Here is a 57163-nt window from a genome sequence, read left to right on the forward strand (position 1 = left end):
GCTTTTTTGTCTCAAATAATAACAAGCCTGATTCTCGTCTATTTGAATCAAAACGGCAAAAATCAGGCATTGCAATTAGGCGCTATTTGATCCTATTGATCCTATCGCTGTTTTTCAGCAACGACTAAGATACTTATCCATTCTCAAAAGACGATCACCATCCGCGCAACACCAGAAAGAGTATAATCCATATCAACCGCTCGTGCAATATTTATCAAACTTTCATTTTTAAACAGGATATCGGCTACAGTCATTCTTTTTGATAGTTGAATGTGCATATAGATGCAAATCAACAAGAAAACTCATTATTGTTTTTAACAAACAGACCTTTGGTACTTTTTCACAAACCTTGACTATTCCAGAAAATCTTTGAGTTTTTTGCTTCTGCTCGGATGGCGGAGTTTTCTCAGAGCTTTAGCCTCGATCTGTCGTATCCTTTCCCTTGTTACACCAAAACGTCTGCCGACCTCTTCCAGCGTGTGCGCATGGCCGTCCTCCAGTCCGAATCTGAGTCTGAGTACCTCCCTTTCCCGATCTGTGAGGTCATCAAGCATTTCATCGAGCTGTTCCCTTAGGATCTGGCTTGCCGCGGCTTCTTCCGGACTCGGAAGATCCTTGTCTTCTAAGAAATCCCCCAGTTGGCTGTCCTCTTCTTCACCGATGGGAGTTTCGAGGGAGACAGGTTCCTGCGCTATTCTTTGGATCTCTTCGACCCTGTCTGAGGCTATCTCCATCTCAGCGGCTATCTCCTCCGCGGCAGGCTCTCTGCCCAAACGCTGGACCAACTGCCTCGAGACCCGTATAAGCTTGTTTATCGTCTCGACCATATGGACCGGTATCCTTATAGTCCTCGCCTGATCCGCTATTGCTCTGGTTATAGCCTGTCTGATCCACCATGTCGCGTAGGTGCTGAACTTGTATCCCTTGCGATAGTCAAATTTCTCAACAGCACGTATCAGTCCCAGATTTCCCTCCTGGATAAGATCGAGGAAAAGCATCCCCCTGCCGATATATTTTTTTGCTATACTGACTACCAGTCTCAGGTTTGCCTCTACCAGCTTGTCTTTCGAGTCCATGCTGCCCGCCTCTACCCCTTTGGCAAGTTCAACTTCGTCTTCCGATGTCAGGAGGGGTATTTTGCCGATCTCCCGCAGATACATGCGGACAGGGTCCGAGAGGGGAAGATCTTCAAGATCACCCATCTCTTCAGTATTGGCATTGGTCGGAAGAAGATGCTCTCCTTCAGATGGATCGACCTTCGTCTTTGGTTCATCTACTACGTCGACTCCAAGTTCCATCAGATTCATGTAAAGGCTGTCAAGGATATCAGCTGTAAGAAAATCTTTGGGCATATGCTTTTCAATATCCTCGTAGGTCACAAACCCCTTCTCCCTTCCTTCATGGAGAAGGTCCCTTACGTTGTCTATATAGGCTGTGTAGTCTGCAGGATCGGCGTCTTCACCGCCGGTCTCTTTTACGGCATCGACCTCAGATATGCTTTCCTCCTCATCGTCACCGCAGATGACTTTGAGCTCTTCATCCAGATCAACGCTGTCGGGGGCATCCAGCATTTCGTCTTCTATTACTGAAGGATCGCACGCCTCTCCTTTTTCAGGATCTGAGATGTCTATCATGTCCGTGGATATCTCATCAACCGCATCCTCTCTGCTTTCATCGGTCAGTTTCGGAGTGTTGTCCGATACGGATGCGTCACTTTTTTTAGTTGTCTTTGTCTTTCTCATGCCCCGAATTTACCTCCTTTAAGGATTCTTGTCAGCCTAAGATGTTCTTCAACTTCAGGCTCCGTTGCAGTGCCCTTTTTCAGCTTTGTATTCAGGGATAAGACCCTCTCTTCGATACACCTTCTTCTTATAGTTTCTGCTATGCCTTCCGCCTTATCGGGGTCGATGCCCTCTCTGGAGATCAATCCATTGCCGCGTGCGACCAATTCCGGGGATCTTCTGTCGCCGATCTGCCTCCATCTCTCCTCAAGATGTCTGGGATCCTCTCCGGACAAAAGGGCGGATACCATATTCTGAAGTATTTCATCTTTTATAAAAGGCACCACATACTCCGGGGAAAAACGTGATCTCAACTCTTCGCTTCCCCAGATAATGCTTGAAAACATGCATTCCAGATCATCCGGCTCAGAAGAGGGCTTTAGTTCGGTGTCTGTGCCCTCTCCGGTTTCAATGAGACCAACACTGTCATCTTCAGGCATTCTTCTTGATGCAGTATCGGCCTGACCGATGCGCCTTTCTTCTATCTCTCTCTTCAGCTCATGCGGGAATACTCCCATTTGCTGAGATATTTTCTCGATATGCGGAGCCACATCAAATGCAGAGAGTGAGACCAGTCCGTCAAGCAGGTCATTTCTTGCTGCCAGCGACTTTTCCGGCATTTCCATCTCAGCCTTCCTCAATATGGCATGATATACAGGAAGAGGCATCGCAGACTCAAGCGCTGATGCAAACATCTGCAACCCGCCATTTGCCAGAAGGACTTCATCCGGATCTTTGCCTCCTGTCAATCTGACTATTCTAACCGACACTCCCTGCTTCTGGAGAGTATACATCCCTCGTAAAGCAGCTTCCTGCCCTGCGCTGTCCGAATCATAACAGATATAGCAGAGCCCTGTCATTCTTTTGATCAAAAGGGCCTGGGCTTCTGTCAGGGAAGTTCCCAGAGACGCGACCGTGTTTGTATACCCGGCCAGGTGGCATCTGATAGCATCCATGTATCCTTCTACCAGTATCACGTGACCCTTTTCCCTTATCTGAGTCTTGGACTTGTTCATCAGGTAGAGGTTGTTGCGTTTGTTAAAGAGCGCGCTTTCAGGACTGTTAAGATACTTTGCTCCCTCTCCGTCAAGTATCCTTCCCCCAAAACCGACGATACGGTCTGTTAAGCTGTATATTGGAAACATTATGCGTCCGCGGAACCTGTCATATATTCCCCTTGTGCCCATTGCAGCCAGGCCGCTCTCTATGATCTGTCCATCGTTAAGGTCAAGGTCATGAAGATATCTTGAGAGGGAATCCCATGAAGAGGGTGCCCACCCAATCTCAAAACGCATCATATCATCATTTGTGAGAGTGCGTCTGGCAAGATAAGCCCTGGCCGCTTCTCCCGAATTTCCGTGAAGCGATCTTATGAAGAAATCGAGCGCATGTTTCAGGATATCGACTCCAGCAAGGATCTTGCCGCGGCTGCCGTCAACAGGTCCCTGCAGTCTGACTCCCGCCCTCTCTGCAAGCCTCTCCAACGCTTCCCTGAACTCTAGGTTCTCAATTTCCATTATAAAAGTAAAAACATCTCCGCCTTTGCCGCAGCCAAAACAGTGGAATGTCTGCCTTTCTGGAGAGACGCTGAAGGAGGGAGTCTTTTCATTATGGAAGGGACATCTTCCCCAGTAAGTCTGACCGCTCTTGCGCAGCGCTACATAGTCACCGATAACTTCGGCAATATCAAGTCTGGATTTCACCTCTCTGACATCATCGCCGGCCATGGCGCACCTCCGATACAGAAAACCAGAGGGAGAGTAAACCTCTCCCCCTCGAACATTATCACATACCCAGCTTTAAATGATACAGGTGCTTTATGTTAAACAAGCAGCGGAGCAAGTACCGTCGCAACTACCGACATGAGTTTTATAAGGATGTTAAGGCTTGGTCCTGCCGTGTCCTTGAACGGGTCTCCCACCGTATCTCCGACGACTGCCGCTGCATGGGGCGCTGTTCCTTTTCCGCCGTGATGCCCGGATTCAATGTACTTCTTGGCATTATCCCATGCACCGCCTGCATTTGACATGAAAATAGCCATCATAACACCTGTTACGATCGACCCGCCCAAAAGACCGCCGAGGGCCTGGGCTCCAAGTCCGTATCCGACAACTACGGGAGCAAGTACCGCCATCAGACCGGGGAGGATCATCTCACGAAGGGCAGCCGCTGTAGAAATGTCTACGCAGCGTTCGTACTCCGGACGGCCTGTGCCCTCCATTATACCCGGGATCTCCCTGAACTGTCTGCGCACCTCTTCTATCATCTTTTCAGCAGCCCTGCTGACTGCCTGGATAGAAAGGGCACTGAATACAAAAGGCAGAAGACCTCCTATGAAAAGGCCTACCATTACTTTCGGATCCTTGAGGTCGATCGAGGCAAGGTTGGTCGCCTGAGCATATGCGACAAAAAGTGCCAGCGCCGTGAGTGCCGCGGAACCTATGGCAAGTCCTTTGCCGACTGCAGCGGTGGTGTTTCCCACTGCATCAAGCCTGTCTGTGATCTGGCGGACCTCTTCGGGAAGATCTGCCATTTCTGCAATCCCGCCTGCATTGTCAGAGATAGGTCCGTATGCATCTACGGAGAGTGCCATGCCAGTGATCGCCAACATTCCGACTGCCGCGCATGCGATCCCGTAAAGGCCGCCGAACTGCACTCCCGCGAGGATAGCGGCGCACACAAGGATGACCGGTATCGTTGTTGACTTCATGCCTACGCCGAGGCCGGCAAGAATGTTTGTAGCTGCTCCCGTCTCAGATGCAGCCGCTATCTCCTTGACGCTCGCATAGTCGCCTGATGTGTAGAATTCTGTGGCAGCTCCAATAAGTATACCGGAGACTACTCCTGACACGACCGCGTAGAAGAGGGTAAGATCACCAAGGAAGACCCAGCGGGTAAGGAAGAATGTTCCGACTATCATAAAGAGTCCTGTTGTTCCAAGTCCGTAGCGAAGGGCTTTGGCGGGGTCTCCGCCCTCTTTTACCCTGACAAAAAAGGTCCCCAGTATCGATGCTATAATGCCTACCGCTGAAAGAAGAAGGGGGTACATCACTCCCGACATTCCTGCAAACATGGCGCCGATCGCCATGGCGGCGATAATTGAGTTTACATACGATTCAAAGAGGTCTGCTCCCATGCCTGCAATGTCGCCTACGTTGTCGCCCACATTGTCCGCGATGACTGCAGGGTTGCGGGGGTCGTCTTCGGGGATGCCCGCCTCTACCTTGCCTACAAGATCCGCTCCCACGTCAGCTGCTTTGGTGTAGATGCCGCCGCCCACACGGGCAAAGAGAGCGATAGAGCTGGCTCCAAAACCGAAAGCGGTTATGACGTTAGGATCGCCAAAAAGAACAAACATCGCAACCACTCCAAGAAGTCCCACCCCAACGACTGCCATTCCCATAACGCTTCCGCCGGTGAATGCTACCGTCAGTGCGCCGTTCATTCCGGTGATCGCTGCGAAAGCTGTCTTACCGTTGGCTTTGGTAGCAACTTTCATCCCGATGTATCCGGTGAGTGCGCTGCAAAGAGCTCCCGATACGAAACATACGGCACTTGGAACATTGATTTTCCAGGCCAGAAGAGCTGCAACGATTATTACAAAAGGAACCAGCGCTTTGTACTCCCTGTAAAGAAAAGCCATAGCACCGCTCTGTATAATGCCGGAAAGTTCATTGATCCTGTCATGATCAACTTTAAAAGAATTGATCTTGCTTGAAGCATATCCCGCATACAGCAGCGCTGCTACGGCTATGCCTCCTATGACGCCCAAAATTTCCATTGGAAAAGCGACCCCCTCGAAGGTTGTTGTTTTATGAGCCTTTCAGCTGACCCAATTTATTATTATATCTACTTTCAATTTAACTTACAACCTTTTAATTGACCTTTAAAAATTATGATCCCAAATCCTGCCTATTCTGGATCAACATTTTCAAACCGTTTATCCCTGTCGGTCAAGACACTGGCCAAGATAACTCTTTGGTAAAAAGCCTTATTTTTTGCCCTCCGTGCTCCCGTCTATGTATATCCTTATGGTTTTCTCAGGATCCTTTCCGCCCTTTAGTGAGGCCAGCATGCCCAATATGCTGCCTCTGATGAAGTCAGCAATGAAATCTTTCATCGGAAGAGGCGAATCTCCGAAATAGACCTTAGAACTTCTGTACGCCTTACCCCTTACCATGGATGCAAGCCTGAGCGCCATCTCTTTCTCTTCACCGCCGCAGTAGACAAGGCTGCTGTCTTTGTTTCCGCCACGGTCATAGATCATGAGTATTCCGGGATATTCAGGCCGGACTTCCCCCTCCGACCTCACCCATATTTTGGGCAGGTGGAGGTTTTTGCCTCCCTCAAGTATGATTATTTCCGCTTCGGGAAAATATCTGGACGCAATATAATAAGGGGTCGTATCTTCAGAAGCCGTAAGCTCGTATCTGAGACCGTCCCTCCCCCAGAGCACGGACCCTATCCCCATATCGGAGACTGAGCCCGTATCAGTATTCTTTTCTGACAGCACATCTTCGGCTGTCCTTTTTATATAGCCTGTCATTATCCCCATTTCCGACAGCTCTTTGATAAGCTTCCTGCAAAGCGTCGTCTTGCCGCTGTCTTTGTTGCCCGAAACAGCCACTATCCTTATCATCTTGTTGCCTCCAAACCGTTATGCTCTCAGTTAGCTTTGAACTTTTCTGAAACTATGGCCCTGTAAAGATCAAGGAGAAATATTCCGAGGGAGAGAATGAGCGGACCTATGAAAAGGCCAAGGAAACCCCAGTTGAAAAGACCTCCGAATATGCCTACGAATATGACAAGCATGTGTATTTTGCTTTCGCCCGAAATAAATATAGGCCTTATGAAATTATCCACCATGCTCACGACTCCTATGCCCCATCCAAGAAGGATCATCCCACCGGTATAATCTCCGTTTATAAACAGGCTCAGGACACCGGGCACCCATATTACCGGAGTGCCGACAAAGGGTATCATTCCGGTAATGAACATAAAGAAACCGAAAAGGACGGGATGGCCCAGACCCACGAACCACCATCCCAGTCCGCCAAGACTTCCCTGTATGGCTGCTGTCACCACTATGCCGTAGACGACTGCCCTCAGCATCTTGGCTGATCTGTCGATTATGTTGTCCCTCTCCGATTCGGTAAGAGGCATGATGTCCTTTACGTACTGAAGTATGATGTGACCGTCCCTGACAATAAAGAAAGAGGATACCGTAACTACCGCCAGCAGATAAAAGACTTTGAAGGCATTGCCAAGTATCTCCCTCGAGATCAGACGGACAAATCCTGTAATCCAGTTTACACTGCTTCCGATTATCGACTCAAACACAGGTATGCCGCTTATAATATCAAGCTGGTATAAGAGCGCACCGAGAAGGGGAACATCGTGCAGTTTGCGGAGTATCTCCGAGTAGGAGCCTGAAAGTATCCCGCTCTGAATTACCGCATCGTATACCCTTAGAAACTCTTTCGTCAGAAAAAGCCCGAAAAACAACATCGGGATAGCCATAAAAACAACTATGGTGAGAGTTGTTATGCCTGCTGCGATATTGGTAAGCCTTTCGGAAAAAATTTTGCAGTGAAGATATTTGTAAAGGGGGTACGCGAAATAAGAAAGGACGACTGACCACAGAAGAGGACGGCCGAGAGGAGAGACTATAAGCCAAGAGAGGAAGAGGAACAATATCAGGAGTGCCGTGAATGGCACTATACTCTCCCTGATCTTCTTCGACATCCTTAGGTAACGGTCATCCTGCAATGTCTCTGCCTCCGATCATGTAAACAGGCCCCGGAAGATGACCCGTACAAAGTTATAAATACTCATGAGATATTTACTGGCTACGGTCAATTATACTATGATTTTCCCGGGAGGATAAATCAGGTCTCAGGTCCGGTCTTGATCCTTGCTGCCGCAAGTGCTGAGAGGGCAGCTCCTACCCCATTGTCTATATTGACCGCCACAAGACCTGGGCTGCATGAACATAGCATCGACCTAAGCGCCGTCATGCCGTTCTCAGCTATGCCGTACCCAACAGATGTGGGAAGACCTATCACGAGGGAGGATACCAGCCCCGATACCACGCTGGGGAGGGCACCGTCCATGCCTGCAGCAACTATCACAACGTCTGCCTTTTTTATCTCGGGCAAAACATTGAAGAGGCGGTGTATGCCCGCAACTCCTACATCATAGAAACGGTCTGCCCTGGAGCCAAAAAATTCTATTATACGGGCGGCTTCTTCAGCAGCGGGAATATCTGTACTCCCCGCTGATACGACCGCGACTGCCGCCCCGTTTTTCTCTATGGTCCCGAACAATGTGTGTCCGACCCTTGAGACGGGATCATATTCAAAGTCTTTTATAAGGGAAGCAACAGCGGAATGCTGACGATCATCCATCCTGCTGAATGCGGTATCGAGCCTCTTGTTTATTATCTCTTCCGCTATTTCACGAAGCTGCTTATCCGACTTTCTCTCGCAAAAGATGACCTCGGAAAAACCCTTCCTCTTTACCCTGTCCAAATCAAGCCTTACTTCCATACGTAAATTACCTGCCTATGTTTACTCCCACTCGCAAACCTTAAGCTCGACTTAAACTGTTTTGCTTTGGTTTTTGTGGTGCCTTTTACTCCATTTGATACCAGTTACCCACACTCTATGGCGTTCGCTGATCGACTGTTATCAGAGTTATGTTATCAACCTTTGTTTCATGTCCTCCCCTCAATCGCTATTCTACACACTATGGTCTGGAATGGTCAACATGATTTGTAGTGCTTATTCATTTGGCTGAAATTTGAAGCTTTCATTCACCTTCAGCCTCAGCCACAAAATCCTCTTGTTCGTAGTAGTAGGAATAATCAATGCCCTTCATAAACATGTCCCGGCTATCAATCTGATCGGTGAGGGCACTTTGAAGTAGGTTTTTTATAGGCTGAACATCTGATACGCTCCGTTGCATGGCACTTAGGTATTCCCTCTTGTCAACCTTACTCCAATCCACACATAAGCGCAGATTCTTTTTCAGAATCAAATCCAACCAGATGCGCGTGCTTCTGCCGTTTCCTTCCATAAAGGGGTGGGCTACGTTCATCTCCACATATTTGCGCAGAATATCATCAAAGGAGTTTTCAGGCATCACCTCAATCTGTGCCAAACTATCCTCCAAGTAAAGTACAGCCGCAAAACGAAAGCTGCCCTTTGCTATGTTGGTTGTTCTGATCTGACCGGCAAAATCGTAGAGGCCTCCAAACAAATACGCATGAATTTGTTGTAAGCCCTTTACGGTGCCCACCTCTATGGTGTCAAGCAGAGTGCTGTCAAAGAGCGCATACGCTTTGGATTTACTCTGCCCATCAATGGTCTCATTACTGTAGGTAAACCACTGGATAAATCGATTGGCTTCCTTGCTGGGAAAGTTTTTTGCCAATTCCAGAATGCCGTCATAATCAAAGGTATCCGTGGCGTACTTTTTGCCATCGGCAGCGGTTAGCTTCAGTTGGTTAGCAGCACTAACCAACTGATTACCCTCTTTCTTTAATTTGCCTTTCAGATACTTCCAATAATTACGGATTTTGCTGTAATCATCCTCATTGCGCAACACCCCCACAATATCAAGTGCTGAAAACCACCACTTATTTTCCTCATCATCCCATATAGCTCGCACTTCCCGGCTATCAAAAAACCGGATGGAAATCTTGCTCATAAAATCATCTACCTTTTCGCATCTTATCCATCAAATCACTTAACTCCGAACCATCACAATATTCGAATTCATCCTTTTCAATAATGTAACCGCTTTTTGTCACTTCTACAATGTCTTTCCGAAATGATGAGGTACTAGCGTTTCTTAAACTCATCATTCCATTCAATTATTGCTTCTAGGTCTTTTTTTAGCGAGCCAGGCTTTGGTACTGAATTTTATATTGGATTTTATTTTTCTAGATTAACCGGGAAAACGATTTGAGTACAATAGAGGTTCAAGCAGCTATGCACATTTTTGGGGTTATAAATTGTTATTCTACAGAAGAAATAGTTATAGTATAAATAAAAAAGATTTCATTTATATTTTTTCTTTAGCTTTATTAATTTTTGATTCATTAATACTATTAATTAAAACACTTATTGGTATAGTGAGGTCATGCTTTGTCGGTTTCCTGACGAGATTGAATATCTATTTACTAATTTATGATCTAGTAGAGAAAATTTGATTTACTGACAACACATATTATATAAAATCATTATTGCGTATTTTTTTATTGTGGCAATGATGATCGTGTACGTGATAAATACACATAATAAAATCGTGAGGACTGAGGGAAGTAAAATTTTTGAATATATCTCAAGCGTAATAATTATACTAATTATTATTACTACATATTTTGAGATTAAATCATTTAGAAGTCATTAACTTCTCTGAAGCATAATCAACATCCAGAGGTTCTAAATCTTCCATATTTTGATCAACCTCAAATAAACGAAGTTGTCCTTTAACTGGAAAGGGTTTGACGAGGATAATCCGATTGAAAACCCAGGAGAACCCTTCAAATTGCTCCTCATCGGCGAGATATGCGCCCTCTCTACCCGTCTCGTCATTATATTGTCGAACCTCTGTCAATTCTGCAATTGCAATCGCATGGCCATTCATCAGAGAAGCTTTTTCTTGTTTATTAATCGCCTTCGAAGCACAAATTAAAATCCAGCCGCGATAATCAGTTTTCCAGCTGCGCAACTCGATAAACTTATAACCCATGGCAATCAATGTGGCATAGTAAGGTTGGATACTAAGAGCTTTCATTTTTCGTTCCTTTCCCAAATCTTCTTACTTCGAAGAATGAGAGTGTCAATAATCTAATGTTTATCTTCGTCTGCCTTCGAACAATACGAAGAATCTGGCTCTGCCGCGCTTAGCATTTCCCCTTGTTGCATCGTATCATAGACAACCTGTTTGCTGAAACTACTGGTCCTATCCCAAAGAACCTCTCAAAGAACATATCTATTCCCACTCTATAGTCGCCGGCGGCTTTCCTGTGATGTCAAGTACTACCCTGTTGATGGCAGGGACCTCATTGCATATCCTCCTGCTGACAGTATCCAGAAGCTCGTAGGGCAGGTGCACCCATTCAGCCGTCATAGCATCAAGCGATGAGACAGCTCTCAGGGCTGCTGTCTCTCCATAGGTCCTGACATCCCCTACGACTCCCACGCTGCGCACGGGAAGGAGTGCACAGAAAGCCTGCCATATGTCACTGTAAAGTCCAATTTTTTTTATCTCCTCTATAAAGATGGCATCAGCTTCCCTCAGCACATCCAGGCGCTCCTTCTTTAGCTCTCCGAGGCATCTTACCGCAAGCCCGGGGCCCGGGAAGGGATGTCTTTCAAGAAAGTGAGGTTCTATGCCCAGGGCTCTGCCGACCTCCCTGACTTCATCCTTAAACAGGTCACGAAGCGGTTCGAGAAGCTGCATTTTCATGTCATCGGGCAGCCCGCCTACGTTGTGGTGGCTCTTGATGACGTTTCCTCCGCCGTGTCCGCTCTCGACAACATCGGGATATATGGTGCCCTGAAGGAGCCAGTCCGATCCTCCGAGCCTGCGGGCCTCTTCTTCGAACACCCTTATGAAGAGCTCGCCTATTATCTTTCTCTTTTTTTCAGGATCTATCACTCCCGCCAGAGCTGAAAGGAATCTCTCCTCGGCGTCTACCTTGTGGACATTCAGCCTGAGGGACCGGTATGTCTCCATGACCTGGTCTGCTTCATTCTTCCTGAGAAGTCCGTGGTCGACAAAGATGCAGTGCAGGTTCTCTCCGACCGCTTTTGATGTGATCACTGCCGATACCGTGGAGTCCACTCCTCCAGAAAGGCCGCATATTACCCTGCCCGATCCGACCTTTTCACGGATCTTCTCGACTTCTTTGCCGATCCAGTCCAGACCAAGGTTCCAGTCTGGTGTACAGCCGCAGATATCAAATATGAATGCCGAAAGGATGTCGCTTCCTCTGGGAGTATGGGCCACTTCGGGGTGGAACTGCAGTGCGCTTATTCTTCCGTCCGGGGATTCAAAGCCTGCAAGGGAGCCGTTTTCGCTCAGAGCCGTCGCCTTAAATCCCTGAGGAAGTTCTGTGACCTGGTCCCAGTGGCTCATCCATACACTGGTCTCTTTATCGTCCTTCAGTCTGCCAAACAGGCGCGCATTTCCTGAAAGAGAGATCTTCGCCCTTCCGTACTCAGCTGCCTGCCCCTTCTTTACCGTGCCTCCGAACTGGTACGCGAGGAGCTGCATGCCGTAGCATATCCCCAGCACCGGAATATCAGAATCGAGAATGTGCATCGGTATGGAAGGGGCATTCTTTTCAAGAACGCTCCTGGGGCCTCCTGAAATTATTATGCCCGACGGTGAAGAGGCCTCTATCTTGCCCTCTGGGGAGTCCCAGAAGAGTATCTCGCTGAAAACACCAAGTTCCCTTACCCTCCTGGCGATAAGCTGTGTGTACTGGGAGCCGCAGTCCAGTATGAGGATCTTGTTATCTCTCTTTTTCATCTATAATACCTGCCCTTTCACAAACATACTCTTTCGCGCTAGTAAGTATGACATAAAGAGGCACCGATTTCCACTCTTCTGTTTATGCCGGATGAAAAAAACAGACGGGGTCTCCCCCGTCTGTCCTCTTATTTGTTTCTGATCCGGTATTAGTAGTCCATACCGCCCATTCCGCCCATGCCACCCATTCCGGCCATGTCGCCGAGGGTCTCTTTCTTTTCGGGCTTGTCGGCAATAAGTGCGTCGGTCGTGAGGATCATTGCCGCGATAGAGGCCGCGTTCTGTACCGCTGAGCGTGTTACCTTTACGGGGTCGATGATCCCGGCCTTGATCATGTCAACATATTCGCCTGTTGTTGCATCGAGACCCTGTCCGGCTTTAAGCGTCTTCACCTTCTCGATGATGACGTCGCCCTGGAGTCCTGCGTTCGAGGAGATAAGGTGGAGAGGTTCGGTGAGTGACTTGCGGATTATCATAGCTCCGGTCTTCACATCGCCCTCAAGTTTCGCTATTTCCTTGTCAAGTTCCTTTGTGCACTCAACAAGCGCAACTCCGCCGCCCGCTACGATGCCTTCCTGTACGGCAGCGCGGGTCGAGTTGAGAGCGTCCTCTATGCGGTGCTTGAGTTCCTTCTGCTCTGTTTCAGTTGCCGCTCCGACCTGGATGACCGCAACTCCGCCGACTATCTTGGCAAGGCGCTCCTGGAGCTTCTCTTTGTCATACTCTGATGTTGAATCTTCGAGTTCCTTCTTTATCTGGGCGCCGCGGTCCTTGATCTTCTGAGGGTCGCCCTTGCCTTCCACTATTGTCGTGTCTTCTTTTGTCACCTTGACCTTCTTGGCTCCGCCAAGAACGGTCGTATCAGCGTTTTCAAGCTTCATGCCCACTTCTTCGCTGATCACTGTGGCACCGGTCACTACTGCGATATCCTGGAGCATCGCCTTTCTGCGGTCGCCGAATCCGGGTGCTTTGACTGCTACCACCTGGAGGATACCGCGGAGCTTGTTGACTACGAGTGTCGCCAGTGCTTCGCCTTCGATATCCTCGGCAATGATAAGAAGAGGCTTTCCAAGCTGTACTATCTTCTCAAGAACGGGGAGCATGTCCTTGACGTTGCTGATCTTTCCGTCGACGATCAGTATATTGGCGTCCTCAAGAACTGCTTCCATACGGTCGGGATTTGTGATCATGTAGGGGCTTATGTAGCCCTTGTCGAACTGAAGGCCTTCCACCGTCTCAAGTGATGTTCCAAGGCTCTTGCTGTCCTCTACGGTGATGACGCCTTCTTCTCCGACCTTGTCCATGGCCTCTGCGATAAGTTCGCCGATCGCCTTGTCGTTGGCCGAGATCGATGCTACCTGAGCTATCATGCTGTGTTCTTTTACTTTCACTGCCTGCTTCTTCAGGCGTTCTACAACGATCTCCGTAGCGCTTTCGATACCCTTGCGGATAAGCATTCCGTTCGCGCCTGCAGCTACGTTTTTGATGCCTTCACGGACCATTGCGCGGGCAAGTACCGTTGCTGTTGTAGTTCCGTCCCCTGCAACATCGTTTGTCTTTGACGCGACTTCTTTGATGAGCTGTGCTCCCATGTTCTCAAACGGATCTTCCAGTTCGAATTCCTTTGCGATGGTGACGCCGTCGTTTGTGATGGTGGGTGAACCATATTTCTTGTCAAGCACTACGTTGCGGCCCTTCGGTCCGAGTGTGATGCCTACCGTGTCAGCAACTTTATTCATTCCGCGCTCCATAGCACGGCGGGCTTCTTCTTTAAAAAGCAGTATCTTTGCCATGATCATATTCCTCCCAGAATTATTATTATTTTCAGTATTACTTCGTTACTACCGCAAGTACGTCTCTTTCGCTGAGGATGAGGAATTCCTCGCCGTCAAGCTTCACTTCTGTGCCGGAGTATTTGCTGTATATGATCCTGTCGTCCACACTGACATCCATGGGCTGGCGCTTTCCGTTCTCAAGCACCTTTCCCTCTCCGACCGCTACTACGATCCCTTCGACCGGCTTCTCCTTCACTGTTTCGGGAAGGACGAGACCGCCCTTTGTCTTCTCTTCATGAGGCGCGGCTTTGACAACTATCCTGTCTCCAAGTGGCTTAAGTTTCATAAATTACCCCTCCTGTTGATTTTTTGTAATTTGATGTTAGCACTCACATTAATCGAGTGCTAACTTCTTTTCGAGTGAAAGTTTAATAAGATCGACGTATTTTCTCAAATGTGATCAGTGTCAAATATATATAATTATGGCTTGTTAAATTGATTTTTCTGTGGATCTCGTCCGTTTTTGAACATACTTTGACTTTTGCTTATCTTACGTAGTTTCTACAGTATATTTACAGTATGGAGGCAAGCCATAAACAGGCCTCTGTTCGGCGCACAATTTTTAAAGATCGTTTCAGCCAAAGAGAATCGGGAGACCGGTTACAAAGGAAAGTATCCAGGATCAGGCCTTTACCAGATCTGCCATGAAGGGTCGGGAGAGAGTGAGAGGTCAGACCTGTTTCCCCTCATATAAGAGTCCACACCTGCGGAGGCTATCATCACGGCATTATCTGTGCACATTTTAAGAGGCGGGAGGAAAAGTTCCCAGTTCTCTTCTTCTGCAATCTCTTCAAGCCTTCTGCGAAGGCCTGTATTTGCCGCGACCCCGCCCGAAAGGGTCAGTCTTTTTATACCTGTCGTTTCCGCAGCTAGCTTTATCTTGCAAGTAAGGGAAGCAATGACCGCCTTTTGGAAGGAGGCGCAGATATCCTCTTTTTTTATCGAGGTCCCGGTCTTCTCAGAACTTCTGATAATGTTCGCAGCCGCCGTCTTAAGTCCGCTGAAGCTGAATTCGACTTTATCCGTATTTGAAAGCGGTGTGGGAAGGGGGTAGCTTTCGGGGTCACCTGTGTACGAAAGCCTGTCTATCACCGGGCCTCCTGGATATCCCAGTCCCATCATCTTGGCGATCTTGTCATAAGCCTCTCCTGCAGCATCATCTCTGGTGGATCCGAGAAGTTCATACTCGCCGAAATCTTTAACGCAGACGATCTCGGTGTGTCCTCCCGAAACTATAGTTGATATGAAGGGCGGTGCCAGTTCCCTGTTCGCAGCAACATTTGCAAATATATGCCCCTCAAGGTGGTTCACTCCTATTATCGGCAGCTCCCATGCCTGGGAGAGTGCCTTGGCTGTCATCACCCCCACAAGAAGCGAACCCATAAGCCCCGGCCCCGCTGTGACGGCAATGAGGTCGATCTCCTCGGAAGGATAAAGTATCCCCGATACTTCCAGGACCTTTTCAAGAAGAGGCATGATCATTTCCTGATGCATCCTGGATGCCAGTTCCGGTACGACCCCTCCGTATACGGAGTGGGATTTGATCTGGCTTGAAATGACGGAGAAGAGGACTTCATTCCTGCCCTTCATCAGCGCAAGCGCAGTATCGTCGCAGCTCGTCTCAATGCCGAGAGTCACCATATCCTGCTGTTTCTTCAACATCCGCATCTGCCTCCGCAGGAAGAACAATTCCCTCCGCTGCAGCTGTATGACCCCTTCTTTTTGGGTTCTCCCTCTTGGTGTATCAGTATCCTTGATCTGCACTTCGGGCATTTTTCGGCTGTCTTATCCGATTTGAAAACATTGCCGCACGAAGCGCATTTATACTTGTGCATTTATTTTGGCACCTTCCATTTTATGAGGTCTTCTCCGTAGCCTACGGTGATCTCTTTGCCGGGTTTTGCATACTCCTGCGGGACCACAAAGGCAAACTGCCATGTCGTACCCGCGTCGACCGTGCCGAAAGGATTCTTCCAGCTTGAAGAAATGACATCCTTTTTGGTCAGGTTATAGCCACCTATGCTTATCTTCTGCTCTTCTACCGTCCAAGGCTTGTTTGCCTCAAGGTTGGCAATGAAGAGGACCTTCTTTTTTGTCTCCGGCGACCCGTAGTACTGGTTCAGGTCATCGACCCACGGAGCAAGTCCCTGTTCAGCGGAAATCGCCTTGGACAGCTTCGCGTCGATGTAAATGAACTGTATCGTACCTCTTGAGCCAAGGATAAGGTCACCGAAGACCTCTCCCTCGACCCAGCAGTCTATCTGCCTTTCATCCAGCAGCGTCTCCAGATCCTTCTGACCTGCCTCTGCCTTAAACGATGCCGGAGAGAGAACGATGCATAACGTCAATAACAGGATCGGGAATAATAAATATTTTCTTTTCACTCTTACGCCCCCTTGATTATCAACAGATCGAAGCAAAGCGAATTATCTGCATATACTCTTCAATGATAACATCTAACAATAATTATTTACTGAACTTCCCTACTTGTTTCAGAAAGTAGATCCAAATCTCTTCATTTCGCTTTCCCTGATTATAGGCATGCGGGAAAGACGGTGGGAAGATCGAGTTATTTTTTCTTTTTCAGCGCATCCTTGATCCATCCCCACTCAGAACAGCGGAGGAGTATCGTGGAGAGGGAATATAGGGCAACTCCGGCAAAGATCATCGCCGCCAGCCAGCCGGCCCTCATCAGGACTGATGCTGAAAGCGGATATGGCAGAAGCATTTTTAAAATATTAAGAGCAAGAAACATCAATGCAGTGGAGAAGAATATCTTTGCGGTCCACTTCAGGCCGAATACACCCAGCGGCTCGCTCAGGTCCCTCGAAAGTCCCCACGCACCATAAAAGCTGGAGCATGTGAATGCAAGGGCTGTCGCTCCTGCAAGCCCGGCGTACTTAAAAGCCGGCATCAGCAATGTGCAGGCAACAAGGTTGACTGTCACGGTCACGCCGGTCACACCCACTGCTCCCCGCGGCATCCTTCTCGCATACATTGCCCTCAGAATGACCGTACTGCTCGCCATCCCCGGAAGGCCCAGGCCGTATATGGCAAGCACCGTTCCCGTAGCATGCCAGGCCCATTCGGTGAAGGCACCCCTGAAAAAGAGTATATGGACCGTCTCCTGTGAGAGTGCAAAGAGACCGACAGATACGGGGAGTATCACAAAAAGGTCAAACCTCAGGGCGTCCCTGATAAAATCCCTGAATCCGGCCCTGTCCTCAGGGTCCTGGCGTGAAAGCATGGGAAGCACGGCCTGCGATATAGCTATGACAAAAAGTCCAAGCGGAAGCTGGAGCACCCTGTCGGCATACGTGAGGACGGAGATCGACCCTCCTGTAAGGAATGAACCGAACATCCTGCTGATAACGGGGTTCACCTGATTCAGCGACAATCCGGCTGCATATGGGAAGAAAAGGTACATCATACTCTTCAGTTCCTCATTTTTCCTTTTTGGCATGGAAGGCGTCAGAACGAGCCCCATCCTTCCGCACCAGTACCACTGCAGGATCATGTGACAGGCTCCTCCGATGAGGACTGCCGCGGAAAGGTTCCATATCGTCAGGTCTTTCATCGTTGCGACAATAAAGAGTATGTATGCGAGGTTGCTGACTGCGGGAGCGACTGCAGGGACAAAAAATGAACCCGTGCTGTTAAGTACTCCCATCGCCAGAGCTCCGACCGATACAAAGAGAAGGAATGGGAACATTATCCTGGTCAGGGATATCGCAAGCGCCCTTTCTTCGGCTGCGAATCCGGGGGCCATTATGCCCACAAGCACCGGAGCGAAAATTATTCCGACCGTTACAACAAAAGCGCCTCCGAGCATGAGAACTGAGAGAGCCTGCTTTGCCAGGTTCTCTGCCGAATCTTTGCCTTTGCTCTCAAGCGTCCTTGAAAAGACAGGCACGAAGGACGCAGAGAGCGCGCCCTCCGCCAGAAGCTGACGAGAAAGGTTCGCGAGGGTGTATGCAACATAGAATGCGTCAAGCTGGCGGGTCGCTCCGAACAGGGCTGCGGTGAGCATTTCCCTTACAAGCCCAAGTACCCTGCTTGCAAGAGTGCCGACCATCATCCTCATCGCATGTCTTACCATGCCCGGAAGGTTGTCGTTGCGGCTCATTTGGGAGATTTGACCCTTACCAGCTAAAATCCGCGCCGAGGTAGAATTTTCTTGCCTCTTCGTTCGCCGTGATTTCCCCGGGCAGACCTTCCAAAAAAACTTTGCCCTGATGGATAAGGTAGGCTCTGTCGGTAATTGAAAGCGTCTCTCTGACGTTATGGTCTGTAAGAAGTATGCCGTAACCTTTTTTTTTCAGCTGTCTTATTATTATCTGCAGGTCAGCTACCGCTATTGGATCTATACCGCTGAATGGCTCGTCAAGAAGAATGAATGAAGGGTCAAGAGCCAGGCATCTCGCTATCTCAACGCGTCGCCTCTCTCCTCCTGAGAGAGAGACTCCAAGGATATTTTCGATCTGTTTAAGTCCATAACCCTCAAGCAGAGTCTCAATTTTTACATCGCGCTCTTCCTTGGCGATACCGGCCTCTTCAAGCACCAGTTCAAGGTTTTGCCTCACAGTAAGCTTCCTGAATACCGAAGCTTCCTGAGGAAGGTAACCAAGTCCCGTCCTGGCTCTCTCATACATGGGCAGGGGCGTGATATCTTTTTCTCCGTTGAAGACCCTTCCGGACTCAGGCATTATCCTTCCTATCATCATGTAAAAAGTGGTGCTTTTTCCCGCTCCGTTAGGTCCCAGAAGACCCACTATCTCACCTTTTTTTATTTCGATAGATACATTGTCGACTACTCTTCTTCTGTTGTAGGACTTAACGAGGTGTTCTGCCCGGAGCACCTCGAATTTAGATCTTACGGCAATTGCCATTGCTCATTCCCCGCTTTTCGGCTTCTCTTCTTTAATTGCTCTTTTTCTCGTTAGTTATGAATGTGATCTTCGAGTTGCCTATTGCTTCTATGTCGTTGGTGTCTTCGTGCATTATTATCGAATCCGCCGATACGGTTTTTCCGTCGCTACGGACAGCCTTTGCGTTGCCTGACATAACAAACGTGGCCTTTGTTTTTGAATAAACTCCTTTTTCACCTGTTACCCTGCTTTTGAGGCCTTCCTTGTCAACGAAGTCCATAATTACATTGCCCACTGCCACCAACTCGCTTATTTCTTCATTTACGGTGGTGCCGTTAACAGAATCAGCGCTTACAACAAGCTTCTGCTTGATATCCTCGTACCTTTTAACTTTTTTGCCCCAGAACTTATTTTTTGTCTGACCTGCTTCATTTGCGATCAGAATATTATTTTCAGTCTTTGCGTCTACATTGCCTCTTGCTGTGTAGTTTTTCGTTCCCAGCTCCCAGAGCACATAATCAGCATCGATCTTCTCGTTCGTTCCCCGTGTCAGGTGTACCTTGCCAAAAGCCTCAGCAATACCATCATTTTCTGCGCTTTTTGAACCTGTCCACTTGACTTTGTCTGCAGTCAGTTCAGTCTTTTCTGCAGGAAAGGTGCCCTTAACGTTCCCCTGAAGCGTGAACTCGGAAGTTTCAGTACTTCCTTCCCCTTTGTCCCCCCAGAGTATGGCTCCCTCTCTTTTTATTATTACGTTCCCCACAGCCGAAATCTTTTTCGTGTTTACGTTGTACTGGATGGTGTCAGCCGACATTGTGCCCTCGACCGGATCAGCAGAGAGGCCGGACTGCGCTGAGAATAACAGGATCAGAAGCGCGGCTGGAATCGATTTAAGGATATTTTTCATGACTGGCATTAACAGACCTCATTCCCTGAAAATAGATCAAAGCAATATTCATGAACATACAGGCATATTTTACAGCCTAAATCATCATTTGGTCTTAACGTTTTTGGCTTTATTCCATATTGTAAGGAAAATGTCATGGAGAAAGACAAAATAGTCCTGGTCTTTGGCAGGAGGGGGCAGTGTCAGCCTGTATTCATATCCTGTCGCCGCAGCCCTTATAATATCCGGGGTCCACGGATCCATAAGTATGAGCCAGTTACGCCTTTGAGCCTCATCCAGCGCGGCCTTGAGAGCCGTTGTGTCCCCTGCCTTCCATTTTTCCCATACGGGTGCCGGAGGCCTTACGGCACCGGTTATCGAGGAGCGTATCCATGTCCCTTCGGCTCCGGTTATGTCAAGCATCTTTGTGCTGCCCAGCAGATGCTTTCCGATATCTATGGTACTCTCTATCTTTGACTGGAACTCGGCAAGCCTTCTCTGAAAATAAGTGTACCTGCCCTTATCCTCTTCAGCCATTATCCTCATTACGCTCTGGGCAATAAACGGGAGCATAGCAGGGTCGAAGAAGGCGCTTCTCAGCTGTTCCCTGGTCATGGGCACCTCTTCGTATAGCAGCCTGAGGTTTTTATTGTTTCTTTTTATCCTGAAGTTTTCCGCGTCCTTTGCGTCTATCGCGATCACGACCTCTCCAGATCTCGGGGAAGCAGTCTTCACTACATTACCGGAATTATCCCAGTTGGAAAGATAGCGGACATTTTTGGTGTCGCCGGATATGAAAGAGGCTATGAACCCCACCCAGGGTGAAGTCACAGCAAAACTGGCCGCACCCGCTTCCGCCGGCCGGAAGAATACGGCCATCAGAACGGAAAGGGTCAATATTATCTTATTAATCCTTATACGGAGGGATGTTTCAGGCATCAGCCCGGACGGCTCCCCGGCTTGACAAGCGGCAGTCCCTCTTTGCAGAGCGGGCAGGCCTCCTCTTCGTAGAGCGGGAAACTGAGTTTCCACAGAGAGATAAGATCCCATCCCTTATATGCGTCCTCTGTACGCCTGTCGATGATCGCTCCTGAAGAGACCCACTCCGCACCGCCCTCAACAAGTATCTCTGCCGTTTCTCTTGATGACTTGCCTGTAGTGACAACATCCTCGATCAGTGCAAAACGTACTTTTCCCGGATGGGGGAAGCGTTTGAGCCTCATTATCCCTTCCTGTCTTTCACAGAAGATGAACGGGACTCCGAGCGCCCTCGCTGTTTCATGGCCGATTATCAGTCCTCCGAGAGCAGGAGAAAGTACCATCTCCGGCTTTGATGGAGCCAGCCTCTCAGCCAGCTTTTCTCCGGCGTAAGCCGCGAAACGTGGAAAACGGAGCATAAGCGCACACTGTATGTAGTGACCGCTGTGAAGTCCTGAGGTCAGCTTGAAATGGCCTTCCAGGTGAGCTCCGCTCTCCTTCATCATCTCAATGATCCTTGCTGTCACAGCTCCTTCGTCTTTGTTTAAGTGATCTGTCTCCATCACATTACCTCCGAAATTTCTCCTATTGTCTTTTTAACTTCAGCGATCGGGTCTTCTGCCTCCAGTATCGGCCGACCCACAACTATGAACGAAGCTCCTGCCGCGGCAGCCTCTTTCGCAGTCGCTACCCTTGTCTGATCCTCCGCAGATGTTCTCATTCTCCTGATCCCCGGGACGACTCTTGCAAGTTTTCCGGCCTTTCCTTTAAGAAGTGAAAGGTCCAGCGGAGAGCATACTATGCCGTCAAGACCGGCTCTTTCCGCTGCAAGCGCCCTTGCCTCAAGTGAACGGTCCAGGTCAGACCCCGGGTGCACTTCACTCCACAGATCTCCTCCGAGGCTTGTCAGTACCGTGATCCCGAAGATGTTCATCCTGCTTCCCGTCTTATCCCTCATTGCAACGGAACGGACCATCATCTCATGACCGCCTGAAGTGTGAATGGTAAGCGCCCACAGCCCCATACCAGACAGGGGCTCTATGGCCGATGCCACCGTGTTGGGTATATCATGGAGTTTCAGGTCAAGAAAAAGCTGGTATCCCCTGCTTACTATTTCATTGATAAACGGGGCTCCGCCCATCGCATAAAGCCTTGGACCTATCTTTACATAGGGTGTCGCCTTATCCAGCCTGTCAAGAAAAGCCCTTGCCCCATCCGGAGTCGGCAGATCCATCGCCACTATCAGTTTACACATATTACTCTCCAACCCTTCATCTCCAGAATTATATCTTCAGCCGGATGCAGAAGCATCGGCAAAAAACCCCCATTGTCCCTATGAGATCGCACATTAAAACAGGGGCCCCTTTAAAGATGTCAAAATCTGCTCTCTCGATCTGACAAACTTTAAGATGCCCCCGCATCTATACTCCACGATGCCTTTCTGCCGGGTCAGCTTCTACAGTTCTTCGTTGTCCTGCCAGATCTTCCTGCCTTCGGCGAAGGTCATTACCGGCCAGCCGCTGAGTGCGATCCCTTCCCACGGACAGCACCTTGCCTTGCTGTACCATTCGTTGCAGTCGACTATCCTTGTCCTCTCCATGTCGATGACCGTCAAGTCCGCAAATGCCCCCTCTTCGATCCTGCCAAGGGAATGCCATTTTTCAGGAAGTAGGGATGCCGGAGAGCTGGTCATTTTTTTCAGTATAAGCCCGATCGGGACATCGGGATAGTTCTTGTTTTTGAAATCTATAAGCACCGCCGCTGCGCATTCAAGCGACGCGATGCCGAAGGGAGCCTCCTGGAAGGGTTCGTCCTTCTCATCCATGTGCCAGGGTGCATGGTCTGTAACTATGGCATCGATCGTATCATCGAGCAGACCCTCCCAGAGCGCTGCCTGATCCTCTTTGCTCCTGAGTGGAGGGTTGACCTTGTACCTTGAATTATAACCGCTGTTGATGACCGCGTTCTCGTTGAGCGTCAGATGATGGAATGTCGTATCACAGGTTATGTCAAGACCTTCCTTTTTCGCCTGTCTGATAAGCCCGACCGCTCCGGCGCTGCTGAGGTGCGTAAAGTGGACCCTTCCTCCCGTTTCCCTTGCAAGTGCGATTCCTCTGGCGACATCTATCTCCTCAGAAGCCGCAGGGATACCCTTGAGTCCGCTGAGTGCGCTGACCCTGCCCTCATGGACCTGCCCTCCCTTGAACAGGCTTATCTCCTCGGGATGTTCCATGATCCTCGGCTGGTCTTTGCCGGTATACATGAGCGCAAGGCGGAATAGCGAGCTTGTTGCTATGGGGGCCCCGTCGTCGGTGAAAAATACCGCTCCGGCGTCCGCCATCTTAAGAAGCTCGGCCATCTCCTTACCTTCCCTGTTCTTGCTTACGCATCCAGAGGGAAGGATCCTGGAAGCACCCGCGGCCTTTCCGTGACTGAGCACATACTCCACAAGGGAGGGTTCCGATATTGCGGGTTTTGTGTTGGGCATTGCCACAAGAGTGGTAAAGCCTCCGGCAGCTCCCGCCTTTGCCCCTGATGCGATATCCTCATTCCATTCCCCGCCCGGATCCCTGAAGTGGGCGTGAAGATCTACAAAACCGGGCGAGAGTATCTTCCCGTATCCTTCTATCACCTCGGCATCTGTGCCGTCAAGTCCGCTGCCGACCGCTGATATCCTTTCTCCGTCAACCAGCAGTTCATGTGCATCTATGAATTCTGTCCCGCTGAAGATCTTAAAATCTTTGAACAATATTTTCCCCATTATCTTGCGCCCCCTCCGCAGAGATAGAGCAAAGCCATGCGTATGGCAACGCCTGACCGCACCTGCTCCAGTATTACGCTCTGATGTCCGTCCGCAACTTCGGAGGCAATTTCAACTCCCCTGTTGATCGGCCCGGGATGCATTGCAAGTGCCCCCGGTCTGGCATACTTCATAAGTTCGCCGTCGGCCCCCCACCAGCGGTGATATTCGTCCACCGAGGGGAAAAGCCCGTCCTGCTGGCGCTCCTTCTGTATCCTCAGGAGGTATACCATGTCCGCATCCTGAACTGCCTTTCTCGGGTCTTTTTCATACCTGCAGCCAAGAGAGGCGATCTCCCTGGGCATCATCGTAGGCGGACCGGAAAGCACGACATCGCAGCCTATCGTTTTAAATGCTATGACATCGCTCCTTGCCACCCGGCTGTGGAGAACGTCTCCCACCAGCGCTATCTTTTTGCCCTCGAGACTGCCCAGGTGTTTCCACGCGGTGTAGAGATCAAGGAGAGCCTGTGTAGGGTGTGCATGTGTGCCGTCGCCGGCGTTCAGGACTATTGCCCTCTTCAGCTTTGAGGCCAGGTACTGGGCCGCGCCCACAGCTCCATGCCTCATTACAACAATATCTGCTCCCATTGCTTCAAGGGTCCAGGCCGTATCCCTCATAGTTTCGCCCTTCGCATGGCTCGAACCTGATACAGACCAGTTGACCACGTCGGCGGAAAGCATTTTCTCTGCAAGCTCAAATGAGACCCTTGTCCTCGTCGAGTTCTCAAAGAAGAGATTGACTGCCATCTTGCCCCTGAGTACGGGGACCTTTTTTATCGGCCTGTCCATGACGTTCTCCATGTGGCGGGCCTGGTCAAGCAGGAAGTATAGTTCCTCCCTTGTAAAGCAGTCTACATCGATCACATTTCTGTGACGCCAGACTATCTGTCCGATCTCACTGGGCGTCGCGTTCACAGATAACCACCTCGTCCTTTCCGTCAAGCTCCGTTACTTTCACCTCGATAACTTCGTTCTTTGATGTCGGCACGTTCTTGCCGCACATGTCGGCATGTATGGGAAGCTCCCTGTGTCCCCTGTCGATTATCACCGCAAGCTTGACAGAAGAGGGGCGTCCAAGATCGACCAGGGCCTCCAGTGCCGCCCGGACAGTCCTGCCCGTGTAAAGGACGTCGTCTACGAGGAAAATATTCTTGCCCGAAATGTCCTGAGGCATCCTCGTGCTGTGTACCATCGGCTGTTCGAAGAGCATCGTCAGGTCATCCCTGTACAGGGTGATGTCAAGTTCACCGCAGGGCACTTTCGTACCCTCCACTTCCTCGATTATCTTCTGCAGTCGGCGCGCAAGGTAAACTCCCCTTCTGTGGATACCCACAAGGATCATATTTTCTGTACCCTTGTTCTGTTCGACCATCTCGTGCGCGATCCTCTTTATTACCCTGTTGAGGTCATCGGAATTCATCAGCTTCGCCTTTTCTCTTAAAACTGTCAATTTTACCCCTCCTTTTTGTAAATAAAAAAAGACCGCCTCACTGGGCGATCTTAAAGAATACTCCTCAAAAGCGGCATAATATGCCTGCGGGAGGGCTGAAGAGATATTGACGATGTTCTTTCTGTTCTCATTAGCTTCCCCTCCCTATGCTGGACTCGGGGTATTATAACTCCTTTTTAATTTTTATGCAATCGGTTGCAAAAATTTTTATCACTATCCATCATGCTCTTCTTCCATAAATCATAGGAGCGCGTGAAACCGGTCCTTTGCGGACAAATAACTGAGGAATCCGGCCTTAAGCCTATGGGAGGATATCAGAAAGATATCAGAGAGCGATAGTTTAGCTTGCAGTGCAGTATCAGGACACAATGAAGACCTGATGGATCAGGGATGATATATTTGTCAATAATATTTGGGGTTTAAAACATACATGTGGAAGTGAGCCTTTAAGGCCATATACCGCCTTGTTACCCTCGTATCTTTTCGAGCGCGGCTCCGGCGGCCTCGAATTCGGCCTCTTTTATCGTGCTTCCCCAGGCTTCGGCGAGCAGTTCGTCTCCGATCGTTACCTCAACTTTGAATTTCAGCGAATGGTCGGGACCTGTGCGTTCCACTGTTTTGTAGTAGGGAACGCCCCTCCCCATTGCCTGCAGGGTCTCCTGCAGGAGTGTCTTGGTGTCCTGTCTGTCAGGAGAGAGTTCATTGCTGTGAAAATCAAGGTAGGCTTTTGCCAGTGATAGCGCCGCACTATAGCCTCCGTCAAGGAAGACGGCTCCGAAGAGCGATTCCGCTGCATCCGCAGCCATTGCAGGTGTTGGGCCCTTCTTTATCAGGCTTCTGCCGAGTCTGATCGCGCCATGAAGTCCGACAGCAAGGGCCCATTCGTACAGTTTTTTTTCACAGACTATCTGTGAGCGTATCCTGGTGAGCTGTCCCTCATCCAGTTCTTTGTATTTTTTGTAAAGAAGGTCTGAGACGGTCAGTTCGAGCACAGCATCTCCCAGAAATTCGATCCTCTCGTTATGAGACAGCGATCCCGACTCATTTGCGTAAGACGAATGGGTCAGGGCTTCTCTGAGAAGATCTTTCTTCATGAAGATGTAACCTATCTTTTTTTGGATCTCTTCTGCCGGTTTCTCACTGTTGGAGCTTTTCATATCAGTCTTTGATGCGTTCGATCGCAAGTACTCCGTTGTGGCCCCCAAAACCGAAATTGTTTATCAGGACTTTGTCGACCCTTGCTCTTACAGCCTTGTTCGGTACTGTGTTGAGATCGCATTCGGGATCCGGATCGAACTGATTGATCGTCGGATGGACTATCCCTTCCTCGATTGCCAAAATTGCAGCTATAGTCTCTACAGCGCCTGCTGCACCGAGGAGATGGCCTATCATTGACTTAGTGGACTGTACCATCACTTTGTCTGCATGTTCACCGAGGAGCCTCTTGATCGCCGCGGTCTCCATTTTATCGTTCAGCGGAGTGGATGTTCCGTGTGCATTGATCAGATCGACCTCGTCAGGTACCCATCCGGCATTTCTCATGGCCATGGCCATTGAACGGTATGCTCCGTCTCCTTCCGGATCCGGTGCGGTTATGTGATATGCGTCACAGGTATTTCCGTATCCCGTTATCTCAGCGTAAATGTGAGCACCTCGTTTTTTTGCATGCTCCAGTTCCTCGAGTATCAGCACTCCGGAACCTTCGCCCATTACAAAACCGTCCCGGCCTGAATCAAAGGGCCTGGACGCATGCTCCGGATCATCGTTTCTGGTGGAGAGAGCTTTAAGCGACGCAAACCCAGCAGTTGCTATCGAAGTTATCGCAGCCTCCGCTCCCCCTGAGATCATCACGTCAGCATCTCCGCGCTGTATGCAGTAGTAAGCCTCTCCTATGCTGTTTGTAGCGGAAGCGCATGCTGTGACAACAGCCATATTCGGGCCTTTTGCCCCATACCTTATCGCTGCATAGGCAGCTGGCATATTTGCTATCATCATCGGTACCATGAAGGGGCTCACCCTGTTTGGGCCTTTCTCAAAAAGGGTGGTGAAGCTGTCGTCGATCGTTCCGATGCCGCCGACTCCGCTTCCCATGTAGACACCGAACAATTCCTTATCCAGGGATCCAAGATCAAGGCCGGCGTCCTTTACAGCAAGGTCAGTCGCGGCAGTTGAGAGGTGCAGTATCCTGTCTGTGCGGCGCACTTCTTTTTTGTCAAGCCACCTTTCAGGGTCAAAATCCCTTATTTCCGCGCCAATTTTTACGCTGTGTTGGGAAGTATCGAAAAGGGAAATGAGGCCGACACCGTTTTTGCCCTCCTCAAGAGCCTTCCAGTACTCCTCTTTGCCGATTCCAATGGGCGTAACTGCACCCACTCCTGTGATCACTACTCTTCTCATTGATTTTCCTCCGTGAAGATAGGAGGGACCGGCCTTATGCAGCCCCTCCTAAAAAGATTCATTTACTGACCTAGCCTTCCACTCCCAGCTTGGCTTTAACATAGTTCATAGCCTCGCCGACTGTGGTGAGTTTTTCTGCGTCTTCATCAGGGATCTCGATGTCAAATTCCTCTTCGATGCCCATGATGAGCTCAACGATATCGAGGGAGTCAGCGCCGAGATCTTCGACAAATGACGCTTCCGGCTTGATCTGCTCTTCTTCCGCGTTAAGGCGGTCCATTACGATCTCCTTAAGTTTTGCCTGTACTTCTTCCAATTTCATACAGTTCACCTCCTTCCAATTATTCTCTTCCTGCACTGATTTTTCTCTTTACGGTGCTTCCTCTTACATAGTCATTCCGCCGTCAACGGCTATGACCTGCCCCTGTATATACTCTGAATCGTCAGAAGCCAGAAAAGCAACTGCTTTAGCTATATCAGACGGGGTACCTGTCCTTCCGGAGGGGATATTTTTCAGCATGGTTTCCCTGATCTCCGGCGGAAGCACCGATGTCATGTCTGTATCTATGTAGCCGGGCGCAACGGCATTTGCCGTTATTCCCCTTGAACCAACTTCTCTTGCAAGACTCTTGATAAAACCTGTCATTCCTGCCTTGGCAGCTGCATAATTGCACTGGCCGGGATTTCCGACAAGCCCAGTAACGGAACTTATCGCTATTATCCTGCCCCACCTGGCCTTCAGCATCGGGCGAAGAGCCTCTCTGGCACAGTAAAACAGCGATGAGAGGTCTGCCGTAATCACATCGTTCCAATCTTCGTCCTTCATCCTCATCAGAAGATTGTCCCTGGTGATGCCCGCATTGCACACGAGTATTTCTACGGGTCCCAGCTTGGAGGCAACTGCCGTAAACATCTCTTTCACCTCAGCTGCCGATGATACATCGGCCTTAAAGGCAAATGCTCTTCGTCCGATGGCTTCGATCTCAGCAACTGTCTCCCGGGCAGCTTTTTCTGACCTGCTGTAGTTTACTGCGACCGAACATCCCTTTCTGGCCAGTTCAAGGGCTGTTTCCCTGCCAATGCCCCTGCCGCCGCCTGTTACAAGGGCGATCTTTTCCTTCTGCATCAAATTCCCCCTTTCAAAAACTCAAGTGCCGCATCAAGTTCCTCGGGGCCCGAGACCGGGAAGGGCCTCTTGTTCTTTGATATTTTTCTTATCAGACCTGAAAGGACACTGCCGGGGCCAAGTTCAATATATCCCTCGGTCCCCTTGTTTTCCATCTCTATAACGCTCTGCATCCATAGCACAGGTGAAAATGTCTGCATGTAAAGGGCCTCTTTGAGAGTTCCCACATCCTGTACAGCCTTTGCTGCCGCATTTGTCACTATCGGACAGCAGGGAACATTCCAGCTGATGTTCTCAAATTCATCCCTGAGTTTTGATCCTACGGGACGCATAAGTTCGCAGTGGAAGGGTGCACTTACCCTGAGAGGAAGCACCTTTGCCCTGCCTGTCGCTTCTATTGCGGACGAGGCCCTGTCCACTGCGGTTTTGTGTCCTGAGATGACTATCTGTTCCTGCGAATTTATGTTGGCAGCTTCACATATCTCACCCTGCGCAGCTTCGTTGCAAAACCCGACAACTTCCTCCATGTTCATCCCTACGATGGCAGACATTGCGCCCACTCCAAGAGGAACAGCCTCCTGCATCAGAGTTCCCCTGAGATGGACCAGTCTTACTCCGTCAGAGAGGCTTATCGCCCCTGTTGCAACAAGTGAGGTGTATTCTCCGAGGCTGTGGCCTGCGGCAAGATATGGTTCAAGTTTTTTTCCGTAAGCGCTCTCAAGACCTCTCAATGCAGCTATACTCACTGTGAGGATAGCCGGCTGGGTTATCGCGGTCTTCATCAGGTCTTCCTTGGTGCCGTTGAATATGAGGTCGCTGATTTTGAATCCCAGCGCCTCGTCCGCCTCTTCAAAAACCATCCTCGATGCATCGAATTTGTCGTAAAGCTCCTTGCCCATGCCGGGTCTCTGTGCACCCTGTCCCGGGAATATGAGAGAATATTTCATCAGTCAGCAAACCTCTTCAATCTTTCGATCTCCGCCGCCGCGCCATTGATGATGTCCTCTATGATCGCCGCAGCGGGCTCAATTTTTCTGACAAGGCCGGCAGATTGTCCTGCCATCAGCGAGCCCCATTTTGTATCCCCCTCAACGACAGCAAGCCTCAGTTTGCCTGTGCCAAGTTTCTCGAGCTCTTCTACCGAAGCGCCCCTTTTTTCCAACTCCTCGAACTCTTTGGAGAGTTTATTCTTGAGGCCCCTCACGGGATGGCCTGTGGACCTGCCGGTCACCACGGTAGCTCTGTCGTTGGACTCAATAATTTTTTCTTTGTAATTGATGTGGACATTGGACTCGGCAGCACATACGAAGCGGGTGCCTACCTGGACTCCCTCTGCCCCAAGCGCAAATGCAGCTGCCATTCCTCTTCCGTCGGCGATCCCGCCTGCAGCGATCACAGGTATCGAAATGACATCTGTGACCTGAGGTACAAGGTTCATCGTGGTGATCTCGCCTATGTGTCCGCCGGCCTCAGTTCCTTCAGCCACTACAGCATCAGCCCCCTGCTTTGACACTCTTTCAGCATGAGCTGTGGATGCAATTACAGGCACCACCACAGTCCCGAGAGGCTTAAGCCTGTCAAGCACTTTGCCGGGCATACCCGCACCGGTCGTCACGACAGGCACTCTGTACTGGGCAGCGATCTCAAGCGCATCGTCGGCTGTCGGAGAAAGCAGCATTATGTTCATTGCGAATGGTTTGTCCGTCAATTTTCTTATCTTGACGATCTGTTGTTCCAGAAGTTCAGGCGGCATGCTTGCGGCGGCAATGACTCCAAGCCCTCCCGCATTGCTCACAGCCGCGGCGAGGTCCGCATCAGCCACCCATGCCATTCCGCCCTGGATCACAGGGTATTTTATTTTTAAAAGTTGCGTAACACGGTTGTGTTCAAACATTTTATCTTCCCTCTATGCCTGGTAAAGCAGGGCTCCGAGAGTCATGCCTGCGCCAAAGGCAACGAAGCACACTTTGTCTCCGTCCTTTATCCTGCCGGACCCCATAGCCTCGTGAAGCGTTATCATCAGCGATGCCGCGGACGTGTTGCCATACTCGGGGAGGTTTATGAGCGTCTTTTCCTGTGATACGTTAAGCCTCTTGAAAACTCCGTCGATTATCCTCGTATTGGCCTGGTGGAAGATCCAGAAGTCGATCTCTTCCGGCGTCAGACCCGAATCCTGGCAGAATCCCTTTATGAATTTAGGCATTACTGTATTTACAAACTTGAAGACCTCGTTGCCCTTCATCTTAACGATCGGCATGATATGGTCTTCATCGCTTTCAAGCCTTATCATCTCGTGTCCGGTGCCGTCGGCCAGCAGCCGGGTGGATGTAAACCCGCCATCACCCTCGGCAGCTCCCACCACACATGCCCCGGCACCATCACCAAAGAGGATGCAGGTCCCCCTGTCTGTCCAGTCTATTATGTCTCTGAAAACCTCAGCACCGATAACAAGGACTTTGTCCCATATCCCGCTCGATATTCCTGATGCCGCCACTGAAAGTGCGGTGAGGCTTCCCGTGCATCCGGCCTGGATGTCTATCGCTCCGGCATTAACAGCCCCAATCATTCCCTGGACCTTGCAGGAGACGCTCGGAAATACCGTGTCGGGCGAATTTGTCCCGACAAGGACCATGTCCAGCTGATCTGCCGTCAATCCTGCATCCTCAAGGGCAAGTACCGCAGCCCTGTATGCAAGGTCGCTGCATTTTTCTCCTTCAACGGCAAAGTGTCTCTTGCTTATGCCGGTCCTCTCGACGATCCACTGGTCGTTGGTCTCGACGATTTTTTCGAAATCCTTGTTCGTCATGATTTTTTCCGGGATATATTTGCTGGTCCCCAGTATTTTTGTTTTCCTGCCCGTGTATTTGATCATTCTGCACCACCCCTGGCTATTTCTTCTCTGATCCTTCCAACTCCGTTATGTTCTACAAAATTCGCCGCGCTCAGTATGGCATATGATATTGCCTTTCTCTTGGAACGGCCGTGTACCTTTATGACCGTACCGTTCACGCCAAGCACGGGAGATCCGCCGGCTTTTTCCCAGTCAAACCTTCCAAGCACCCTTTTCATGGCTGGCCACATAAAGAGGAGCCCTACCTTGGGCAGCAGATGGTTGACATACTCTTCCTTGAACTGGTTCTTAAGCAGTTCACCAAGGCCTTCCCCGAATTTAATGACAACGTTGCCGGTAAAGCCGTCGCAGACGATAACGTCAGATACGCCGTTCGGTATGTCGTTCGCCTCGGCAAATCCCTGGTAATTCAGATCACTGTTCTCTATCAGCTGTCTTGCAGCAGATATGACATCGTCTCCCTTTGTAAGCTCCTCTCCCATGTTGAGCAGCCTTACAGAGGGGTTTTCAACATTCCTGAACAGCTTCATGTAAATGGACCCCATCTGTGCAAACTGAAAAAGGTTTATTGGTTTGCATCTGACGGTACCCCCCACATCCATCAGGAGGGTAGGCCTGTTAAGCACAGGGAGCATTGCACCAAGTCCGGGCCTGTCAATGCCGGGTATGCGTCCGAGGAGGATCACTCCCCCGGCGGCTATTGCTCCCGTGTTGCCTGATGATACTATGCCGGCTGCCTCTCCGGACCTTACCATTTCAAACCCTATTACAAGGCTTGAATTCTTTTTTCTTCTTATGGAGATCGAGGGAGAGTCTCCCCCGTTTATCACTTCATCCGCCGGAACTATGTTCAGCCTGGAGCGGACGTTTTTTTCTGCCTTTTCAATAATTGGTTTTATTTTTTCGCTGTCACCTATCAGCGCAACGGAAAGGTGCGGCTGTTCGCGGCAGGCAAGTATCGCTCCGTTGCACGGCTCTAACGGAGCATGGTCCCCTCCCATTGCATCAAGTGCTATCAGCATCTCTTTTCCCCCATCTATGCCAGTTCTTCAGAATTTTTTGCAACTACTACGAATCTTCCGACGAATACTTCCCTGTCAGCAACACGCGTATGAACACTGACAACGTATTTGTCACCTTTGTGGGTCCCCACTTTTGACCTGGCAAATATCCTTTCACCTACAAAAGCCGCGCGCCGGTACCTTAGCCTTGCAGAGCCGACCACGACCATTTCCCTGTCTATGGTTGCGATAGCAAGAGTCGCAGCCTGGGCGTATATATAGTAATCACCAACAAGATTGGTATGCCTGAACGCCATGTCCCTGGTCGTGTTCAGGACAGAGAGGGCCCACCCATCGGGCTCAAGTTCAATAAGTTCGCCTACGACTTCTTCAGCTCTTAAAGATTTGAGCCTGCTTGTTGCCTGCTCGGCCATGGTACGCATCCTCTCCCTCAGCTCAGGAATGGAGAGGATCCCGCGGTCAAGACGCACGGTACTCATACTCACTCCAAGGGAGACGGCTATCTCTTCGTCAGTCATGAGTGGGTTGGTCGATATGAGCTCTATCAGCTGTTTGTGCCTCTGCTTCTTAAGTTCTGAGCGCATTAAGGCATCTCCCGGCAAAAGTAATTGTTAGCAGGTCATAACACCAGACAAGATATTACAGAAATTGAAAGTTGTCAATAACAAATCACGGGTACAACATTTTTTTAAAGGCACGGTAAGCCAATGGCCATCAGCCTTACCATGACTTATGACAAGGGGCCATAATATAAGATCCGGAGCAAAAGGGATGACCCTTTGCTCCGGATCTTTCAGATTTCGTTCCATTAATCCTTAGCGGCTGCAGAGGCTTCTGAAACCTTTATAACCTGGCGTCCCTTGTAGTAACCGCATGCAGGGCAGGCTTTGTATGTTTCTATCATCTCGCCGCAATGGGTGCAGGCCGTGAGACTTGGTCCTGAAAGAGCACCTAGCCACTGTGCCTTGCGGTTGTGTGTACGTGAGTGGGATACTCGCCTTTTTGGAGTTGCCATAATTTGTTCCCCCCTTAAATCTTCAGCGAAAATGTCGCCTGTGCAATTCTATCACTTTTTTACTTTTTATGCAGTCAGTTATTTTCCCGGTCTTTCTGCACTAAAGATCTGAGTACTTCAAAGCGCGGATCGCCCTCGTCATCAGTACAGGAGCATGACGACTTATTGAGATCGGCTCCGCATTTGGGACAGAGTCCCCTGCACTCCTGCGAGCAGACAGGTGCGGACGGAAGAAGCGTTATCAGGACCTCCCAGATCAGAGGGCCAAGGTCTATCTCATCCTCCCATGAGTCAAGGATCATGACCTCTTCGTCTCCGTCTGCTTCAAAATCCGGTTCGGCTCTTTTGTCCTCTTCTTTGTCCAGTGAGAAAAGATACCTTAATTCTCCCTCAATTGCAACCCCCGCAGGTTCAAGACATCTTGAACATGGTACATTCAACCTTCCGGATACCGATATGGAGGTGATTATCCGGCCTTCCGTCCTGTAAGCCTCAACTTTGACCTCAAGGGGGCCCTCCACGGAGTAAAGCTGTCCCCAATAACTGATCTTCCTGTCAGCCGAAACAAAAAAACTTTCCGTAAAAGGAGTGCCGTCCTTCGGGACAGCCGGGATGACAAGCCTGTGATGCCAGCTGTTGGGCGCGGCTTCGATATGCTCAGCCATTATTCTCCGGTCATCTGGCCTCGCAGCAGCGTTTGGTATCCCTTGCAATGACCATTTCCTCGTCTGTCGGAACGACCATTACCGCTACCCTTGAATCCGGGGTGCTGAAAATGACCTCTTTCCCGCGGACCTTGTTCTTCGCGGGGTCGATCTTCACTCCCATGAATTCCAAGCCCCTGCAAACCTCTTCACGGAACGAAACTCCGTTTTCCCCTATGCCTGCAGTGAAGACCAGTACATCTATTCCGCCCATCGCGGCAGCATAAGAACCGATATACTTCTTGACATGGTAGATGAGCATTTCCTGCGCAAGCTTAGCGCGTTCGTCACCCTTCTCAGCGGCTTCCTCAACATCGCGGAGGTCGCTTGATATGCCGGAGACGCCCTGAAGGCCGCTCTTTTTGTGGACTATGTCGCTTACCGTCTTTACGTCACCATGCTTCTCCATCAGGTAGAGCATTACCGACGGGTCCAGATTTCCGCTGCGTGTCCCCATAAGAACTCCTTCAGCCGTACCGTAGCCGAGGCTCGTATCTACCGATTGTCCGCCGTCAACAGCAGTGATGGAGCTTCCGTTTCCGAGGTGACATGTAACTGTCTTGAGTTCCTCAACCGGCCTTCCCAGTATCTCGGCTGCCCTGTTGGCTACGTAGTAATGGCTGGTGCCGTGGAAGCCATAGCGGCGCACCCTGTCTTCCTCGTAATAGCTGTAAGGAATGCCGTATGTAAAGGCCTTCGGGGGCATTGACTGATGGAAGGCTGTGTCAAAGACGACTACGTTCGGTGTCCCCGGGAGGACTTCCATGAGAGCACGGACACCCTGAAGGTTCGCCGGGTTGTGGAGTGGCGCAAGATGGATAACTTCTTCTATTGCCTTGATGACTTCGGGTGTGACAAGCACTGACGACGTGAACTTCTCTCCGCCGTGGACCATCCTGTGTCCTGCCGCCGAAAGCTCGCTCAGGTCTTTTATAACACCATGTTCGGGATCGATGAGCATTTCAAGTACATACTTGATCGCTACTGTATGGTTCGGGAAATCAACTTCACGGGACACCGGGTCTTTCCCTGTTTTCGTATGTTTGATCTTTGAGCCGTCAATGCCGATGCGCTCAACAAGCCCCTTGGCAAGGACAGCTTCACCGTCCATGTCGATAAGCTGATACTTGAAAGAAGAACTTCCGCAGTTAAGAACTAGAATTTTCATTAGAATGAGATTGCCTCCCTTATTCTGATTATCCCCGCACCTTTGTGGTATTCTTACCATAAGAGGACGGTGATTGAATATATGCATACTCCCATAACAGGGATAGTTGCCGAATATAACCCGCTCCACCACGGACACAGGCATCATATGGACCAGGCCCGCACACTCTCCGGTGCCGAGGGCATCATAGTCGTGCTCTCCTCAAACTTTGTCCAAAGAGGAGAACCTGCCCTGATCTCAAAGTGGGAGAGGACAAAGGCCGCCCTTGGATGCGGAGCTGACCTGGTGCTTGAGCTTCCTCTCGTCTTTTCTGCCCACAACGCAGGAGTATTCGCAAATGCCGCCGTCGACATCCTGGCAATGACAGGCATCGTAACACACATTTCCTTTGGGTTGGAATCCCCCGACTGGCAAATGGACAAAATCTTAGATATTCTAATCGAAGAACCGGAACCTTTCAAGTTTTGTTTAAAAGAAGAACTTGACAAAGGCTTTTCTTTTGTTGAATCGAGGGCCGCGGCTCTTGACCGTATGATCCCCGGAACAGCCGAAAAGCTGAAAGGTTCGAATAATTCCCTTGCACTATCATACATGCTCAGGATAAAGAAACAAAATTGGGAAATAGATGCCGTTCCGGTAAAGAGGCTTGGTGCAGGATATCACGAAAATGAGCTTGCCGAATTTTCAAGCGCAACTGCTGTAAGGAAAGCTATTTCAAAAGGAAAAGTCTCGGAAGCCCTCTCGCAGCTCCCTGATTTTTCAGCAGGGATATTAAATGAGGCGATCGGAAAAGGACGGACCTGCACCGACGAAGGAAAGCTGTGGAATATTCTCCGCTCCAAACTCGTATCAATGTCACCCGAAGAGATCTCAAATTACGCAGAGATAGGAGAGGGCATAGAGTACCTGCTGAGAGAAAAAGCTATAGTGAGCTCATCCTTCACCGAGTGGGGGAAGGCGTGCACCAGCAGGAGATATCCGCTGGGGCGGATACAGAGGCATGGCATTCACATACTTATCGGCCTCGAACATTGGACGAACAGGGCATTCCAAAGGATAGGGCCGCCCTACATAAGAGTGCTGGGAATGAACGAAAAAGGCAGAAAAATGCTGAGGCGCATGAGGAAGACAGCATCTTTGCCCGTTATCACAAGGTGCGGCGCCGCTTCTTCAATATCTGATGCCGCGTCAAAAGTCATGAACTATGAACTCATAGGATCCGAGATATGGGAGCAGCTCGTGACTGAGGGAGAATTCGGAAGGGAACATTCCAGAAAGATCATTATAAGCGGGGAATAATATATGGGCATCGTATACAAATGTGGGATGACATCGATGGATTTTGAAAGGGTGGCAGATATGCTCTCGCAGGCATACTGGTCCCTCGGCATAAAGGCGGGTGAGATGAAAAAAGCGGCGGCAAATTCTGCCCTTGTGATCGGAGCTTTTTCCGAAGACGGCAGACAGATAGCTTATGGCCGTGTTATCTCAGACAAAACAAGATTTGCATACCTGACAGACTTTTATGTTGACGTGGAGTTCAGGCAAAAAGGCATCTGCCGTCAAATGGTGAAGCTTGTCATGGACCATCCCGACCTTGCCGACGTCTACCAGTGGCTTCTTGTCACAGGGGACGCGCACGGGCTTTACGAAAAATGCGGATTCAAAGTCATTTCCCGTCCGCTGGATTTCATGGAGATCCGAAACCCACGTCCGAAGGACAGGTGACGACTATACGTTGCGCGGGGGTATACGCTCCCTCAGGCGCCTGAATACACCGGGCGGGACCATGTCCTTTATCGCACCTCCGAACTGGAAGGCATCCTTGATCCCTCTGCTTGAAAGATAAGAATACTTGGCGTCTGTAACGATGAAGAAGGTCTCTATCTCAGGAGCCAGCTGCCTGTTCATCTGCGCGAGCTGGAATTCATATTCAAAGTCAGAAAGTGCGCGAAGGCCTCTGATTATTATCCTGCTCTGTTCCTGCCTCATAAAATCTACCAAAAGCCCTTCGAAAAACTTCACCTTGACGTTCGGAAGGTGGACCAGTGCCTCTCTGGCCATGATCTGCCTCTCTTCCTCGCTGAAAGTCGATCTCTTTTCGGGATTTACGAGGACTGCCACGACAAGCTCATCAAAGAGGGCTGCCCCTCTTTCGGCAATATAAATATGCCCGTTGGTTATCGGGTCGAAAGATCCGGGATAAACGGCCCTTATCATTGGTCAACACTCCTTCTGTAGAATGTGAGAACTGTGCCGCCGTAAGTTCTCTCCTCCCTCTTCCAGCCCGGAATATCATCTGCATCTTCTTTTTCGGAGTGTTCGAAGATCAGCGTTCCGCCGGGAGAGAGGACTTCGCTGTGTTTATGAATAAGTTTGGGGAGTTCGGTTCCCCAGCCCAGTCCGTATGGCGGATCGGCAAAGATGATGTCAAACGACTCCCCGTTCCTTTCAAATTTTGATAAAACCCTTCTGACATCCATGCAATGACATTTTACATCCTCAGGCATGGTTTTAACTATATCGCCAAAGCGCTTTCTCTCCGATTCAACCAGACAGACCGGAGCCGCGTCCCTTTTATATGCATTGAGAGCTATCTGTCCGGTGCCTGAAAAAAGATCAAGAAAGCTTTTGCCCCTCAGAGGACCAAGTATGTTGAACAATGCCTGCATGACCTTGCCCGTGGTAGGTCTCATTTCTTTCATATCAGTTCCACCCTGCTTCACCTATTCATGACATAAAAAGAGTATAATAGCGAACATTAAAAGTGTATACAAACATGGAGGGCAAATTATGCCGCAGCACATGGAAAAATCTTCAATGACACCAGAGGAACAGAGCGACAGAAAGAGCCTCCTCGGCTTTTCTTTCCTTCATTTCATAAATGACATGCACTCAACAGCTTTACCCACAATTATACCAATGCTTGTCAATTCCATATCGATAACTTTAAGTCAGGCAGGACTTTTGAATGCCGTTTTCGGGTTGACGAACCTTTTCGGCCAGCCGGTAGCAGGATATTTAGCAGACAGGCAGAAAAGACCCTGGCTTGCAGTATGGGCGCCGATGCTGAGCATCGCGGGAGCATGTCTTTTGCCTCTTTCCCCCAATTACGCGATCGCCTTCCTGTTGGTAGGACTGATGAGCATGGGTACAGCCTCATTTCACCCACAGGGGCTCGGACGTGCGGGGTCGTCAGCCGGAAGCAATGACCTTGCCCTTTTCATAGCGCTCTTCGCGGCATGCGGAAGTTTCGGCAGCGCGGTCGGCCCTGTCTATGTCGTATTCCTGACATCCCTTATCGGGAAAAAGATGTTTCCGATCGTTCTGATCCCTGGCTTCATCATATGTATGTACATTTGGAAAAGGATCGTTTCGGATCAAAAAGCTGAGAACATTACAAAAGAAAAGGCTGAATTCAGAGGATTTTTCTCGAATATGCGCGGCATTATGCAGAAGATCACTTCCATAGTCGTTGCAGCGACAGTAAGGGATGCAACACTGCAGGGGATAAGGATATTTCTGCCCATGCTCGTGGTGCTGAAGGGAGGAAGCATCGCTAAAGGCGGTATGCTCCTCTTTGGCATAACAATGGCATGCACGTTGGCAGGCATAATCGGAGGCAGGCTCGCCGATTCGAGGGGCGACGAGAAGGTTATGCTCTGGACGATGGGCTTATCACCGATCTTTCTTATCACGGGCCTCAACACGAGCGGAGTCCTCTCTGTTGCCGCACTGATCGTAGGTTTCGCCTTTTTGCAGGCAAGCACCTCTGTAACCACTGCAATGGCGCAGAAAAAGTGTCCCTTTTCCCGCAGCTCTGCCAGTTCTCTTGCAATGGGTGTCTCGTGGGGTCTTGCAAACCTCTTTACGACACCCGTCGGTTTCTCTGCTGACATCATAGGATTGGAAAAGACTCTTCAGATCGTGGCCTTTCTCCCCTGGACCGTTACAGCATGGTATACAGGAAAAATGATCCTGTCAAAAAGAGTGCTGTAGTGTAAAAGACAATACGGAGTTCAGATCCTTCCTTCGGCTCTGTCAAGGGCATGGCGCAGGGCGGCGCGCATGGCGGGTGTCCTGTATGGATGTCCTACCGAGTCCACCTTTATCTTATAACCGCGGCTGCCCGGTATCACCTTCAGATAGAAATGCTGTTCAAAACCGTCGTCAGTTGTTATGACAAGGATCAGTCCCACACCGGAATCTGAAATGAAGGTCTCCCTGAATACCCAGTGTCCCTTTTCGCCCACTCCTCTTCCTTCCGCGTCCTTTATTCCCGCGAGCAGATCCTCAAGTTTCATTTCGCTTTCACACTCCATTTCCGTCGCCCAGTTCTCATCTTCTATGTTTTTCACAGCATATGTGTCCCTTTTGTGCAAAGTCAGGCGCCACGTGTTCTTTCCCATAGCCCTCCATTTTCTTTCATACTTTGTGAGATAGGGCCTCTTCGGGTCTTTCTCGATAGGGTCTGCTCCAAAATGTGGCGAATACAAAAAAGTTTCGGCTGTCTCCTGCGCATACCAGTCAACATCGGTCGCCAGTTCAAAGTATCCTCCCGGTGTGATCAGGTATGCCATGAGGTCTGCAAAAAGGGGCACTGTGACCCTCCTTGAAGCATGCCTTGTCTTCGGCCAGGGGCAGGGGAAATTCATGTAGACCCTCTCGGCAGACTCGGGGGCGAAACAGTTTCGGAGAAGAAAACGTGCATCACCGTGCATGATGCGGACATTATCAAGCCCTGCTGAAAGGGTTCTTCTTGCTCCTTTTGCCACACACCACTGTGAGACCTCTATGCCTACGATGAGGATATCCGGATATGTCTTCGCCAGATACTCGAGAAACTCTCCGTTCCCGAACCCTATCTCAACGAAGACCCTGCCTGACGGGGACATTGATCTCCAATCGACCGGCAGGTCTATGTTCTCATCTACTATGATCCTGCGAAGTTCCCAGGTCATATTCTTTCCTCCCTTTGGGCCTTTGGTCTGAGATAAAATTCGGGTTCCCTTGAGAGATTCTGCCAGACATCCAGCGGAAGTTCCTCTGCCCTCGCAGTTGTTTTCAGGCCGTTCCTTTCGAGTATCTCTATTGCCTTTTCCCGGTTTATTTCCGTGTAGCCGGAGATCCAGTTGTTTATCAGGGTCTTTCTCCTCTGTGTGAAAGACCTTGCCAGCAGACCTCTCCATGTCCTGTCACATGCGAGTGTACTGTTGTTCTCGATTTTTATCTCTATAATGCATGAATTGACCCTTGGCTGAGGTCTGAAGGCAGATGGAGGGACGTTCCTAAGAATGGCTGATGTCCCCATTGCTTCAACTGTTATGCCAAGAGGAGAGCGTTCACGATGTCCGTGGGGCGATGTTATCCTTTGGGCCGATTCAAGCTGGACCATCAGCAGCATGTAATCAAGTCCGTGCGGGACAAGTTTTTCGAGAAATACCCAGAGGAGCGGAGTGGTGATGTGGTAAGGCAGGTTGGCTATCACCCTGTTGGGCATCCATGGCAGTTTATTTTCGTAATCGAACTGTACTGCATCTCCCCAAAGTGGATGGAGCCTGCTGTCTTTTATGGCCAGCATATCTATAGTGTGCTTTAGTCTCGTATCCAGTTCTACAGTACACACTCCCGAGCATTCGGTCGAGAGGAGCCCCTCTGTGAGTATGCCCTCCCCCGGCCCGATCTCAAGAACTTTGTCCTCAGGAGTAAGCTTTGCCCTCCCGATCATAAAGTCCACGATAGAACGGTCGATGAGAAAATTTTGTCCTATATCGGTGTTGTGGATGAAGTTAGGTATCCTGACCATCTCATATTTCCTTTACTTTGTATTATTGGTCTATACATATGACATTAGTCTGCTTATCTTAAACCCATTCTGACAAAAACAAAGGGGCTTCCATGATAAACGGAAACCCCTGTATCTTCTGGTCGGGATGAGAGGATTTGAACCTCCGACCACCTGCACCCCATGCAGGTACGCTAGCCAGGCTGCGCTACATCCCGTAAGCACGGAGTATAATAACCCGCGATAAGCTTTTGGTCAAGTGCCGCAAATAAAAAAATCCCAACAATCCAGTCGGGATTTTTCATTGATCAAAAACCTAAAAATATAAATACTACTTCTTCTTGCTGTTGACCGCTTCTTTGAGGGCTTTGCCTGCACGGAAGACGGGGACTTTCTTCGCAGGGATCTGGATGACTTTTTTGGGATCCTGAGGATTACGACCCTGACGCGCGGCTCTTTTCTGGACTTCGAATGTGCCGAATCCTACGATCTGGACCTTGTCTTCCTTCTTAAGGGATCCGTGGATGCCTGCAAATACTGCGTCTACAACTTCTGCGGCCTTCTTCTTAGTGATTCCTTCGACAGACTTTGCTACGGCGTTGACGAGATCTGTTTTTGTCACCTTCTGCCACCTCCTGACAAGATTGACACTGCTAGTGCAGTTCACTAGCATTTATACCGATAAAATCCGCTCAGGTCAAGTACTTTTGGGTAAATAGGTCAGTTTTCAGCCCTGTTTCGCATAAAAATCTTTATTGGTACTCCCGAAAAGTCCGCCATTGATCTTAAGCAGTTCTCAAGGTGCCGTCTGAATGATTTTGTGCTAAGCTCCGGATCGTTTACAAAAAATATGAACGCGGGGGGTGCTCCGTCCGCCTGCGTGCAGTAGTAAATCTTGAGGCTGTGCCCCTTCCCGTCTCCGGGCATCCTTTCAAAGATAAGGGTCTCCTTTACGAGCCTGTTAAGTTCGGAGGTAGGTATCCTCCTTCTCCTGTTTTCTTCTACTTTCATAATAAGATCAGGGATCTTGGATATGCTCCTTCCCGAATGGGCAGAAATAAATATCCTTGGGGCATGCGACGCAAAGGGCAGCTCTTCCTTCAGAAGCTCTGCCATCTTGTCGCCGATCTTTTCTTCCTTCGGAGCAAGGTCCCACTTGTTGACAACGATTATGAGCCCCTTGCCTCTTTCCAGCACCTGTCCTATCAGCCTTTTGTCCTGTTCGGTGACTGGGTCCTGTGCGTCAAGGAGGACTAGTGCGACATGACATCTGTCTATCGCCTGGTAGGTCCTGACGTTTGAGTAATATTCCAGGTCTGTGTTGACCCTGCTCTTTCTCCTGAGGCCGGCTGTGTCGAGAAATCTCATCTTTACCCCGCTGATCTCGACGAGAGAGTCTACGACATCGCGCGTGGTGCCTGCCATGTCGCTGACCATCGAACGCTCCTCCCCCGCTATTGAATTAAGCAGGCTGGATTTTCCTACGTTTGGCCTTCCGACTATCGCCACCCTGATGTCGTCTTCCTCAGATTCGAAATCATCGGGCGGAAGTATTGACACGACGGCATCGAAGATATCATCGAAACCGGTGTTGTGTTCTGCGCTCGTTGCTATTACCGCATCAAACCCCAGCGAGTATGCCTCGCAGAGCATCTCATCTTCCTGTCTCTGATTGTCGAGTTTGTTCATTGCAACTATAACAGGTTTGCCGCCCTTCCTCAGCTTGATGGCTATGTCCTGATCCATCGGGGTTATCCCCTGCCGGCCGTCGATCACAAAAATGACAGCTCTGCTCTCGTCGAGTGCAAGGTCGACCTGCTTCGCAATAAGATCCATGAAAGGGTGGTCGACTTCGGACATTATTCCTCCTGTGTCGACGACATAAAATTTTCTGCCGGCCCATTCGGCTTCACCGTAGATCCTGTCCCGTGTTACACCGGGCTGATCGTCTACTATCGCGGCTCTCCTTCCGACCATTCTGTTGAATATGGATGATTTGCCGACATTCGGCCTTCCTACTATCGCGATTATTGCCATTTTGTTCTCCTTGCCGGCATATGGCTGGTGCCATGGTATGCCATGTGATTTTTATATTCCCTCAGTCAAGTTTTATGGTTATCCTCGGTATCCCGGATCTGGTATTTTTTATGTCGAAGTATGGCGCGATCATTTTTCTCAGAGCCCCGAACCTCTTTGTCCTGACCCAGATACTCTCAGATCTCTCCTCTGACTCCCAGAAATCGAACCCGGCCTGCTCAAAAACTTGAGCGAGCCTCTTACGCTTAAAGGCCGGAATGTCTATCCTTAGCATTGGGACAAAGGGAGGGAGTTCCCATTCTCTGCGTTCCTTAAGTTCCCGGTCCCAGAAGTGCCCCCAGCCTATACCCAGGGCCTGCTGCCAGTTTTTGTCCGGTCTCCTGCTCTGAATGACGATCTTTCTGCTGTCCGGGGCCTCTCCTCTCCACGCCGATTCCCACATCAGAGAGAATGCTCTTGCCTTGGCATCATACTCTTCAACTCTTGCTTCTGCATCTGCATCTATCCATCCGACGGTACCGGGCGATATCTCATCGGTCAGGGAGAGTATCTTCCTGGTTCCCAGTATGATGCCTGCTTCCTGATGTTTTTTCATTATGGATATACCTGAAGGGATCTTGGCTCCGTCCTCGCTGAAGAGGATGATCTCCGCTCTCCTGAATAAGCTGCGCGCATGCTCCTCAAGCGCCTCGAGTCCCGGTCTCTGACCCTCAAGGAACGGTCCTCCGCACGTGGGACATTTTTCAGGCACAGGCTCTTTTTTGCCGCAGTCAAGGCACCTGAGCTGTCCTGTTTTCCCTTCCCATCTCATTACACCCCCACATTTGGGGCATCGGACAGGTGAACCGCAGTCTTCGCAGAATATCTCCCCTGCGTAGCCCTTCCGGTCCAGGATCCAGAGTGCCCACCTGCCATTTTCAAGGCTGTCCCTGGTCTCCCTTATTAAAGGCCTGCTTATGGGAAGCCTGTCTTTGATCCCATCGGAGCTGTATGAAGAGGAGTCCTTCATGTCAACGAAAATCAGCCTCTCCCTGATCCTGCTGCGGCCGGGATCCCTGCCGACCTGCAGAAAGGCCTTCGCAGAAGGCATCCTGCCGCCCAGTATCAGACCGGCTCCCGCAAATCCGGCACGCGCAGCCAGTATAGTCCTGTGGTGGAACAGCGGATGTTTCTGTGTCTTCCAGGCACCGCTGTTTTCTTCGTCTACTATTATCGTTGAGAGTCCGGAGATGGGTATGAAAGACGCCGTCTGGCACCCCACTGCAAACCTGATCTCACCCTTCCTCGACCTCTTCCAGAAATCCCACTGCTTTCCCTTTGAAAGGTCCGGCCAAAGAATGCCCTCTCCTTTCAGAGGAGCAGGGAGCATATCCCAGAACTTTTTTGCACCCGAAAGCTCGGGAAACAGCGCAAGAAGAGGAACTTCCGATGCCGTGAGGATGTCCCGGTAAATTTCCATCCTATCGGAGTCCCTCGGCTCGTAAACATACTTTACGGATGAAGGACCTGGCCGCGGTTTGTGATAAATCTCTTCAAGCGGTTCACCGGCAAGGAAGGACGCGGGGAGAAGTGTCTTTGCGGCCATCCCTTTTCCTATAAACCAGGTCTTTGCCAACCAGCATACGGTCCTCCAAAGTTCATCCGGCAAAGGAGGCAGGTGATCTATCGCATCAATTATTTCCTTCAGGTCATCGGGGTGTCCGGCGTTTTCCTGATCTTCAGCGGTTACTGTCAGCCCCACTCTCGAAGAAGTGCCCAGAGGGACCCTTACCCTTGTCCCGGGGGGCAGAGAAGATCTGTACATATATGAGAGGTCAGTCCACCACGGTCCCGGGACCGCGACAGATACTATTTCCATTATTCCTTGTTTTTCTTTTTTATGACGGCGTCAAGCAAAGTGTCGGCCACATCGTCCTTTGTGCCTGAAAACTCTACTTCCGATCCGCCCTTTGTCATTATCATCAGAGTGTTTGTGTCCGATGCGAACCCTGCTCCGTTTGCAAGCACATCGTTGCAGGCTATCATGTCCAGGTTTTTCGCTATCATCTTTTTTTGTGCGTTCGCGATCAGATCCTGGGTTTCGGCTGCAAAACCTATCAGCAGCTGACCCTCTCTTTTCATTCTTCCAAGTTCGGCCGCTATATCCCTGTTCTGTACAAACGTAACCGTCAGAGGCTCGCCGTCGCGTCTCTTAAGTTTCTGTTTCATCTCTTCTTCAGCACGAAAATCTCCGACTGCGGCGGCTTTGATTATGATATCCATTGAAGGTGCTTCCCTTATGCAGGCTTCGTACATCTGATCCGCGGATACAACGTCGATCACCCTGACTCCCTCAGGCCTCTGTATCGACACCGGTCCGGAGACAAGCGTCACATCAGCTCCTCTGTACCAGGCGGCCTTTGCTATCGCATACCCCATCCTGCCGCTGCTCGGATTGCTGATATACCTGACAGGGTCTATGTATTCGTGTGTCGGTCCCGCAGTCACCATGACCCTCATCCCGCTCAGGTCCTTTTTGGGTGAGAGTGCATGCCAGACATGCTCATAAATCACAGAGTTGTCAGGGAGCCTTCCTTTTCCCTCATAGCCGCAGGCAAGCATTCCGCTGTCAGGATCCACCACTATGTGCCCCATCGTCCTTATCGTATCTATGTTGGCCCTTACCGCGGGGTTTTGCAGCATATTGGAGTTCATTGCCGGAAAGATCACCATCGGGTTCCTGTTAGCAAGCATCGCAGCTCCGAGAAGTGTGCTTCCGTCTCCCTGGGCACATATGCGCAGACCGTTTGCAGTACAGGGGGCAATTACAAAGACCTCCGCCCGTTCAGTCAGTGTAATGTGAGGTATCTTCCATCCCTCTTCAGCTGACAGAAAATCATTTTCACGCCAGACCTTTCTTCCTGTGAGGGTAGAGAGGACAAGCGGACTGACGAACTCTTCGGCTGAGCGCGAAAGGATCACATCCACCTCACAGCCTTCCTTCCTCCACCCGCGAAGGATGTCGGGTGCCTTATAGGCAGCGATCCCTCCGGTCACTCCGAAGAGGATCCTTCTATTTCGCTTCCAGGGACTCATTTTCTTCCTTTTTGGCAGAGGTCTCCACGAAGGAGTGCCTTATCCTCCCCTGCACGAGATCCTCAACTGCCCTGGTAATAAACTTTTCGTCATAGCCGCTTATGGCTCCCTTCCTCTCGCTAAGCTGGCGGGCACGTGCGGATACGACCAGTGTCAGTATGTACTTGTTTGGTATGTCCCTGTTTTTGTAAATCGTTTCGAGATCCATGTATATCATATTGAACCCTCCCGGTATTTTTTTACTATCCTGATAAGATCCTCGGCCGCTTTATCGACCCTGTCGTTAATTATCATATGCTCGTACTCGCCGGCGTGGCTCATCTCTTCTCTGGCGTTGCAGATCCTGAGCTCCAGTTCCTCCGGCCCTTCTGTCCCTCTCTTTTTGAGCCTTCTGATCAGCTCTTCGAACGAGGGAGGCTGGATAAAGATCATCACGGCTTCCGGCATCTTTTTCTTGACCTGAGAGGCACCCTGTACGTCTATTTCCAGAAGAACATCCCTGCAGCTGTTTAAAGTATCCTCGACTATGTCCTTTCTTGTCCCGTAAAAGTGTCCGTGGACATTTGCCCACTCGAGGAACCTTTCCTCACTCACCATTTTTTTAAAAGAGGTTTCATCCATGAAAACGTAATTTACGCCGTCTTTTTCTCCCGGCCTTGGCGCCCTTGTGGTACATGAGACGGAGTACGCTATGTTGTCCAGTTTTTCAAAGACCCTTCTGAGGACAGTACCCTTGCCGACTCCCGCCGGTCCGGAAAGAATGTAGAGCCTGCCTCTCATTGCCTCTCCTCTTTGCCTTCCTCTCCCTCAAAACGGCCTGTTATCGTCTCAGGCTGGATAGCTGACATTATCACATGTCTGCTGTCCATTATCAGGATAGCTCTGGTCTTCCTTCCCTGGGTCACATCCACGAGAAGTCCGGCCTCCCTGGCCTCTTCCTTCAGCCTCTTTATTGGGGCAGACGAGGGACTGATTATCGCAACTATCCTGTCCGCAACCACCATGTTCCCGAAACCTACATGAACCAGCCTGTAACTCATCTTCATCTACTCCAGATTCTGTATCTGTTCGCGTATACGTTCAAGAGCGGCCTTGGAATCTACCGCAAGCCATCTGATCTCTGCGTCTGATATTTTGGAATCCAGTGTGTTTACCTCCCTGTTCATCTCCTGGATTATGAAATCCAGCTTGCGGCCTGAGGATTCCTGATCTTCACCGGTTTCTCTGAATTTGGCTATGTGGCTTTTAAGACGGGCTATTTCCTCCGAGACATCCCACTTATCGGTCATTATGACTATTTCCTGCATCATTCTGGATTCTTCCAGCTTGCCTCCGAGAGCCTCGATCATCTCCGACATCCTCTGCCGGGTCATATCAAATGCCTGATCCCTCGCAGGAAGCCATTTCTCCTCTATCAAGGCAGAAAGTCTTTCAAGTTCTGACAGATGGACGAGCACTTCATCTTTCAGATGCCCTCCCTCAGTTTCTCTCATCTTCTGCCATGACCTCAGCCCCTCTTCTATCAGTTCGCTGAAGGCACCTTCGAGCTCTTCCGCCTCGCTGCTCTCCTCGAAACTGGGTATGTCCAGTACTCCCGGAAGCGTTACTACGCTCTCCAGCTGGAGGTCTTTGGCCTGTCCGAGCATACGCTGTATCTGCATCAGCTCTTCACAGTAGGATGTCATTATTTCCTTGTTGATCCGCCCCATCCTGAATGTCGGCGCCCACAGCACTTCCATCCTGACCTGAAGCTTACCTCTGCGGAAACCTTTGCGGAGTTTCTGATGGAACCACGGCTCCCAGCTTGAAAATTCCCTGGGAAGCCTTACATAGATCTCCTGGTATCTATGGTTTACGCTGGACATCTCCAGGCTTACGGTGCCCCATGATCTTTGGATCTGTGTCCTGCTGAACCCTGTCATGCTTACATACATAAGATCACATCCCGTCTATTGCATGCGTTATTCTTCCTGCGGAAGCGCCATCCTGCTCTCATAGTACTCCATGGCATGTCTCTTTACCCTCTCAAGGAGCTCTCCGAAACCTTCTCCTGTAAGGGCACAAACCTTTATTGCATCCTCGCCCCTTGCTCTCAGTTCCATAGCTATAAACTCCGCTTCCGACTCTGTCTTGTCTATTTTGTTGAGAACAACTATCCTCGGCAGGTCGTCTGCCTTGAGTTCCTTCAGCGTCTCAAGGACGATCTCCATGTTCCCCACGGGATCTTTGTCCGCTGAATCTATGACCAGAAGCAGCAAGTCCGCTTCGGACACCTCTTCCAGAGTCGCCCTGAATGCCGCCACAAGCTCCGGGGGCAGCTTCCGGATAAAACCTACAGTGTCGGAGAGGAGGAAACTTCCCCCGTCTCTGAAGCTTATCTTTCTGACTACAGTGTCCAGCGTGGAGAAAAGCTGGTTTGCCGTCAGTATCCCGCTGTCTTTGGAGAGAGATCTCAAAAGGGTGGACTTTCCGCTGTTCGTATAGCCGACCAGCGCTGCCGTAAAAGCTCCGTCCTTCCTGCGCCGCTCGCGCCTGTCCCTTCTTCTCTCCTTGACTTCCTCCAGGCGGGAAGTGATGCTCTTCATCCTTCTTTCGAGCTTCCTTCTGTGCCTTTCGAATTCGGTCTCTCCCGGACCCCTGGTACCGATGCCTCCCCCCGTCCTTGACATCTGATGGCCAAGTCCTTTGAGGCTGGGGATCTCGTATCTGTACTGGGCAAGTTCGACCTGGAGCTTTGCTTCGGCTGTATGGGCCCTGCTTTCGAATATCTTCATTATAACAAAGGCTCTGTCCCAGACTGTCATTGATGTCAGCTTCTGAAGGTTGCTCTTTTGGGTCGGGCTTAGAAAATCATCTACCACAAGCAGCATTGCCTCTGATTTCTGCGCGAAATCCCTGATCTCCTCCGCCTTGCCTGCACCCACAAAACTTGCTGGATCTGGTGCAGACCTTTTCTGGGTGACCCTGGCAAGGGTAGGTATATCCAAATTTTCAAGAAGCATTACCAATTCGTCAAGCGAGACCTCGGTGTCGTCCGAGCTGTTGATGTCCACTCCGCAAACAATTGCCTTCCTGGGTCTTATAGAGAGGTCTATCGATGACCTTTTTTGTCTGCTCAAATCTCTTTGCCTGCTCCCAATTCCCTGGCCAGGCTGACTATTACGTCAGTTACCTCTTCGATCGTCATTTTTGTGCTGTCGAGTATCACACAGCCCGGCGCCGGACGCAGCGGCGCTATTTCCCTGTTCATGTCGTAAAGGTCCCGCTCGTTGACATATTTGAGTATTTCGTCAAAGTCGGCATTTTCGCCGCGTTCAACTCTCTCTTTATAACGGCGTCTCGCCCTCTCCTCCGCGTCTGCCGTAAGGAATATCTTGAGGTCCGCGTCAGGAAAGACAACGGTACCCATGTCCCTCCCGTCAGCGACAAGACCTTCTGAGGCCTGCCCCCTCTGAAAACCTATAAGGGCGTCCCTTACAGGCCTGAGTGCCGAAAAGGAAGAAACAGCGGCGTCTATGGCCGGTCTCCGTATCTCTGCGGTCACATCCCTTCCGTTTACCAAGACTCTTCCTCCGGAAAGAGAGACTGATATGTTCTGCAGGGCAGCCGTTATTTTCTCCGTCTCATCCGGGGCGGTCCCATCCTGAATGAGCCGCCATGTCACGGCTCTGTATATTGCCCCTGTATCAAGATAGGGCAGTCCCAGCTTATCTGCGGCTATTCTGGCAACAGTGCTCTTGCCTGCTCCTGCAGGCCCGTCTATCGTTATCACAAGCTTACGCGCATTGGTTTTATCCATTCAAAACTCCCCTGATGCCTGACGGCAACACAAAAACATTCCGGGCCTCTTTTGCCGGACCGAAACTTCCTTTAACATACATTCCTTAAACTATTATTATACTATCTTTCCGTTCTTAATATAACTCCAAAGTTCTTCTCTGCTGACCGAAATAAAGCTGCCCGAAGCAAGTTCCCTGAGCTCGAGCCTGCCTATCTTCCTTCTTACGAGTCTTCTGACATCATTTCCAAGTGAGCGCACCATAAGGCGTATCTCTCGCTTGATGCCCTCGCCAAGCACTACTTCAAACCAGCATTGAAGCGGACGCCGTCCGATCCTTCTTACTGAAATTGGCTTCAGGAAAAGTCCTTCCGCCTCCACTCCGCGGGTCCATTCTATCAGCTTCTCTTCCGGAAGGGGGTTCCTCAGTTCCACTTCGTAGGTCTTGGTTATGCCCATTGATGGATGGATCAGCTCCTGCGAGAACATACCGTCATTAGTAAGGATGATCAGCCCTTCGCTCTCCCGGTCAAGCCTGCCGACCGGAAAGAGGCGGAATCTGTCCATCTCGGTCGGCAGTATGTCGATCACTGTCCGCTCCCGCTCGTCTTCGACCGCACATAGAACGCCCCTGGGTTTGTTGAAGATGAGGTATTTCTGCTCAACCGGAGAGATATCCTTCCCTTCAAAGGTCACCCTGTCGGATGCCTCTACCTGCCTTCCGGGCTCAGTGACGACCTCTCCGTTGACAGAAACTTTTCCGGCCAGGATGTGTTCCTCTACCTTGCGTCTTGCACCTATCCCGCACAGAGCAAGATACCTGTTCAGCCTTATGCTATTGTTTGATCCACTCATCGTTGTCCTCTTCTTCCGACACTTTGTCCGGTCCCTCAAAGGAGCCGAAGGCCCCCTCATCTGACCTGTAATCTTTAAGTTCTTCCAGCGAGGGCAGCGAACTTATGCCGGCCAGACCGAATATCTCAAGAAAGCGTTCCGTGGTCCTGAAAAGGAGGGGAGAACCTACGCTCTTCTTTCTGCCGGCGATCCTGACAAGCCCATGTTTCAAAAGTGTGTCTACGACCCTGTCGCATCTCACTGAGCGGATATCCTCTATTTCAGAACGGGTCACCGGCTGATTATATGCAATTACAGAGAGAGTCTCGAGTGCCGCTTTGCTGAGTCTGACCTTCTGGAGTGAGACAGAACCGTAAAATGCCTCTATGGCCTCAGCGAGATCGGGAGCCGTAGCCATCTGCCATCCGCCGGCTGCAAAGAGTACCGCAAGTCCGTGAGATGCGGCATATATCTCTTTGATGGTCCTTACCGCGCTCTCCACCCTCGCGGGCGTCACTCCCAGATACGAGGCTATCTCCTGACTCGAAACAGGCTGCGGGGATACGAAGAGCATCGCTTCTACCTGCCGTTCAAGCAGCCCCATCTCTCTCTTTACGTTTTCGTCAGACTGCTGCAACCATAACATCTCCCAACGTTTCCGACTGTTTGATCCTTACCATTCCCAAGCGCGACATTTCCAGCAGTGCAAGAAGAGTAACAATGAGTATTTTCTTGTTTTTCTCCTCCAGAAGGTCCCTCAGGGAAAGCTCTTTTTTTCTTATTCTGCGAAGAAGCTCCTCCATCCTCTCCTCGACCTGACGTTCTTCGGGGATGGCATCGGGTATATCCTCCCACAGCGACTCTTCACTGCAGTTCCCCGTCTCCCTCTTTTCGTTGTATCTGTCAAGAAGCTGCCACCAAAGGGATGCCAGCCCATATAGATCGCCAAGGTCATAGAAGGGGGTGCTTTCTTCATCGGCTATCCTTACAAAAGATCGCTCCCTGTCCTTCTGAAGGGCAGCCAGGTGCGCCGCCGCGTTCCGGTATGGCCTGAAGACCTCAAGCATTCTCCTGAGCTCTTCTTCATCCGCAAAGGGCTCTTCATCAGGGAACTCTTCCTCTTCACCGGCATCACGCTGTGCAGGAAAGAGAGAATGGACTTTCCTCAGAAGAAGCCTGCTGGCAAAAGAAAAGAATTCCGCCATCTCATTCAACGTAGTACGTTTGCTGTTTACGAGGAAACTGACATACTGTGAAACCAGTTCGGTGAGGTTCAGCTGAGCGGGATCCATCTCCCTGCTCTCGACAAGATGACACAAAAGGTCGAGCGGACCGGAAAAAGCTCCGAGCTGAACCTCGAAACCCCTCCGGTCCTCATTTTGCGTTTTGGGCAAGGCTTCGTGCTGTTCTGTCAATTTCCCCTCATCAGTGAAGAAGCCCCATCACCCTGTACACGTCTTCCATCGTTTTTTCAGCTACCGAACGTGCGCGTGACGCGCCTGACTCAAGTATCTGCATCAGGTCGTCCTCGCGTCCTTCGTAATATGCCCGGCGTTCCTGTATGGGCCTCATCATCCTTTCGAGGTGCACCATCAGCTTCTTTTTGCAGTCGACACAGCCTATCCCGGCTGTCATGCATCCCCCGTGTATCTCCGACATTTCCTGGGCATCTTTGTTGAAAAACTTATGTATGTCCCAGACAGGGCACTTTTCAGGTGTACCGGGATCTGTCCTTCTCTCCCGGGCAGGGTCTGTCGTCATCGTCCTGAGCTTCTCCCAGATAGTCTTCATATCGTCTGCTATGTCAAGGGCATTCCCATATGACTTGCTCATTTTGCGTCCGTCCGTGCCCGGCATTTTGGCAGTTGGGGTGAGCAGTGTCTCCGGTTCAGGGAATATGTCGCCGTAGAAGTGATTAAACCTTCGCGCGACCTCCCTGGTAAGTTCAAGGTGCGGCCCCTGATCTTCACCGACAGGTACGGCCCATGACTTATAGAGCAGGATGTCGCCGGCCATCAGCACAGGATAGCCCAGGAAGGCATAGGTAGAAAGGTCCTTGTTCTGAAGGTTCAGTATCTGTTCCTTGTAGGTCGGACAGCGCTCAAGCCATCCCAGAGGAGTTATCATCGAAAGGGCAAGATGTATCTCGGCATGCTGCTTTACATGGGACTGGATAAATATTGAAGACTTCTCCGGATCAACTCCTACCGCAAGCCAGTCTAGGAGTATCTCCCTGCAGTTTGCCTTTACTTTGCTGCAGTCAGCATAATCCGACATCATCGCATGCCAGTCGACTATCCCCCAGAAGCAGTTGTAATCGTTCTGCAGCTTTACCCAGTTGATCAGGGCACCGGCCATGTGACCGTAGTGAAGTTTGCCTGTCGGCCTCATTCCGCTGAATATCCTCTTTTTCTCATCCATTCATTCCACTTTCCCTTCTACTGTTACGCCGATCCGCACAGGAACGGCGGAATGTTCCAGTCTTACTGAATTATGAAACTCTTTCTCTCTGTCTCGGGGATCAGTTCAACAGCCAGCCCCGTCTCTTTTTGAATTATCGACCGGAGCTTTGGCAGGCTGGCTCTCTCCATCTCGCCGTGGTCGACTTCGGCAAGTCCAAGCCCACAGCTCAGGGCATCCTGCCTTTCGTGATATGAGATGTCGGCCGTAACGAAGAGGGAAGCGCCTTTATCTGCAGCCAGAGTCCACATGCCTCCGCACGAACCGCCTACGAGCGCGATCCTCTTTATCATCAGCGCAGGAGCGGTTCCGTAAGTCCAGCAGGATGAGAGCGACCACCGCTCCTTTATAAGTTTCATAACTGTATCAATAGACATGGGCATCATAAGCTCGCCCACTGCTCCCATTCCCCATGAAGAACCGTCGGATGGATCTCTGAGAGGTCTGATATCATCAAGACCCAGCAGTTCCGCAAGTGTGAAGTTGACGCCTTCCGGTGACGAGTCCCAGTTGGTATGCGCCGCATACAGGGAGAGCCCGTTCCTGATGGCACTTACCACTGCTTTGGCTGCAGGCCTGTCCGGTATTATATTCCTGAGCGGTCTGAAAATAATGGGGTGGTGCGATACGAGAAGGCCGCATCCGCTCTCTGAGGCCTTATTGACAGTATCTTCGGTCACGTCCAGCGCAATGCCTATCTTTGATATCTCGGAGCCGGGATCTCCCACCTGAAGTCCTGAATTGTCCCAATCCTCGGACCAGCTCAGTGGTATCCTCTTTTCTATAAAGCATATGACATCGTGCAGTTTCATGACGTCCCTCCCAGTTATCACAGCTTTCCTATTCTAATATACGCGGCCTGACCAGTCAAAGAAGAGAAATTGGTCAGCGGTAATCTCCACGTTCCGCGACCATCTCATAGCCGATGCTTTCTATCTTCGCTTTTACATAGGCAAGGCTCTCGGATGCGTCGTCTGCTGTGCCTATCTTGTTGTCGTAGAGCAGGTAATTTTTTCTTGCGTCAAGAGGGGATATATTAGGCATCACAACATTTGCGCCTGCAAGTATGCCCCGCTCCCTTCCGTCTGACATCACTGTCCCAAGCGCAGTTGTAGCGGGCAGAAGGACTCTTGGGTGCATAAGCCTTACCAGGCTTACCATAAAGAGTGAGTCCTCGGCGCTTCCGGCAGGGCAGTCCCTGAAGGGGGTATCGCTATGCGGAATGAAGGGACCGATCCCGACCATGTGTGGACCGAACTCTTTCATGAAGAGAAGGTCTTCCGCAAGATTCTCCCTCGTCTGGAAGGGAGAACCTACCATCAGACCGCATCCTGTCTGGAAACCTATCTCTTTGAGGTCATAGAGGCACCTCTTCCTGTTGGTCAGCGTCAGAGAAGAGGGGTGAAGTTTGGAATAGTGTGCTTCACATGCGGTCTCATGCCTGAGAAGATATCTGTCCGCCCCGGCGTCGAACAGCCTCTGGTATGAGGCTTTCTCTTTTTCCCCGAGAGAGATGGTGATCGCGCAGTCGCTGTATTTTTCCTTGATCCTGCCTATGATCCTTACAAGAAGGTCGTCTGTGAAGAAGCTGTCTTCGCCGCCCTGAAGGACAAAGGTCCTGAACCCGGCCTCATATCCCCAGTCGCAGCAGTAATAGATCTCATTCAAAGAGAGCCTGTACCTGACGGCTTTGGTGTTGCTTCTTCTTATCCCGCAGTAATAGCAGTCATTCCTGCAGTAGTTCGATATCTCTACAAGACCCCTTGAAAATATCTTTTTGCCAAATACAGAGAGGGAAGTCTCCTTTGCCTTTTCAGCTGCGTAGATCCTGTCTGCTTCGCTGTAAGACGAGAGCAGCTCCACAAGCTCTCTTTTCGGCAGGGTCCCGGCCTTTGCAAGATCGTCTATCCTTGTCATGTTGTCCATTAAGTTTATCTTCCCTTCTCTTCTGGTAAAAAGCAAATATTCTAGTGAATCGTATCACGAAGGTTTTTCACCTACAAGGAAAAAACCACTACTTTTTGATCATATCTGACACTCTCCTTCTCCCTTTCTGATTTGACAACTAAAGAACAGGGGGATGATAATGTGAACATGAAAGGCAGATGATCACAATGTCTTACAGTCCGGATCTAAGCTCAGGGTTCAACGGAACAAGGCTGAGAACTCCAAACCACGCATCGTGCTCAGGAATGTGTTCCGATTGTGTGCAGGAGTGCCCGGCGCTTTGCGAGATAGGGCTCTCAGCGATAAGGGGAACTGAGGCAGCGTACCCGGCAAACCCTAACGGAAGCCAGTTCGCCTCGGAGAAAAAATACCCCATTGATTTTTCTGATTTCAACATAAACGGCAGGGTATTCGGGGCACGGGGACTCCCGGAGGATGCTGACATTGCCCACCCTCTAAGCGTAGACCTTTCCTGCAGTTTTGGAATTGCGCATCCGGTAGCGCAAAAAATGCCGCTCATACTTCCGGCCGTGGCAAAACTGAACTGGCAGGACTATTATGCGGGAGCGGCAATAGCCGGGGTCACAGCAGTTATAGGAGAGGCTGTGGTAAACAAGGACAGCGGTGCCGAATTTTCTAACGGCAGGCTGACCTATTCTCCGCTGATCAAAGATATGATCTCACGTTTCAGGGTCTACGACAGAGGTTACGGCGACATTGTACTCCAGGCAAATTACGACGATGTCTCTTTCGGGGTCCTAGAATATGCTATTGAAAAATTAGGAGTGAAAAGCGTAGAGCTCAAATTAGGGCAAGCAGCAAAGGGCATCCAGGCAGTTTCAAAAACGATGTCCTATGAAGAGGCAACGGCGATAAAAGCAAAAGGCCGAATGGTATACCCGGACCCCGCATCACCGGAGATACAGAAGATGCTTTCTTCAGGATTCAAGCCGGTATTCAGGGCGATGGGGCGTCTGCCAATGTACAGAGAGGAAAGCCTTACTTGCTATATCCAAGATCTGAGATCACTCGGAGCAAAAAGGGTAATGCTCAAGGTCGGCGGTTATGACAGAAAAGAGCTTGAACTGGTGCTAAGAATAGCCTCCGCAGCATCCGTTGATCTGGTGACTTTTGATGGTGCCGGAGGAGGAACGGGAAACAGCCCCTGTAGAATGATGAATGAATGGGGCCTGCCCACGATGTTCCTTGAGAGCATCGTCTGGGACATCCTGGATAAAATGAGAAGAGAGGGAAAAAGCCTCCCCGGAACAGCAATTACCGGAGGCTTCTCGCTCGAAGACAACATATACAAGGGACTCGCTTTCGGTGCTCCCTACATTTCACTTGTGGGGGTCTGCAGAGCTCCGATGGCAGCTGCAATGTTCTCAAAGATGGTAGGAGAGGGAATCAAAAAGAATGATGTTCCTGTTTCAGTTAAGAAATTTGGATCATCTGCCGAGGATATTTATCATGATATGCAGGATCTTAATCTGATGTACGGAAAAGAAGCTGAGAATATCCCTGCCGGTGCGACAGGAGTATTTTCTTACCTCAATAGGGTCTCCTTCGGTCTGCGGCTCATGATGGCGCTTAACAGAAAGTTTTCTCTGGGGTTCATTGACAGGACAGATCTGATACCTCTAACAGAGTCGGCAAAGGGACTGTTGAAGGGGCCGTGGCTATAGGTCCGGGATTTTGCACGCGACCCTCTCATTAAAGGCTTTCTCTGAGAACAGAAAATAAATAATGTCATATTAAGATCCGGCCGGTGTCCCTTATGTGGAATACCGGCCGGCCTTTGAACTCCTGTCAAATATTC

Annotated in this window: 58 protein-coding genes, 1 tRNA gene and 2 pseudogenes; 4 read left to right on the forward strand and 57 right to left on the reverse strand. The window is 50.2% G+C overall.

What is annotated here, in order from left to right; genetic code table 11:
* Window positions 1–353 precede the first annotated feature (353 nt).
* From rpoD to OLM33_07000, 36 genes and pseudogenes are all read right to left on the reverse strand, one after another.
* Window positions 354–1742, reverse strand: coding sequence for an RNA polymerase sigma factor RpoD (gene rpoD, locus OLM33_06825; GenBank protein MCW1713376.1), 1389 nt, complete (start codon window positions 1740–1742; stop codon window positions 354–356).
* Window positions 1739–3508, reverse strand: a complete 1770-nt coding sequence (dnaG, locus tag OLM33_06830; protein MCW1713377.1) for a DNA primase — start codon at window positions 3506–3508, stop codon at window positions 1739–1741. Before dnaG ends, rpoD begins: the two co-directional genes overlap by 4 nt.
* Window positions 3509–3603: 95 nt before the next feature.
* Window positions 3604–5562: a sodium-translocating pyrophosphatase gene (locus tag OLM33_06835; GenBank protein ID MCW1713378.1), complete on the reverse strand. Its 1959-nt coding sequence runs from the start codon at window positions 5560–5562 to the stop codon at window positions 3604–3606.
* Between the two features lie 210 nt (window positions 5563–5772).
* A complete protein-coding gene (locus OLM33_06840; protein ID MCW1713379.1) occupies window positions 5773–6420 on the reverse strand; it encodes a molybdopterin-guanine dinucleotide biosynthesis protein MobB in 648 nt (215 codons plus the stop codon).
* Window positions 6421–6446: 26 nt separating this feature from the next.
* The gene (locus OLM33_06845; protein ID MCW1713380.1) at window positions 6447–7550 is read right to left on the reverse strand and encodes an AI-2E family transporter; all 1104 of its coding nucleotides are present in this window, start codon (window positions 7548–7550) and stop codon (window positions 6447–6449) included.
* Between the two features lie 119 nt (window positions 7551–7669).
* Entirely contained in the window at window positions 7670–8329 is a 660-nt protein-coding gene (larB, locus tag OLM33_06850) for a nickel pincer cofactor biosynthesis protein LarB (protein ID MCW1713381.1), read from the reverse strand.
* 262 nt (window positions 8330–8591) lie between these two features.
* Window positions 8592–9134 (reverse strand): annotated as a pseudogene (locus tag OLM33_06855) (Fic family protein).
* Between the two features lie 39 nt (window positions 9135–9173).
* Window positions 9174–9491: pseudogene (locus OLM33_06860) on the reverse strand (BRO family protein).
* 687 nt (window positions 9492–10178) lie between these two features.
* Window positions 10179–10583 (reverse strand): ASCH domain-containing protein, encoded by a 405-nt coding sequence (locus OLM33_06865; protein ID MCW1713382.1) that lies wholly within the window; start codon window positions 10581–10583, stop codon window positions 10179–10181.
* 198 nt (window positions 10584–10781) lie between these two features.
* Window positions 10782–12326 (reverse strand): glutamine-hydrolyzing GMP synthase, encoded by a 1545-nt coding sequence (gene guaA / locus OLM33_06870; GenBank protein ID MCW1713383.1) that lies wholly within the window; start codon window positions 12324–12326, stop codon window positions 10782–10784.
* Window positions 12327–12475: 149 nt separating this feature from the next.
* Complete coding sequence (groL, locus tag OLM33_06875) at window positions 12476–14119, reverse strand: chaperonin GroEL (protein MCW1713384.1); 1644 nt, start codon at window positions 14117–14119, stop codon at window positions 12476–12478.
* Window positions 14120–14156: 37 nt separating this feature from the next.
* Entirely contained in the window at window positions 14157–14447 is a 291-nt protein-coding gene (groES, locus tag OLM33_06880; GenBank protein ID MCW1713385.1) for a co-chaperone GroES, read from the reverse strand.
* 344 nt (window positions 14448–14791) lie between these two features.
* Window positions 14792–15823, reverse strand: a complete 1032-nt coding sequence (tsaD, locus tag OLM33_06885) for a tRNA (adenosine(37)-N6)-threonylcarbamoyltransferase complex transferase subunit TsaD (protein ID MCW1713386.1) — start codon at window positions 15821–15823, stop codon at window positions 14792–14794.
* Window positions 15817–15996 (reverse strand): hypothetical protein, encoded by a 180-nt coding sequence (locus tag OLM33_06890; GenBank protein MCW1713387.1) that lies wholly within the window; start codon window positions 15994–15996, stop codon window positions 15817–15819. Before OLM33_06890 ends, tsaD begins: the two co-directional genes overlap by 7 nt.
* Window positions 15997–16545 carry a hypothetical protein gene (locus OLM33_06895; protein ID MCW1713388.1) on the reverse strand — a complete coding sequence of 183 codons (549 nt, stop codon included), beginning with the start codon at window positions 16543–16545 and terminating at the stop codon, window positions 15997–15999.
* 185 nt (window positions 16546–16730) lie between these two features.
* The gene (murJ, locus tag OLM33_06900) at window positions 16731–18287 is read right to left on the reverse strand and encodes a murein biosynthesis integral membrane protein MurJ (GenBank protein ID MCW1713389.1); all 1557 of its coding nucleotides are present in this window, start codon (window positions 18285–18287) and stop codon (window positions 16731–16733) included.
* A gap of 16 nt (window positions 18288–18303) precedes the next feature.
* Window positions 18304–19050, reverse strand: a complete 747-nt coding sequence (gene lptB / locus OLM33_06905; protein ID MCW1713390.1) for an LPS export ABC transporter ATP-binding protein — start codon at window positions 19048–19050, stop codon at window positions 18304–18306.
* 31 nt (window positions 19051–19081) lie between these two features.
* The gene (locus tag OLM33_06910) at window positions 19082–19945 is read right to left on the reverse strand and encodes a hypothetical protein (protein MCW1713391.1); all 864 of its coding nucleotides are present in this window, start codon (window positions 19943–19945) and stop codon (window positions 19082–19084) included.
* A 75-nt stretch (window positions 19946–20020) separates the two neighbouring features.
* Window positions 20021–20854: a hypothetical protein gene (locus OLM33_06915; GenBank protein ID MCW1713392.1), complete on the reverse strand. Its 834-nt coding sequence runs from the start codon at window positions 20852–20854 to the stop codon at window positions 20021–20023.
* The gene (gene pyrE / locus OLM33_06920) at window positions 20854–21456 is read right to left on the reverse strand and encodes an orotate phosphoribosyltransferase (GenBank protein MCW1713393.1); all 603 of its coding nucleotides are present in this window, start codon (window positions 21454–21456) and stop codon (window positions 20854–20856) included. The genes OLM33_06915 and pyrE overlap by 1 nt, the downstream gene beginning before the upstream one ends.
* The gene (gene pyrF, locus OLM33_06925; protein ID MCW1713394.1) at window positions 21456–22160 is read right to left on the reverse strand and encodes an orotidine-5'-phosphate decarboxylase; all 705 of its coding nucleotides are present in this window, start codon (window positions 22158–22160) and stop codon (window positions 21456–21458) included. Before pyrF ends, pyrE begins: the two co-directional genes overlap by 1 nt.
* Window positions 22161–22349: 189 nt before the next feature.
* Complete coding sequence (locus tag OLM33_06930) at window positions 22350–23654, reverse strand: dihydroorotase (protein MCW1713395.1); 1305 nt, start codon at window positions 23652–23654, stop codon at window positions 22350–22352.
* Complete coding sequence (locus tag OLM33_06935) at window positions 23654–24610, reverse strand: aspartate carbamoyltransferase catalytic subunit (protein ID MCW1713396.1); 957 nt, start codon at window positions 24608–24610, stop codon at window positions 23654–23656. The genes OLM33_06930 and OLM33_06935 overlap by 1 nt, the downstream gene beginning before the upstream one ends.
* Window positions 24591–25115 (reverse strand): bifunctional pyr operon transcriptional regulator/uracil phosphoribosyltransferase PyrR, encoded by a 525-nt coding sequence (pyrR, locus tag OLM33_06940; GenBank protein ID MCW1713397.1) that lies wholly within the window; start codon window positions 25113–25115, stop codon window positions 24591–24593. The genes OLM33_06935 and pyrR overlap by 20 nt, the downstream gene beginning before the upstream one ends.
* A 497-nt stretch (window positions 25116–25612) precedes the next feature.
* Window positions 25613–26302, reverse strand: coding sequence for a ribonuclease III (gene rnc, locus OLM33_06945; GenBank protein ID MCW1713398.1), 690 nt, complete (start codon window positions 26300–26302; stop codon window positions 25613–25615).
* A gap of 1 nt (window position 26303) precedes the next feature.
* On the reverse strand, window positions 26304–27542 hold the full coding sequence (gene fabF / locus OLM33_06950; protein MCW1713399.1) for a beta-ketoacyl-ACP synthase II: 1239 nt from the start codon (window positions 27540–27542) through the stop codon (window positions 26304–26306).
* A 70-nt stretch (window positions 27543–27612) separates the two neighbouring features.
* Complete coding sequence (gene acpP, locus OLM33_06955) at window positions 27613–27858, reverse strand: acyl carrier protein (GenBank protein MCW1713400.1); 246 nt, start codon at window positions 27856–27858, stop codon at window positions 27613–27615.
* Window positions 27859–27927: 69 nt separating this feature from the next.
* Entirely contained in the window at window positions 27928–28668 is a 741-nt protein-coding gene (gene fabG / locus OLM33_06960) for a 3-oxoacyl-[acyl-carrier-protein] reductase (GenBank protein ID MCW1713401.1), read from the reverse strand.
* Complete coding sequence (gene fabD, locus OLM33_06965) at window positions 28668–29615, reverse strand: ACP S-malonyltransferase (protein ID MCW1713402.1); 948 nt, start codon at window positions 29613–29615, stop codon at window positions 28668–28670. Before fabD ends, fabG begins: the two co-directional genes overlap by 1 nt.
* Window positions 29615–30562 (reverse strand): enoyl-[acyl-carrier-protein] reductase FabK, encoded by a 948-nt coding sequence (gene fabK, locus OLM33_06970; GenBank protein MCW1713403.1) that lies wholly within the window; start codon window positions 30560–30562, stop codon window positions 29615–29617. The genes fabD and fabK overlap by 1 nt, the downstream gene beginning before the upstream one ends.
* 12 nt (window positions 30563–30574) lie before the next feature.
* Entirely contained in the window at window positions 30575–31540 is a 966-nt protein-coding gene (locus tag OLM33_06975; protein ID MCW1713404.1) for a ketoacyl-ACP synthase III, read from the reverse strand.
* Window positions 31537–32541 (reverse strand): phosphate acyltransferase PlsX, encoded by a 1005-nt coding sequence (plsX, locus tag OLM33_06980; protein MCW1713405.1) that lies wholly within the window; start codon window positions 32539–32541, stop codon window positions 31537–31539. The genes OLM33_06975 and plsX overlap by 4 nt, the downstream gene beginning before the upstream one ends.
* Window positions 32542–32555: 14 nt before the next feature.
* Window positions 32556–33125: a transcription factor FapR gene (gene fapR / locus OLM33_06985; GenBank protein MCW1713406.1), complete on the reverse strand. Its 570-nt coding sequence runs from the start codon at window positions 33123–33125 to the stop codon at window positions 32556–32558.
* Window positions 33126–33349: 224 nt separating this feature from the next.
* Window positions 33350–33556, reverse strand: coding sequence for a 50S ribosomal protein L32 (gene rpmF, locus OLM33_06990; protein ID MCW1713407.1), 207 nt, complete (start codon window positions 33554–33556; stop codon window positions 33350–33352).
* Window positions 33557–33630: 74 nt separating this feature from the next.
* Window positions 33631–34269: a DUF177 domain-containing protein gene (locus tag OLM33_06995; GenBank protein MCW1713408.1), complete on the reverse strand. Its 639-nt coding sequence runs from the start codon at window positions 34267–34269 to the stop codon at window positions 33631–33633.
* Window positions 34232–35428, reverse strand: coding sequence for an acetate kinase (locus OLM33_07000; GenBank protein MCW1713409.1), 1197 nt, complete (start codon window positions 35426–35428; stop codon window positions 34232–34234). Before OLM33_07000 ends, OLM33_06995 begins: the two co-directional genes overlap by 38 nt.
* Before the next feature lie 81 nt (window positions 35429–35509).
* On the opposite strand from OLM33_07000, the gene OLM33_07005 reads away from it, so the two are divergent.
* Together OLM33_07005 and OLM33_07010 are read left to right on the forward strand one after the other, a co-directional pair.
* On the forward strand, window positions 35510–36727 hold the full coding sequence (locus tag OLM33_07005) for a nucleotidyltransferase family protein (GenBank protein ID MCW1713410.1): 1218 nt from the start codon (window positions 35510–35512) through the stop codon (window positions 36725–36727).
* A 3-nt stretch (window positions 36728–36730) separates the two neighbouring features.
* A complete protein-coding gene (locus OLM33_07010) occupies window positions 36731–37156 on the forward strand; it encodes a GNAT family N-acetyltransferase (protein ID MCW1713411.1) in 426 nt (141 codons plus the stop codon).
* Window positions 37157–37159: 3 nt separating this feature from the next.
* On the opposite strand, the gene coaD is transcribed toward OLM33_07010, so the two are convergent.
* Window positions 37160–37648: a pantetheine-phosphate adenylyltransferase gene (gene coaD / locus OLM33_07015; GenBank protein MCW1713412.1), complete on the reverse strand. Its 489-nt coding sequence runs from the start codon at window positions 37646–37648 to the stop codon at window positions 37160–37162.
* A complete protein-coding gene (locus OLM33_07020; GenBank protein ID MCW1713413.1) occupies window positions 37645–38133 on the reverse strand; it encodes an RsmD family RNA methyltransferase in 489 nt (162 codons plus the stop codon). Before OLM33_07020 ends, coaD begins: the two co-directional genes overlap by 4 nt.
* Window positions 38134–38221: 88 nt before the next feature.
* On the opposite strand from OLM33_07020, the gene OLM33_07025 reads away from it, so the two are divergent.
* Window positions 38222–39427 carry an MFS transporter gene (locus OLM33_07025; protein MCW1713414.1) on the forward strand — a complete coding sequence of 402 codons (1206 nt, stop codon included), beginning with the start codon at window positions 38222–38224 and terminating at the stop codon, window positions 39425–39427.
* A 20-nt stretch (window positions 39428–39447) separates the two neighbouring features.
* Here OLM33_07025 and trmB read toward each other — a convergent pair whose 3' ends face one another.
* From trmB to hydE, 19 genes are all read right to left on the reverse strand, one after another.
* Entirely contained in the window at window positions 39448–40389 is a 942-nt protein-coding gene (gene trmB, locus OLM33_07030) for a tRNA (guanosine(46)-N7)-methyltransferase TrmB (protein ID MCW1713415.1), read from the reverse strand.
* Window positions 40386–41234, reverse strand: a complete 849-nt coding sequence (gene rsmA / locus OLM33_07035) for a 16S rRNA (adenine(1518)-N(6)/adenine(1519)-N(6))-dimethyltransferase RsmA (GenBank protein ID MCW1713416.1) — start codon at window positions 41232–41234, stop codon at window positions 40386–40388. Before rsmA ends, trmB begins: the two co-directional genes overlap by 4 nt.
* A 119-nt stretch (window positions 41235–41353) precedes the next feature.
* A tRNA-Pro gene (locus OLM33_07040) sits at window positions 41354–41431 on the reverse strand.
* 113 nt (window positions 41432–41544) lie between these two features.
* Window positions 41545–41835 (reverse strand): HU family DNA-binding protein, encoded by a 291-nt coding sequence (locus OLM33_07045; protein MCW1713417.1) that lies wholly within the window; start codon window positions 41833–41835, stop codon window positions 41545–41547.
* Between the two features lie 98 nt (window positions 41836–41933).
* The gene (gene der / locus OLM33_07050; GenBank protein MCW1713418.1) at window positions 41934–43250 is read right to left on the reverse strand and encodes a ribosome biogenesis GTPase Der; all 1317 of its coding nucleotides are present in this window, start codon (window positions 43248–43250) and stop codon (window positions 41934–41936) included.
* A gap of 61 nt (window positions 43251–43311) precedes the next feature.
* A complete protein-coding gene (locus OLM33_07055) occupies window positions 43312–45108 on the reverse strand; it encodes a hypothetical protein (GenBank protein MCW1713419.1) in 1797 nt (598 codons plus the stop codon).
* Window positions 45108–46325: a bifunctional phosphopantothenoylcysteine decarboxylase/phosphopantothenate--cysteine ligase CoaBC gene (gene coaBC / locus OLM33_07060; GenBank protein ID MCW1713420.1), complete on the reverse strand. Its 1218-nt coding sequence runs from the start codon at window positions 46323–46325 to the stop codon at window positions 45108–45110. Before coaBC ends, OLM33_07055 begins: the two co-directional genes overlap by 1 nt.
* The gene (locus OLM33_07065; GenBank protein ID MCW1713421.1) at window positions 46303–46542 is read right to left on the reverse strand and encodes a DNA-directed RNA polymerase subunit omega; all 240 of its coding nucleotides are present in this window, start codon (window positions 46540–46542) and stop codon (window positions 46303–46305) included. Before OLM33_07065 ends, coaBC begins: the two co-directional genes overlap by 23 nt.
* Complete coding sequence (gmk, locus tag OLM33_07070) at window positions 46539–47105, reverse strand: guanylate kinase (protein MCW1713422.1); 567 nt, start codon at window positions 47103–47105, stop codon at window positions 46539–46541. Before gmk ends, OLM33_07065 begins: the two co-directional genes overlap by 4 nt.
* A complete protein-coding gene (locus OLM33_07075) occupies window positions 47102–47365 on the reverse strand; it encodes a DUF370 domain-containing protein (GenBank protein ID MCW1713423.1) in 264 nt (87 codons plus the stop codon). The genes gmk and OLM33_07075 overlap by 4 nt, the downstream gene beginning before the upstream one ends.
* A 6-nt stretch (window positions 47366–47371) precedes the next feature.
* Entirely contained in the window at window positions 47372–48259 is an 888-nt protein-coding gene (locus OLM33_07080; protein MCW1713424.1) for a YicC family protein, read from the reverse strand.
* Window positions 48260–48286: 27 nt separating this feature from the next.
* Window positions 48287–49444: a GTPase HflX gene (gene hflX, locus OLM33_07085; protein MCW1713425.1), complete on the reverse strand. Its 1158-nt coding sequence runs from the start codon at window positions 49442–49444 to the stop codon at window positions 48287–48289.
* Complete coding sequence (cmk, locus tag OLM33_07090) at window positions 49441–50124, reverse strand: (d)CMP kinase (protein ID MCW1713426.1); 684 nt, start codon at window positions 50122–50124, stop codon at window positions 49441–49443. Before cmk ends, hflX begins: the two co-directional genes overlap by 4 nt.
* 96 nt (window positions 50125–50220) lie before the next feature.
* On the reverse strand, window positions 50221–50958 hold the full coding sequence (locus OLM33_07095) for an rRNA pseudouridine synthase (protein MCW1713427.1): 738 nt from the start codon (window positions 50956–50958) through the stop codon (window positions 50221–50223).
* A complete protein-coding gene (gene scpB, locus OLM33_07100; GenBank protein MCW1713428.1) occupies window positions 50939–51574 on the reverse strand; it encodes an SMC-Scp complex subunit ScpB in 636 nt (211 codons plus the stop codon). Before scpB ends, OLM33_07095 begins: the two co-directional genes overlap by 20 nt.
* A complete protein-coding gene (locus OLM33_07105) occupies window positions 51561–52331 on the reverse strand; it encodes a segregation/condensation protein A (GenBank protein MCW1713429.1) in 771 nt (256 codons plus the stop codon). The genes scpB and OLM33_07105 overlap by 14 nt, the downstream gene beginning before the upstream one ends.
* A gap of 31 nt (window positions 52332–52362) precedes the next feature.
* Window positions 52363–53358: a tryptophan--tRNA ligase gene (trpS, locus tag OLM33_07110; GenBank protein ID MCW1713430.1), complete on the reverse strand. Its 996-nt coding sequence runs from the start codon at window positions 53356–53358 to the stop codon at window positions 52363–52365.
* Between the two features lie 62 nt (window positions 53359–53420).
* Window positions 53421–54209, reverse strand: coding sequence for a Nif3-like dinuclear metal center hexameric protein (locus tag OLM33_07115; GenBank protein ID MCW1713431.1), 789 nt, complete (start codon window positions 54207–54209; stop codon window positions 53421–53423).
* A gap of 73 nt (window positions 54210–54282) precedes the next feature.
* A complete protein-coding gene (hydE, locus tag OLM33_07120; protein ID MCW1713432.1) occupies window positions 54283–55323 on the reverse strand; it encodes a [FeFe] hydrogenase H-cluster radical SAM maturase HydE in 1041 nt (346 codons plus the stop codon).
* A 188-nt stretch (window positions 55324–55511) separates the two neighbouring features.
* On the opposite strand from hydE, the gene OLM33_07125 reads away from it, so the two are divergent.
* The gene (locus OLM33_07125; GenBank protein ID MCW1713433.1) at window positions 55512–57029 is read left to right on the forward strand and encodes a glutamate synthase-related protein; all 1518 of its coding nucleotides are present in this window, start codon (window positions 55512–55514) and stop codon (window positions 57027–57029) included.
* Window positions 57030–57163 lie beyond the last annotated feature (134 nt).

This window comes from Synergistaceae bacterium DZ-S4 (assembly GCA_025943965.1).
GTDB lineage: Bacteria > Synergistota > Synergistia > Synergistales > Synergistaceae > Caenicola > Caenicola nitritireducens.

Excerpts from the sequence above, each read along its gene's own strand:
- rpoD (MCW1713376.1), bottom strand. The coding sequence starts at position 1,742 with ATGAGAAAGACAAAGACAACTAAAAAAAGTGACGCATCCGTATCGGAC.
- dnaG (MCW1713377.1), bottom strand. The coding sequence starts at position 3,508 with ATGGCCGGCGATGATGTCAGAGAGGTGAAATCCAGACTTGATATTGCC.
- OLM33_06835 (MCW1713378.1), bottom strand. The coding sequence starts at position 5,562 with ATGGAAATTTTGGGCGTCATAGGAGGCATAGCCGTAGCAGCGCTGCTG.
- OLM33_06840 (MCW1713379.1), bottom strand. The coding sequence starts at position 6,420 with ATGATAAGGATAGTGGCTGTTTCGGGCAACAAAGACAGCGGCAAGACG.
- larB (MCW1713381.1), bottom strand. The coding sequence starts at position 8,329 with ATGGAAGTAAGGCTTGATTTGGACAGGGTAAAGAGGAAGGGTTTTTCC.
- OLM33_06865 (MCW1713382.1), bottom strand. The coding sequence starts at position 10,583 with ATGAAAGCTCTTAGTATCCAACCTTACTATGCCACATTGATTGCCATG.
- guaA (MCW1713383.1), bottom strand. The coding sequence starts at position 12,326 with ATGAAAAAGAGAGATAACAAGATCCTCATACTGGACTGCGGCTCCCAG.
- groL (MCW1713384.1), bottom strand. The coding sequence starts at position 14,119 with ATGGCAAAGATACTGCTTTTTAAAGAAGAAGCCCGCCGTGCTATGGAG.
- groES (MCW1713385.1), bottom strand. The coding sequence starts at position 14,447 with ATGAAACTTAAGCCACTTGGAGACAGGATAGTTGTCAAAGCCGCGCCT.
- tsaD (MCW1713386.1), bottom strand. The coding sequence starts at position 15,823 with ATGTTGAAGAAACAGCAGGATATGGTGACTCTCGGCATTGAGACGAGC.
- OLM33_06890 (MCW1713387.1), bottom strand. The coding sequence starts at position 15,996 with ATGCACAAGTATAAATGCGCTTCGTGCGGCAATGTTTTCAAATCGGAT.
- murJ (MCW1713389.1), bottom strand. The coding sequence starts at position 18,287 with ATGAGCCGCAACGACAACCTTCCGGGCATGGTAAGACATGCGATGAGG.
- lptB (MCW1713390.1), bottom strand. The coding sequence starts at position 19,050 with ATGGCAATTGCCGTAAGATCTAAATTCGAGGTGCTCCGGGCAGAACAC.
- OLM33_06910 (MCW1713391.1), bottom strand. The coding sequence starts at position 19,945 with ATGCCAGTCATGAAAAATATCCTTAAATCGATTCCAGCCGCGCTTCTG.
- OLM33_06915 (MCW1713392.1), bottom strand. The coding sequence starts at position 20,854 with ATGCCTGAAACATCCCTCCGTATAAGGATTAATAAGATAATATTGACC.
- pyrE (MCW1713393.1), bottom strand. The coding sequence starts at position 21,456 with ATGGAGACAGATCACTTAAACAAAGACGAAGGAGCTGTGACAGCAAGG.
- OLM33_06930 (MCW1713395.1), bottom strand. The coding sequence starts at position 23,654 with ATGGGGAAAATATTGTTCAAAGATTTTAAGATCTTCAGCGGGACAGAA.
- pyrR (MCW1713397.1), bottom strand. The coding sequence starts at position 25,115 with ATGAATTCCGATGACCTCAACAGGGTAATAAAGAGGATCGCGCACGAG.
- rnc (MCW1713398.1), bottom strand. The coding sequence starts at position 26,302 with ATGAAAAGCTCCAACAGTGAGAAACCGGCAGAAGAGATCCAAAAAAAG.
- fabF (MCW1713399.1), bottom strand. The coding sequence starts at position 27,542 with ATGAGAAGAGTAGTGATCACAGGAGTGGGTGCAGTTACGCCCATTGGA.
- fabG (MCW1713401.1), bottom strand. The coding sequence starts at position 28,668 with ATGCAGAAGGAAAAGATCGCCCTTGTAACAGGCGGCGGCAGGGGCATT.
- fabD (MCW1713402.1), bottom strand. The coding sequence starts at position 29,615 with ATGAAATATTCTCTCATATTCCCGGGACAGGGTGCACAGAGACCCGGC.
- fabK (MCW1713403.1), bottom strand. The coding sequence starts at position 30,562 with ATGTTTGAACACAACCGTGTTACGCAACTTTTAAAAATAAAATACCCT.
- OLM33_06975 (MCW1713404.1), bottom strand. The coding sequence starts at position 31,540 with ATGATCAAATACACGGGCAGGAAAACAAAAATACTGGGGACCAGCAAA.
- plsX (MCW1713405.1), bottom strand. The coding sequence starts at position 32,541 with ATGCTGATAGCACTTGATGCAATGGGAGGGGACCATGCTCCGTTAGAG.
- fapR (MCW1713406.1), bottom strand. The coding sequence starts at position 33,125 with ATGCGCTCAGAACTTAAGAAGCAGAGGCACAAACAGCTGATAGAGCTC.
- rpmF (MCW1713407.1), bottom strand. The coding sequence starts at position 33,556 with ATGGCAACTCCAAAAAGGCGAGTATCCCACTCACGTACACACAACCGC.
- OLM33_07000 (MCW1713409.1), bottom strand. The coding sequence starts at position 35,428 with ATGAAAATTCTAGTTCTTAACTGCGGAAGTTCTTCTTTCAAGTATCAG.
- OLM33_07005 (MCW1713410.1), top strand. The coding sequence starts at position 35,510 with ATGCATACTCCCATAACAGGGATAGTTGCCGAATATAACCCGCTCCAC.
- OLM33_07010 (MCW1713411.1), top strand. The coding sequence starts at position 36,731 with ATGGGCATCGTATACAAATGTGGGATGACATCGATGGATTTTGAAAGG.
- coaD (MCW1713412.1), bottom strand. The coding sequence starts at position 37,648 with ATGATAAGGGCCGTTTATCCCGGATCTTTCGACCCGATAACCAACGGG.
- OLM33_07020 (MCW1713413.1), bottom strand. The coding sequence starts at position 38,133 with ATGAAAGAAATGAGACCTACCACGGGCAAGGTCATGCAGGCATTGTTC.
- OLM33_07025 (MCW1713414.1), top strand. The coding sequence starts at position 38,222 with ATGCCGCAGCACATGGAAAAATCTTCAATGACACCAGAGGAACAGAGC.
- trmB (MCW1713415.1), bottom strand. The coding sequence starts at position 40,389 with ATGACCTGGGAACTTCGCAGGATCATAGTAGATGAGAACATAGACCTG.
- rsmA (MCW1713416.1), bottom strand. The coding sequence starts at position 41,234 with ATGGTCAGGATACCTAACTTCATCCACAACACCGATATAGGACAAAAT.
- der (MCW1713418.1), bottom strand. The coding sequence starts at position 43,250 with ATGGCAATAATCGCGATAGTAGGAAGGCCGAATGTCGGCAAATCATCC.
- OLM33_07055 (MCW1713419.1), bottom strand. The coding sequence starts at position 45,108 with ATGGAAATAGTATCTGTCGCGGTCCCGGGACCGTGGTGGACTGACCTC.
- coaBC (MCW1713420.1), bottom strand. The coding sequence starts at position 46,325 with ATGAGTCCCTGGAAGCGAAATAGAAGGATCCTCTTCGGAGTGACCGGA.
- OLM33_07065 (MCW1713421.1), bottom strand. The coding sequence starts at position 46,542 with ATGATATACATGGATCTCGAAACGATTTACAAAAACAGGGACATACCA.
- gmk (MCW1713422.1), bottom strand. The coding sequence starts at position 47,105 with ATGAGAGGCAGGCTCTACATTCTTTCCGGACCGGCGGGAGTCGGCAAG.
- OLM33_07075 (MCW1713423.1), bottom strand. The coding sequence starts at position 47,365 with ATGAGTTACAGGCTGGTTCATGTAGGTTTCGGGAACATGGTGGTTGCG.
- OLM33_07080 (MCW1713424.1), bottom strand. The coding sequence starts at position 48,259 with ATGTATGTAAGCATGACAGGGTTCAGCAGGACACAGATCCAAAGATCA.
- cmk (MCW1713426.1), bottom strand. The coding sequence starts at position 50,124 with ATGGATAAAACCAATGCGCGTAAGCTTGTGATAACGATAGACGGGCCT.
- OLM33_07095 (MCW1713427.1), bottom strand. The coding sequence starts at position 50,958 with ATGAGTGGATCAAACAATAGCATAAGGCTGAACAGGTATCTTGCTCTG.
- trpS (MCW1713430.1), bottom strand. The coding sequence starts at position 53,358 with ATGGATGAGAAAAAGAGGATATTCAGCGGAATGAGGCCGACAGGCAAA.
- OLM33_07115 (MCW1713431.1), bottom strand. The coding sequence starts at position 54,209 with ATGAAACTGCACGATGTCATATGCTTTATAGAAAAGAGGATACCACTG.
- hydE (MCW1713432.1), bottom strand. The coding sequence starts at position 55,323 with ATGGACAACATGACAAGGATAGACGATCTTGCAAAGGCCGGGACCCTG.
- OLM33_07125 (MCW1713433.1), top strand. The coding sequence starts at position 55,512 with ATGTCTTACAGTCCGGATCTAAGCTCAGGGTTCAACGGAACAAGGCTG.